This is a genomic window from Kineococcus haloalkalitolerans, assembly GCF_050871905.1.
Lineage (GTDB): Bacteria > Actinomycetota > Actinomycetes > Actinomycetales > Kineococcaceae > Kineococcus.
Genome location: NZ_JBJLSH010000010.1, coordinates 1 through 57671, shown reverse-complemented (window position 1 = coordinate 57671; position 57671 = coordinate 1). Strand labels below are relative to the sequence as shown.

The 57671-nt window shown below is 77.2% G+C and carries 48 protein-coding genes (1 of these 48 running past the window's edge); 29 read left to right on the top strand and 19 right to left on the bottom strand.

The genetic code is table 11. The features are described from left to right. From ACRYMY_RS06200 to ACRYMY_RS06190, 3 genes are all read left to right on the top strand, one after another. Positions 1 to 316 carry the 3' portion of a GtrA family protein gene (locus tag ACRYMY_RS06200; protein ID WP_432546391.1) on the top strand. 116 nt of this gene lie to the left of the window's left edge, so 316 of the gene's 432 nt are visible here — the last part of the coding sequence; its start codon lies off the left edge, out of view; its stop codon occupies positions 314 to 316. Then, positions 313 to 1479, top strand: coding sequence for a glycosyltransferase family 87 protein (locus ACRYMY_RS06195; protein ID WP_432546390.1), 1167 nt, complete (start codon positions 313 to 315; stop codon positions 1477 to 1479). The genes ACRYMY_RS06200 and ACRYMY_RS06195 overlap by 4 nt, the downstream gene beginning before the upstream one ends. A 124-nt stretch (positions 1480 to 1603) precedes the next feature. Then, positions 1604 to 2134 (top strand): DUF421 domain-containing protein, encoded by a 531-nt coding sequence (locus ACRYMY_RS06190; RefSeq protein WP_432546389.1) that lies wholly within the window; start codon positions 1604 to 1606, stop codon positions 2132 to 2134. Here ACRYMY_RS06190 and ACRYMY_RS06185 read toward each other — a convergent pair. Further along, positions 2115 to 3515: an aminotransferase class V-fold PLP-dependent enzyme gene (locus ACRYMY_RS06185; RefSeq protein ID WP_432546388.1), complete on the bottom strand. Its 1401-nt coding sequence runs from the start codon at positions 3513 to 3515 to the stop codon at positions 2115 to 2117. The two genes, ACRYMY_RS06190 and ACRYMY_RS06185, sit on opposite strands and share 20 nt — an antisense overlap. A 114-nt stretch (positions 3516 to 3629) precedes the next feature. Between ACRYMY_RS06185 and ACRYMY_RS06180 the strand changes: the two genes are divergently transcribed. The 4 genes from ACRYMY_RS06180 (at position 3630) to ACRYMY_RS06165 (ending at position 12823) form a co-directional block, all read left to right on the top strand. After that, positions 3630 to 5705, top strand: coding sequence for a putative bifunctional diguanylate cyclase/phosphodiesterase (locus tag ACRYMY_RS06180; RefSeq protein WP_432546387.1), 2076 nt, complete (start codon positions 3630 to 3632; stop codon positions 5703 to 5705). Between the two features lie 90 nt (positions 5706 to 5795). Further along, positions 5796 to 7658, top strand: coding sequence for a SpoIID/LytB domain-containing protein (locus ACRYMY_RS06175; RefSeq protein ID WP_432546386.1), 1863 nt, complete (start codon positions 5796 to 5798; stop codon positions 7656 to 7658). A 63-nt stretch (positions 7659 to 7721) separates the two neighbouring features. Next, entirely contained in the window at positions 7722 to 9773 is a 2052-nt protein-coding gene (locus ACRYMY_RS06170; RefSeq protein WP_432546385.1) for an arabinofuranosyltransferase, read from the top strand. Further along, positions 9770 to 12823 carry an arabinosyltransferase domain-containing protein gene (locus tag ACRYMY_RS06165; RefSeq protein ID WP_432546384.1) on the top strand — a complete coding sequence of 1018 codons (3054 nt, stop codon included), beginning with the start codon at positions 9770 to 9772 and terminating at the stop codon, positions 12821 to 12823. Before ACRYMY_RS06170 ends, ACRYMY_RS06165 begins: the two co-directional genes overlap by 4 nt. A gap of 348 nt (positions 12824 to 13171) precedes the next feature. On the opposite strand, the gene ACRYMY_RS06160 is transcribed toward ACRYMY_RS06165, so the two are convergent. The 5 genes from ACRYMY_RS06160 to ACRYMY_RS06140 all read right to left on the bottom strand — a co-directional run bounded on the left by ACRYMY_RS06160 (position 13172) and on the right by ACRYMY_RS06140 (position 20739). After that, positions 13172 to 15013, bottom strand: coding sequence for a hypothetical protein (locus ACRYMY_RS06160; RefSeq protein ID WP_432546383.1), 1842 nt, complete (start codon positions 15011 to 15013; stop codon positions 13172 to 13174). A 152-nt stretch (positions 15014 to 15165) separates the two neighbouring features. Next, on the bottom strand, positions 15166 to 16221 hold the full coding sequence (locus tag ACRYMY_RS06155; protein ID WP_432546382.1) for an LGFP repeat-containing protein: 1056 nt from the start codon (positions 16219 to 16221) through the stop codon (positions 15166 to 15168). Further along, positions 16221 to 18107 (bottom strand): N-acetylmuramoyl-L-alanine amidase, encoded by a 1887-nt coding sequence (locus tag ACRYMY_RS06150; protein ID WP_432546381.1) that lies wholly within the window; start codon positions 18105 to 18107, stop codon positions 16221 to 16223. Before ACRYMY_RS06150 ends, ACRYMY_RS06155 begins: the two co-directional genes overlap by 1 nt. A gap of 248 nt (positions 18108 to 18355) precedes the next feature. Continuing rightward, the gene (locus ACRYMY_RS06145; protein WP_432546380.1) at positions 18356 to 20068 is read right to left on the bottom strand and encodes a hypothetical protein; all 1713 of its coding nucleotides are present in this window, start codon (positions 20066 to 20068) and stop codon (positions 18356 to 18358) included. Further along, complete coding sequence (locus ACRYMY_RS06140) at positions 19987 to 20739, bottom strand: decaprenylphospho-beta-D-erythro-pentofuranosid-2-ulose 2-reductase (RefSeq protein ID WP_432546379.1); 753 nt, start codon at positions 20737 to 20739, stop codon at positions 19987 to 19989. The genes ACRYMY_RS06145 and ACRYMY_RS06140 overlap by 82 nt, the downstream gene beginning before the upstream one ends. A 138-nt stretch (positions 20740 to 20877) precedes the next feature. Between ACRYMY_RS06140 and ACRYMY_RS06135 the strand changes: the two genes are divergently transcribed. Further along, on the top strand, positions 20878 to 21795 hold the full coding sequence (locus ACRYMY_RS06135) for an AEC family transporter (RefSeq protein WP_432546378.1): 918 nt from the start codon (positions 20878 to 20880) through the stop codon (positions 21793 to 21795). A gap of 9 nt (positions 21796 to 21804) precedes the next feature. Here the strand turns inward: ACRYMY_RS06135 and galE are convergent, their stop codons facing one another. Continuing rightward, positions 21805 to 22779, bottom strand: coding sequence for a UDP-glucose 4-epimerase GalE (gene galE, locus ACRYMY_RS06130; RefSeq protein WP_432546377.1), 975 nt, complete (start codon positions 22777 to 22779; stop codon positions 21805 to 21807). A 61-nt stretch (positions 22780 to 22840) separates the two neighbouring features. Between galE and manA the strand changes: the two genes are divergently transcribed. Beyond that, positions 22841 to 24022: a mannose-6-phosphate isomerase, class I gene (manA, locus tag ACRYMY_RS06125; protein WP_432546376.1), complete on the top strand. Its 1182-nt coding sequence runs from the start codon at positions 22841 to 22843 to the stop codon at positions 24020 to 24022. 122 nt (positions 24023 to 24144) lie between these two features. Next, entirely contained in the window at positions 24145 to 24516 is a 372-nt protein-coding gene (locus ACRYMY_RS06120; RefSeq protein ID WP_432546375.1) for a hypothetical protein, read from the top strand. Between the two features lie 27 nt (positions 24517 to 24543). On the opposite strand, the gene ACRYMY_RS06115 is transcribed toward ACRYMY_RS06120, so the two are convergent. Together ACRYMY_RS06115 and ACRYMY_RS06110 are read right to left on the bottom strand one after the other, a co-directional pair. Next, complete coding sequence (locus ACRYMY_RS06115) at positions 24544 to 25632, bottom strand: AbrB family transcriptional regulator (protein ID WP_432546374.1); 1089 nt, start codon at positions 25630 to 25632, stop codon at positions 24544 to 24546. Next, on the bottom strand, positions 25629 to 26324 hold the full coding sequence (locus ACRYMY_RS06110) for a TIGR03089 family protein (protein ID WP_432546373.1): 696 nt from the start codon (positions 26322 to 26324) through the stop codon (positions 25629 to 25631). Before ACRYMY_RS06110 ends, ACRYMY_RS06115 begins: the two co-directional genes overlap by 4 nt. Before the next feature lie 93 nt (positions 26325 to 26417). Here ACRYMY_RS06110 and ACRYMY_RS06105 point away from each other — a divergent pair, with 93 nt between their 5' ends. Then, positions 26418 to 28526 (top strand): hypothetical protein, encoded by a 2109-nt coding sequence (locus ACRYMY_RS06105; protein ID WP_432546372.1) that lies wholly within the window; start codon positions 26418 to 26420, stop codon positions 28524 to 28526. 12 nt (positions 28527 to 28538) lie between these two features. On the opposite strand, the gene ACRYMY_RS06100 is transcribed toward ACRYMY_RS06105, so the two are convergent. Both ACRYMY_RS06100 and ACRYMY_RS06095 read right to left on the bottom strand, forming a co-directional pair. After that, positions 28539 to 28709: a hypothetical protein gene (locus ACRYMY_RS06100; protein WP_432546371.1), complete on the bottom strand. Its 171-nt coding sequence runs from the start codon at positions 28707 to 28709 to the stop codon at positions 28539 to 28541. Between the two features lie 14 nt (positions 28710 to 28723). Beyond that, positions 28724 to 29416 (bottom strand): class I SAM-dependent methyltransferase, encoded by a 693-nt coding sequence (locus ACRYMY_RS06095; protein WP_432546419.1) that lies wholly within the window; start codon positions 29414 to 29416, stop codon positions 28724 to 28726. A gap of 215 nt (positions 29417 to 29631) precedes the next feature. Here ACRYMY_RS06095 and ACRYMY_RS06090 point away from each other — a divergent pair, with 215 nt between their 5' ends. From ACRYMY_RS06090 to ACRYMY_RS06055, 8 genes are all read left to right on the top strand, one after another. After that, on the top strand, positions 29632 to 30582 hold the full coding sequence (locus ACRYMY_RS06090) for a glycosyltransferase family 2 protein (protein WP_432546370.1): 951 nt from the start codon (positions 29632 to 29634) through the stop codon (positions 30580 to 30582). Then, the gene (locus ACRYMY_RS06085) at positions 30579 to 32561 is read left to right on the top strand and encodes a glycosyltransferase (protein WP_432546369.1); all 1983 of its coding nucleotides are present in this window, start codon (positions 30579 to 30581) and stop codon (positions 32559 to 32561) included. Before ACRYMY_RS06090 ends, ACRYMY_RS06085 begins: the two co-directional genes overlap by 4 nt. Next, positions 32558 to 33550 (top strand): lysylphosphatidylglycerol synthase domain-containing protein, encoded by a 993-nt coding sequence (locus tag ACRYMY_RS06080; protein WP_432546368.1) that lies wholly within the window; start codon positions 32558 to 32560, stop codon positions 33548 to 33550. Before ACRYMY_RS06085 ends, ACRYMY_RS06080 begins: the two co-directional genes overlap by 4 nt. Positions 33551 to 33683: 133 nt before the next feature. Continuing rightward, complete coding sequence (locus tag ACRYMY_RS06075; RefSeq protein ID WP_432546367.1) at positions 33684 to 35228, top strand: ABC transporter substrate-binding protein; 1545 nt, start codon at positions 33684 to 33686, stop codon at positions 35226 to 35228. Continuing rightward, positions 35225 to 36166, top strand: coding sequence for an ABC transporter permease (locus ACRYMY_RS06070; protein WP_432546366.1), 942 nt, complete (start codon positions 35225 to 35227; stop codon positions 36164 to 36166). The genes ACRYMY_RS06075 and ACRYMY_RS06070 overlap by 4 nt, the downstream gene beginning before the upstream one ends. A gap of 80 nt (positions 36167 to 36246) precedes the next feature. Continuing rightward, complete coding sequence (locus tag ACRYMY_RS06065; RefSeq protein WP_432546418.1) at positions 36247 to 37128, top strand: ABC transporter permease; 882 nt, start codon at positions 36247 to 36249, stop codon at positions 37126 to 37128. Beyond that, positions 37125 to 38207, top strand: a complete 1083-nt coding sequence (locus ACRYMY_RS06060) for an ABC transporter ATP-binding protein (protein ID WP_432546365.1) — start codon at positions 37125 to 37127, stop codon at positions 38205 to 38207. Before ACRYMY_RS06065 ends, ACRYMY_RS06060 begins: the two co-directional genes overlap by 4 nt. Next, positions 38204 to 39244: an ABC transporter ATP-binding protein gene (locus ACRYMY_RS06055; RefSeq protein WP_432546364.1), complete on the top strand. Its 1041-nt coding sequence runs from the start codon at positions 38204 to 38206 to the stop codon at positions 39242 to 39244. The genes ACRYMY_RS06060 and ACRYMY_RS06055 overlap by 4 nt, the downstream gene beginning before the upstream one ends. A gap of 62 nt (positions 39245 to 39306) precedes the next feature. Here ACRYMY_RS06055 and ACRYMY_RS06050 read toward each other — a convergent pair whose 3' ends face one another. From ACRYMY_RS06050 to ACRYMY_RS06035, 4 genes are all read right to left on the bottom strand, one after another. After that, positions 39307 to 39972: a Rid family hydrolase gene (locus tag ACRYMY_RS06050; RefSeq protein ID WP_432546363.1), complete on the bottom strand. Its 666-nt coding sequence runs from the start codon at positions 39970 to 39972 to the stop codon at positions 39307 to 39309. A gap of 35 nt (positions 39973 to 40007) precedes the next feature. Then, positions 40008 to 41597 (bottom strand): flavin monoamine oxidase family protein, encoded by a 1590-nt coding sequence (locus ACRYMY_RS06045; RefSeq protein WP_432546362.1) that lies wholly within the window; start codon positions 41595 to 41597, stop codon positions 40008 to 40010. A 169-nt stretch (positions 41598 to 41766) separates the two neighbouring features. Continuing rightward, positions 41767 to 42786: a LacI family DNA-binding transcriptional regulator gene (locus ACRYMY_RS06040; RefSeq protein ID WP_432546361.1), complete on the bottom strand. Its 1020-nt coding sequence runs from the start codon at positions 42784 to 42786 to the stop codon at positions 41767 to 41769. Between the two features lie 57 nt (positions 42787 to 42843). Continuing rightward, positions 42844 to 44061 (bottom strand): endo-1,4-beta-xylanase, encoded by a 1218-nt coding sequence (locus ACRYMY_RS06035; protein ID WP_432546360.1) that lies wholly within the window; start codon positions 44059 to 44061, stop codon positions 42844 to 42846. A 184-nt stretch (positions 44062 to 44245) separates the two neighbouring features. Between ACRYMY_RS06035 and ACRYMY_RS06030 the strand changes: the two genes are divergently transcribed. Both ACRYMY_RS06030 and ACRYMY_RS06025 read left to right on the top strand, forming a co-directional pair. Next, positions 44246 to 45208, top strand: a complete 963-nt coding sequence (locus ACRYMY_RS06030) for a DNA-3-methyladenine glycosylase family protein (RefSeq protein ID WP_432546359.1) — start codon at positions 44246 to 44248, stop codon at positions 45206 to 45208. Continuing rightward, the gene (locus ACRYMY_RS06025; RefSeq protein ID WP_432546358.1) at positions 45205 to 46119 is read left to right on the top strand and encodes a polysaccharide pyruvyl transferase family protein; all 915 of its coding nucleotides are present in this window, start codon (positions 45205 to 45207) and stop codon (positions 46117 to 46119) included. Before ACRYMY_RS06030 ends, ACRYMY_RS06025 begins: the two co-directional genes overlap by 4 nt. Before the next feature lie 105 nt (positions 46120 to 46224). Here ACRYMY_RS06025 and cofE read toward each other — a convergent pair whose 3' ends face one another. After that, positions 46225 to 47298: a coenzyme F420-0:L-glutamate ligase gene (cofE, locus tag ACRYMY_RS06020; protein ID WP_432546357.1), complete on the bottom strand. Its 1074-nt coding sequence runs from the start codon at positions 47296 to 47298 to the stop codon at positions 46225 to 46227. Continuing rightward, entirely contained in the window at positions 47295 to 48329 is a 1035-nt protein-coding gene (gene cofD / locus ACRYMY_RS06015; RefSeq protein ID WP_432546417.1) for a 2-phospho-L-lactate transferase, read from the bottom strand. The genes cofE and cofD overlap by 4 nt, the downstream gene beginning before the upstream one ends. Before the next feature lie 358 nt (positions 48330 to 48687). Here cofD and ACRYMY_RS06010 point away from each other — a divergent pair, with 358 nt between their 5' ends. Further along, positions 48688 to 48954, top strand: coding sequence for a WhiB family transcriptional regulator (locus tag ACRYMY_RS06010; RefSeq protein ID WP_432546416.1), 267 nt, complete (start codon positions 48688 to 48690; stop codon positions 48952 to 48954). Between the two features lie 31 nt (positions 48955 to 48985). Here the strand turns inward: ACRYMY_RS06010 and ACRYMY_RS06005 are convergent, their stop codons facing one another. Continuing rightward, the gene (locus tag ACRYMY_RS06005; RefSeq protein WP_432546356.1) at positions 48986 to 49462 is read right to left on the bottom strand and encodes a metallopeptidase family protein; all 477 of its coding nucleotides are present in this window, start codon (positions 49460 to 49462) and stop codon (positions 48986 to 48988) included. Positions 49463 to 49593: 131 nt separating this feature from the next. Here ACRYMY_RS06005 and ACRYMY_RS06000 point away from each other — a divergent pair, with 131 nt between their 5' ends. From ACRYMY_RS06000 to ahcY, 6 genes are all read left to right on the top strand, one after another. After that, positions 49594 to 49983, top strand: coding sequence for a DUF3499 domain-containing protein (locus tag ACRYMY_RS06000; protein WP_369052037.1), 390 nt, complete (start codon positions 49594 to 49596; stop codon positions 49981 to 49983). Between the two features lie 110 nt (positions 49984 to 50093). Further along, positions 50094 to 50369, top strand: a complete 276-nt coding sequence (locus ACRYMY_RS05995; RefSeq protein ID WP_432546355.1) for a hypothetical protein — start codon at positions 50094 to 50096, stop codon at positions 50367 to 50369. 175 nt (positions 50370 to 50544) lie between these two features. After that, positions 50545 to 51975: a phosphomannomutase/phosphoglucomutase gene (locus ACRYMY_RS05990; protein WP_432546415.1), complete on the top strand. Its 1431-nt coding sequence runs from the start codon at positions 50545 to 50547 to the stop codon at positions 51973 to 51975. After that, complete coding sequence (locus ACRYMY_RS05985) at positions 51972 to 52220, top strand: Trm112 family protein (protein ID WP_432546354.1); 249 nt, start codon at positions 51972 to 51974, stop codon at positions 52218 to 52220. Before ACRYMY_RS05990 ends, ACRYMY_RS05985 begins: the two co-directional genes overlap by 4 nt. Further along, complete coding sequence (locus ACRYMY_RS05980; protein ID WP_432546353.1) at positions 52217 to 53374, top strand: SIS domain-containing protein; 1158 nt, start codon at positions 52217 to 52219, stop codon at positions 53372 to 53374. The genes ACRYMY_RS05985 and ACRYMY_RS05980 overlap by 4 nt, the downstream gene beginning before the upstream one ends. A 126-nt stretch (positions 53375 to 53500) precedes the next feature. Beyond that, entirely contained in the window at positions 53501 to 54973 is a 1473-nt protein-coding gene (gene ahcY / locus ACRYMY_RS05975) for an adenosylhomocysteinase (protein WP_432546352.1), read from the top strand. A 53-nt stretch (positions 54974 to 55026) separates the two neighbouring features. Here ahcY and ACRYMY_RS05970 read toward each other — a convergent pair whose 3' ends face one another. Then, on the bottom strand, positions 55027 to 55950 hold the full coding sequence (locus ACRYMY_RS05970) for an RDD family protein (protein WP_432546351.1): 924 nt from the start codon (positions 55948 to 55950) through the stop codon (positions 55027 to 55029). A 60-nt stretch (positions 55951 to 56010) separates the two neighbouring features. Here ACRYMY_RS05970 and ACRYMY_RS05965 point away from each other — a divergent pair, with 60 nt between their 5' ends. After that, the gene (locus ACRYMY_RS05965; RefSeq protein ID WP_432546350.1) at positions 56011 to 57009 is read left to right on the top strand and encodes a stage II sporulation protein M; all 999 of its coding nucleotides are present in this window, start codon (positions 56011 to 56013) and stop codon (positions 57007 to 57009) included. Positions 57010 to 57671: the final 662 nt, after the last annotated feature.

Sequence of the window (57671 nt, the reverse complement as noted above, 5' to 3'; positions counted from 1 at the left end):
GGTGTTCGACGTGCCGTCGGTGTGGTCGAAGGTCGTCTCCAGCGCCGTCGCGATCCTCGTGGCGTTCCTGGGCTCGCGGTACTACACGTGGCGGGACCGGCGCAGCGCCAACCCCGTCCGCGAGTACGCGATGTTCCTCTTCCTCAGCGTCGTGGCCGCTCTCCTCCAGGTCGGCTGCCTGTGGGTCTCGCACCACCTCATGGGCTTCACCTCGCCGCTGGCGGACAACATCTCCTCCAACGTCGTCGGCATGGCCCTGGCGACGGTCTTCCGCTTCTTCACCTTCCGCTCGCTCGTCTTCCCCGACCGGTCGTGAGCCCGGCGCGGGCGCCGCGGCCGTCGCTGCTCCGGTGGCTGCCGCTGGTGCTCGCGCTGGCCTGGTCCGGCGTCGTCCTGGCCACCGGGGTGACCACCGAGGCCTGGCAGCCCGGCTACGACCTGGCCGTCTACCGCGACGGCGCGCGCGACCTGCTGGCCGGGGCCGACCTGTACGAGCGGCGCACCGGGCGCGGGCACGCCTTCGTCTACCCGCCGCTGGCAGCGCTGCTGATGCTGCCGCTGCTCCTGCTGCCGCCGACCGCGGCGCTGGTCGTCTGGGACGTCGTCCTCGTCCTCGCCCTCCTCGCGGCCGGCGGGTGGCTGCTGCGGGTCGCGGGGCTCTGCGCGCGGTGGCGGCCGGCGGCGCTCGCGCTCGTCGTCGTCTCCGACCCGTTCCGCGAGTCCCTCGTCCTGGGGCAGATCAGCCCGCTGGTCGTCCTCGCCCTCGTCGCCGGCGTCGTCCTCGCCGGGCGGGGCCGCCCGCGCACGGGGGCGCTGCTGGCCGGGCTGGCCGGTGCGGTGAAGGTCACCCCCGCGCTGGTGGTCCTGCTGGGGGCGGCGCGCGGCTGGCGGCGCTTCGCCGGCTGGACCGTCGCGGCGGGGGTGCTGCTGACCGCCGCGGGGGTGGCCGCCTCGCCGTCGGCGCTGCGCTCCTACCTGCTGGGGGCGCTGTGGGACTCCTCGCGCGTCGCGGCGCCGGACACGATCAGCAACAACTCCCTGGCGGGGGCGTTCAGCCGCGCGGGCCTGGGCGACGGCACCGCCACCGCGCTGGGCGCCGGGCTGTCCGCCGTCCTGGTCGCGGTCCTCGTCGTGCTCGTCGTCCGCGCGGGGCACCGGACGGGCAGGCCCGGGGCGGGGGAGCGGGCGCTGCACCTGGGGCTGGCGGTGAGCCTGCTGACGTGCCTGGCCAGCCCGGTGACGTGGACGCACCACGCGCTGGCCGCGCCGCTGGCCGCGCTGGCGCTCGCCCGGCACCGGCCGGTCGTGGCGGGGCTGGCGGGGGTGCCGTGGCTGCTGCCGGTGCTGCAGCAGGCCGACGCCCTCGGCGGCGTCGCCGGCGCGCTGCTGGCGCAGACCCGCCCGCTGTCGCTGCTCGTCCTGCTGGCCCTGACCCTGCGCGCCACCGCCCTCCGCCCCTCGGTGACCACGGACGGGTGAGCCGCCGCCCGTCCGCGATCACCGCGGGCGCGGGGCGGCGCGGGTGTGGACGCGGCGCGGGACTGGCAGGGTGGCCGGCGCCCTGACGCCTGACCGCGCCCTCGGGCGCGCCGAGGAGGACCTCGTGGGAACCGTGAGCCTGTGGTGGGACGGCTGGGACACCCTCGCCCGGGTCGTGGTGGTCGGCACGCTCGGCTACGCCTGGATCGTCGGCGTCCTGCGCGTGACCGGCCCGCGCAACATGGCGAAGATGACGCCGTTCGACTTCGTGCTCACGGTGACGCTCGGGTCGGCGTTCGGGCGCGTGCTCACCGCGCAGGACGTGTCGATCACCACCGCGCTGGTGGCGTTCTCGCTGCTGGTGGCCCTGCAGTGGGCGATGGCCGCGGCCCGGCGGCGCTGGTCCGCCTTCGGGCGGCTGGTCAGCACCGGGCCGGTGCTGCTCTTCCACGACGGCGAGGTCGTCGAGGCCAGCATGCGCCGGCACCGCTTCACCGGGTCCGACCTGCACTCCGCGGCCCGGGAGAACGGCTACGGGTCGCTGCAGGACGTGGCGGCCGTCGTGCTGCAGGCCGACGGCACGTTCGCCGTCATCGGCCGCGACGCGCGCGGCGACGGCAGCTCGCTGGCGCCCGTCACCGTCCCGCGGGGCTGAGCACCTCCGCGGGCTCGCCCCGGTGCTGCCAGTGCCCGTCCGGGCCGACGGCGTACTCGGCGGCACGGCCGGGCGTCGCGGCGATCTCGCGCAGCGCGGCGCCGAGGGCCCGCACGTCCTCCAGCGAGGTGCCGCGGCCCGCGCTGGCCCGCACCGCCCCGGGCAGGCGGTGGCGGTCCCCGCGCCGGACGTCGTCGTGGAAGCGCGTGACGTCCGTCTCGGCCAGGCCGAGCAGCCGCGCCACGTACGGGTGGGCGCAGAAGCAGCCGCTGCGCACCCCGACGGCGTGCTCGGCGGCGAGCCGGGCCGCCAGCAGCTCGTGCGGGAGGCCGTCGAGGGTGAAGGCCGCCACCGGCAGCCGGTCGCTGCCCGGACCCGGCCCGTACCGGCGCAGCCCCGGCACCGTCGCGAGCTCCTCGTCCAGCGCGGCCGTCAGGGCGGCGTCGTGGGCGGCGACGGCCTCCCACCCCTCGGCGAGCAGCTCGTCGGCGGCGGCCGCCAGCGCGACCGCGCCCACCACGTTGGGGGAGCCGGCCTCCTCGCGGTCCGGGCCGTCGGCCCACACCACGTCCTCGTGCGAGACGGCGCCGACCGCCCCGCCGCCGACCTGGAAGGGCTCGCCGTCGCGCAGCAGGTCGCGGCGCACGACCAGGGCGCCCGCCCCGAAGGGCGCGTGCAGCTTGTGCCCGGACAGCGCCACCGCGTCCAGCCCGCGCCGGGCCACGTCCACCGGGCGGTGCGGGGCGAGCTGGGCGGCGTCCACGACGAGCAGCACGCCGCGCTCGCGGGCCGCGGCGGCCAGCGCGTCCAGCGGCGGGACCCAGCCGGTGACGTTGGAGGCGCCCGTGACCGCCAGCACCCGCGGCGCGGGCGCGGCGTCGAGCGCGGCCACGACGTCGTCCACGGCGAAGGTGCCGTCGGCGGCGACGTCGACGACGCGCAGCCGGGCGTGCCGCCGCCACGGCAGCAGGTTGGCGTGGTGCTCGACGGCGGTGGTCACCACCACGTCCCCGGCGCCGCCGGGCCCCGCGGGGCGCAGCCCGAGCCGGAACGCCAGCAGGTTCAGCGCCTCCGTCGTGCCGCGCGTCCAGACGGCGACGTGGGTGGCGGGGTCGGCGCCCACCAGCCGCAGGACGCTGTCGCGCGCGGCCTCGTAGCGGGCGCTGGCGACCTGCGACTTCGCGCCGGCGCCCCGGTGGACGCTGGAGTACCAGGGCAGGAACTCCTCGACGGCGCGCGCCACCGCCAGCGACGCGGGGCCGGAGGCCGCCGTGTCGAGGTCGACGTAGCGGCGCGGGCCGCCGTCGGCGACGGGGACGGCGACGTCGGCACCGACCAGACGGGTGAGCGGTGCGCGGCTGCGGGAGGGGGGGAGCGCCACGGGGAGTTCCTCGGCCGCGGCGGGGCCCGGCTTGAGCGCGGTGCGGGCGGGCGTCCGGGTGGCCGGGGCGCGCCGGGGGTCAAGACCGGACGCCGGGACGCCGAGACCGGGGGGGTGAGCGCTTACCGCACCGCCCCCGCGCGCCGCCGCGGTGTGCGGCTCACCCGCCGCGTCTTCTGGGACCTGGCCCTGTGCATGGTCGGTCTCGGCCTCGCCGTCGGGCTGGTCTTCCCGCCGTTCGCCGTGCTGCTCGGGGTGCCCGGCGACGTCGCGGGCCGGGCGCTGTTCCGGGGGGCGTGCCTGGCCGCGGGGTTCCTCGTCGGGGCGCTCAGCTACGCGCTGTGCCGCTGGTTGGTGGGCGGGCGGCTGGCCCAGCTGAGCGTGCACCTGCGCGCGGTCGCCGACGCGGTCGCCGCCGCGGGGCGCAGCGGGGAGTGGTCCCGGGCGACGACCTCGCGCATCGCCGTGGACTCCGACGACGAGCTGGGTGCCACGGCGGCGGCCTTCAACAGCCTGCTGGACGGCCTGGAGGGGGCGGAGCACTTCCGCTCGCTGGTGCGGGGCTCCTCCGACGTCATCGCGGTGGTGGACCGCACCGGGCGGCTGTCCTACGTGACCCCGTCGGTGGAGCAGGTGCTCGGCCACCCGCCGGCCTCGCTGCTGGGGACGCGCCCGGTGGCGCTGCTGCACCCGGAGGACCGGGGGGTGTTCGCGGTGGCGCGGGACCCGCGCCAGCCCGTGCTCGCCCGGGCGCGGCACCGGGACGGGTCGTGGCGCTGGCTGGAGACGGTGACGGGGGACCTGACGGACGACCCGGCCGTGGTCGGGACGGTGCTGACCACGCGCGACGTCAGCGAGCGCCTGGAGCTGGAGGAGCGGCTGCGGCAGCAGGCGTTCCACGACCCCCTCACGGGGCTGCCCAACCGCGCGCTGTTCATGGAGCGGCTGCGCGCGGCGGAGGCGGTGCCCGCGTCGCGGGGCGGGGGCTGCGCGGTGCTGTTCCTGGACCTGGACAACCTCAAGACGGTCAACGACGGCCTCGGTCACGAGGCCGGGGACGCCCTGCTGCGGGAGGTCAGCGACCGGGTGCGCGAGGCGGCCGGCGCGCGGGGGCTGGCGGCGCGGCTGGCCGGTGACGAGTTCGCCGTGCTGCTGACCGGCCCCGGCGCCGCGGAGGAGGCGCGCCGGACGGCCGACCGGGTGCTGGCGGCCCTGCGGGAGCCGGTGCGGCTGGCCGACCGCTGGGTGCCGACGGGGGTGAGCATCGGGCTTGCGACCGCGCAGGAGGCGGCCTCCTGCGGGCTGGGGCTGCTGCGGGCGGCGGACGTGGCGATGTACGCGGCCAAGAGCGCCGGGAAGGGGCGGTGCGAGGTGTTCCGCCCGCGCCACCACCGGGACCACCTGGAGCGGGAGCGGCTGACCGCGGACCTGCACCTGGCCGTCGCGGAGGGGCAGCTGCTGCTGGAGTACCAGCCGGTGGTGGAGCTGCTCACCGGGCGGGTGCGGGGCTTCGAGGCGCTGGTGCGCTGGCGGCACCCGCGCCGCGGTCTGGTGCCGCCGGCGGACTTCGTGCCGCTGGCGGAGGAGTCGGGCCTGATCGTGCCGGTGGGGCGCTGGGTGCTGCGGGAGGCGTGCCGGCAGGCGGGGGCCTGGGAGCGCGAGCACGGCGTGCCGGTGGGCGTGAGCGTCAACGTCTCGGCGCGCCAGTTCCAGCACCCGTCGCTGGTGCGCGACGTGGAGGAGGCGCTGGCGGCGGCGGACGTGCCGGCGGACCGGCTGACGCTGGAGATCACCGAGTCGGTGCTCGTGGCGGACGCGGAGCGGACGTCGGCGACGATGCGCCGGCTGCGGGCGACGGGTGTGCGGGTGGCGCTCGACGACTTCGGGACGGGGTACTCCTCGCTGAGCTACCTGCGGCGCTTCCCGATCGACGTGCTGAAGATCGACAAGTCGTTCATCGACGACGTGGTGGACGACGCGGAGGACCGGGCGGTGACGGCGGCGATCGTCCAGCTGGGCCGGACGCTGGACCTGCTGGTGGTCGCGGAGGGTGTGGAGACGGCGGAGCAGGTGGCGGTGCTGGCGGGGCTGGGCTGCCCGGTGGGGCAGGGCTTCCGCTTCGCGCGCCCGCTGCCGCCGGGGTCGGCGGTGGCCCACCTGCTGGCCGCGGGCGCGGCCGTGCCGGCGTGAGGCGTCCGGGCGCGGTGCGATCTGTCACGGCTGGGTCTCGAGTGACGCAACTGTCTTGACGGTGCGTGAGTGGGCGATGACGCTGTGTTGGTGAGACTCCCGCGACTGCTCCCCGCCGCCGTCGGTGCCGGCGCCCTGTCCCTGCTCGGGACGCTGCTGACCGTCCCCGCCGCGCAGGCCGCCGAGACCCTGCCCGCCCCCGTGTCCGGCTCCTGGACGGTCGAGGGCCGCGGCTACGGCCACGGGTACGGCATGTCGCAGTGGGGGGCGCAGTCGCGCGCCGTCGCCGGGCAGGACCACCGGCGCATCCTCGCCGACTACTACCCCGGCACCACCGTCGGCAGCCGGGCGAACCGCGACGTGCGCGTGCAGCTGTCCCGCTTCGCCGGCCCCGAGGTGTTCCTGGAGACCCGCACGGCCTCCCCGCTGCGCGTGGGCGCCCGCGAGGTGCCGCAGGGGCAGCGGCTGCGCGTGACGTGGGACGCCGGCGCCCTGCGGCTGACGGCCTTCGCCGAGGGCTGGCGCGAGGTGTGGACCGAGCGCTGGACGAGCGTGCCCGTCGTCACCGGCGCGAGCGGCGTGTGGGTCGAGCGGGTCGACGGCTCCGGCAACCGCTACAGCGGCAGCGTCTCCTTCCCGCTGACCAGCACCATCACGCCGATCAACACCCTGCCGCTGGAGGACTACCTGCTGGGCGTCGTGCCCCGCGAGTCGCCCGGCTGGTTCGCCCCCGAGGCCCTGAAGGCGCAGGCCGTCGCGGCCCGCAGCTACGCCCTGTCCACGCTGCGCCCGGCGGGCTCGCCCTTCGACATCTGCGACACCGAGGCCTGCCAGGTCTACCTGGGCGTGCAGTCGCGCACGGCCGCCGGCGCCGTCACCGAGCTGCAGCCGGCCACCACCACGGCCGCCGTGCGCGCCACCGCCGGGGAGATCAGGGAGTTCCAGGGCGCCCCGGCGTTCACCCAGTTCTCCTCCAGCAACGGCGGCTGGTCGGCCACCGGCAGCCGCCCCTACCTGCGCGCCGGGGAGGACCCCTGGAGCTCGCCGGCCGGGAAGGTCCCGCAGGACACGGTCGCCGGCTGGACCGCGCAGCTGCCCGTGGCCACCGTCGCCCGCCAGTGCCCCGCCGGCGGGCAGGTGCGCAGCCTGAGCGTCACCCGCCGCGACGGCCAGGGCCCGTGGGGCGGGCGGATCACCGAGCTGCTGCTGCGCTGCACCAGCGGCGACCGCACCCTGTCCGGCGCCTCCGTCGCCCGCTTCTCCGGCGCGCTGCGCTCCAGCCTGTGGACGTTCGTGCCCGGCGGGCGCGAGCAGGTCGACGCCCGCTGGCGCGGCCTCGGCGGCGACGCCGGCGTCCTGGGCCGCCCGACCTCGCCCGTGTGGGGACTGCCGCAGGTCGAGGGCTCCTACCAGCTGTTCGAGCGCGGGGCGGTCTACTGGTCCCCGCGCACCGGCGCCCACCCCGTGCGCGGGGAGATCCGCAACGCGTGGGGCCGGCTGGGCTGGGAGGACGGCCCCCTCGGCTTCCCGACCAGCGCCGAGGCCCCCCTGCGCGGCGGCGCCGGGCAGACCTTCGCCGGCGGGTCCCTCCTGTGGTCCCCGGCCACCGGCGCCCACGAGGTGCGCGGGGCGATCAGGGACCGCTGGAGCGCCCTCGGCGCCCAGGACGGCTGGCTCGGCTACCCCGTCTCCGACGAGTGGCGGCTGCCCGGCGGGGCGTGGGAGGAGTTCCGGGGCGGCGCCGTGTACTGGTCGCCGGCCACCGGTGCGCACGCCGTGCGCGGGGCGATCCGCGGCGAGTGGGGCCGGCTGGGCTGGGAGAACGGCGGCCTCGGCTACCCGACGTCCAGCGAGTACGACGTCGCCGGCAGCCCGGGCGCCAAGCGCACCGACTTCCAGGGCGGGTCGATCACCTGGACCCCGGCCGGGGGAGCCGTCGTCAGCTACCGCTGAGGTCCCGCGGGGCCGCGCGTCGGGTGACGGCGGGTGCGCGGAGCTGCCATACGCTGGCGCCCCGTGAGCCAGCTCGACCGTCCCGCCGACCGCGTCGAGCCCGGCGGGCCCCCCGACAGCGGTCCCGGCACCCGGCGCGGCGGTGCCCGCCCGGTCCCGGCGCCGGGCCGCGACGCCGTGGTCCGCGGCGGGTTCGCGCGGCTCACGGCGGCCCTGGCCCTGGCCGGGGTGGTCTCGCTGGCCGTCAGCCTCGCCGTGCACGCCGCGGTCCGGCGCACCGGCCTGGCGCAGCTGACGTCCTTCGACGCCGACCCCACCTACGCCGGGACCGCGCTGCTCACCGCGGCCGTGGTCCTCGTCGTGGGCGCCGCCCTGCTCGTGGGGGTGCGCAGCCGCTGGTGGGCCGGGACGGAGGCCGTCGCCGTCGTCGCCGTCTCGGCGCTGTCCACCGCGCTGCTGGCGGTGCCGCTGGCCGGCACCCGCTACTACCTGGGCGGCAACAGCGTCGACCAGCTCTTCCGCACCCAGTTCCTCGGCCGCCTCGCCGACGACTGGCGACTGGCGGACATGAACTACGCCGACCTGCCCTCCTTCTACCCCTCGGGGTGGTTCTGGCTGGCCGGCCGCTACGCCGCGCTGACCGGCACCCCCGCCTGGGAGGCGTTCCAGACCGCCGGGATCGCCACGGCCGCCGTCGTGCCCTGCCTGGCGCTCGTGGCGTGGTCGCGGCTGACCGGCCCGCGCCGCGGCGTCCTCGCCGGGCTGGCCACCGCCGCCGCCGGCGTCTACCCGGCGCAGGCCGGCCCGTTCGTCGACGAGCCGTACTCCTGGTGCCTGGCCGCGTTCGTGCCCGTGGCCGCCGTCGTCGCCTGGCGCGGCTTCGGCGACGTCACCCCCCGCCAGCGGCTGGCCGCCGCGGTCGCCGTCGGCGTCGTCCTCGGCCTGGGCGCCATGACGTACACCCTGTACGCCGGGTTCGCGGCGCTGCTGGTCGCGCTGGCGTGCGCCGTGCGCTCCGCGGCCGCCTGGCGGGTGGGGCAGGGGCCCGCGGCGCTGCGCGGGCGCGTCGCCGCCCTCGTCGTGGCGGCCCTCGTGTCCGCGGTGCTCGCCCTGCTGGTGTGGGCGCCGTACGTCGTGGCCGTCGTCACCGGCGGCGGGGGCCGCGCCGCCGCGCAGCACTTCCTGCCGCTGATCTCCGCGCAGCTGCCCACGCCGATGTTCAACCCGACCCCGTGGGGCGCGCTGCTGCTGCTGGGGTGCCTGTGGCTCGTGTGGTCGGTGCGCCGGCCCGGTCCCGACGCCGACACCGCCCGCCCGCTGCTGGGCGTCGTCGTCCTCGCCTACGCCTGGTACCTGCTGTCCACGGCCGCGCTGGCCGCCCGCACCACCCTGCTGGGCTTCCGGATGGAGGCCGTCCTCGTCGCCACCACCGCCGTCGCCGGGGTGATGGGCGGGGCCGCGCTGTGGCGCTGGCTGCGCGCCGGCGCCCTGCCCGCCCTGGTCGCGCGCCGGCGCGAGGCGCAGGCCCTGCTCGTGCTCGGCGGTGCCGCCGTCCTCGTCGTGCCGCTGCAGAGCACGCCGCAGTCGCTGTCCTCGCCGATCACCACCGCCTACCGCGACTACACGCCGGAGGGCTCCAACGCGCTCGGCGAGAGCGACCCCGAGCTCGAGGACGCCTGGAACGACGAGGTCCTCGCGGCCGTCGACGCGCTCGGCGCCGACGTGGTCGGGGTGAGCCCCGACCAGCTCGTCGTCCTGTCCGCCAAGTACGAGCTGTTCTCCTTCCGGCCCTGGCGCGGGTTCCAGCAGGTCACCCCGCACTACGCCAACCCGCTGGCCGACTACGACGGCCGCCGCGAGCAGGTGCTGGCGTGGGCGGCCTCGACCAGCCCCGCCGAGCTGCTGCAGCGCCTGGACGCCAGCCCGTTCGAGGCGCCCGACGTGTTCGTGCTGCGCACCGGCGAGGACGGCTGGTCGGTCGACCTGGCCCGCGACACCTTCCCCGCCGAGCCCAACGTCGCCTGGGAGCGGGCGGTGTTCGACCCCGCGCTGTTCGACGACCCCGCCTTCGAGGTGCGCGGGGCCGGGCCGTTCGCCGTCGTCGCGCGCCGGTGAGCCCCGCTCGCGCGTCCGGCCGCCCGCACCGGCCGGGCGCCCTCCTCGCGCTGCTCCTGGGCGCGCTGACGTGCCTGCTCTCGCTCGCGGTGCCGCTGGCGCCCGTCGTGGCCAGCACCCCCACCGTCACCTGGCCGCAGGCCGGGCAGCAGGGCACCGCCGAGGCCTCCACGGTCGCGCTGTTCATGCCGTACCGGCCGGTCGACGTCCGCGCGCAGGTGCCGTGTGCGGCGCTGGCCGCGCTGGACGCGCGCACCGCCGCCGGCGAGCGCGCCACGGCCCTGGGCACCGCCCCCGACGGCTCCGCGCGCGGCGAGGAGCGCTCGCTCGCGGTCACCGTGGGCGACGGGGAGCTGCGGGTGCGCTCCTCCGGCGCGCCGCTGGTCACCGTCCCGCTGGCGCAGCTGCCCGCCGGCTGCTCCCTGGAGGTCGTCGCCGACCAGGACGGCACCCGCGTCAGCGCGGGCGGCCCGCTGGCCGACGAGCCGGGCCTGCCCGTGCCCGAGGTGACCGCCTTCACCACCGACGTCGCCGCCGGCGACCTGGCCGGCGGCGCGGGCCCGGCCGTCACCGCCTCGCCCGACGCGCGGTTCGAGACGCGGCCCACCGCGCTGAAGACCGCCGTCGTGCTCGCGCACGTGCTGCTGGCCGCGGCCTCGCTGGTCGTGCTGGCGCTGTTGGCAGGGCCCGCGCCCCGCCGCCGGCGGGCCCCGCCGGCGCACGACGGCGACGACCGGCCTCGCACCACCCCGAGCACCCGGACCCCGGTGCGCGCGCGGCCGCTGCGCGCGGTGTGCGACGCCGCCGTCGGCCTCGTCCTGCTCGTGTGGGCCGGCGCCGGGCCCCTGCACACCGACGACTTCTACTACGTGCTCGAGGGGCGGGCGGCCCCGGCGACCGGCTACGTCGGCAACGTCGTGCGCTACTTCAACGTCCCGGAGATCCCCTTCACGCTGCAGCAGGAGCTGCTCGGCCTCGTCGCGCAGGTCACCGTCCAGCCGTGGGCGGTGCGGCTGCCCGCCGCCCTGTGCGGGATCGGCACCTGGCTGCTGCTGACCCGCGTCGTCCTGCCGCGCGTGGTGCAGGACCCGCCGGGCTGGACGTGGCCGCTGACCGCGCTCGTCCTGCTGGCCTGGTGGCTGCCCTTCGACGTCAGCGCCCGCCCCGAGAGCCTCGTCGTCCTGCTGTCCACCGCCGTCCTGGCCCTCGTGCTGGAGGCCGTCGAGCGCCGGCGCGCCTGGCTGCTGGGCGTGGCGGCCGTCCTGTGCGGGACGGCGGTGGCCGTCACCGCCTCCGGGCTGCTGGCCACCGCCACCGCGCTCGTCCTGGCACCCCGCTGGTGGCCCGTCGTGCGGGAGTCGCGCCTGGGCGCGGCCGCCACGTCCGCGCTGCTGCTGGCCGCCGCCAGCGTCGCCTCGCCCGTCGTCTTCGCCGACGCCACCCTGGCCGCCGCGCTGACCGCGCTGCGCGTGCACGACGAGGTCGGCCCCAACCAGTCGTGGTGGGAGGAGGCCGAGCGGTACTGGTACCTGACCATCGGCCCGGACCCCAACCAGCGGCTGTACTCGCGCCAGGTCGTCGTCCTGCTCACCCTCGTGCTGCTCGTCGGGGTGACCACGGCGCTGCTGCGCGCGCGCCGCGCCCCCGGCCCGCGCACCGCGTGGGTGGTGCCCGTGGCCGTCACCGTCGCCGGGTTCGCCGTCCTGACGATCGCGCCGACGAAGTGGTCGCACCACTTCGGGGCGCTGGCCGGCGCGGCGACCCTGCTGACGGTGACCGCGGCCGTCGTCCTCGTGCGCCGGCGGCCCGCCCGCTGGCCGCTGCTGGCGCTGTGGGCGTTCGTGTGCGCGGCGGCCGGGGTCGCCTTCCACGGGCCCGACGCGCAGGTGGAGTACTCGGCGTACGGCACCGACCCGGCGCTGCCGGAGCGGCTGTCCTCGCCGCTGCTGTGGGCGGGGCTGTCCGCCGCCGCGGGCCTGGCCGTGTGGTGGTGGCGCCGGCGGCGCACCCGCGCGGGGGAGCGCGACGCCTGGTCGGAGGTCGTCGTCGCGGCCGTGGCCGCCGTGCTCGCCGGGTCGCTGGCGCTGCAGGTGTTCAGCGTGGCCGCGGCCACGTACCGCCTGCGCGGCTCGTGGTCGGTGGCCGCGGACGCCGTGGACTCCCTGCGCGGGTCGTCCTGCGGGTTCGCCGACGCCGCCGTCGCGCTGACGGGGCAGGTGGCGCTCGCGCCGGCGGACGTGCCCGGTGCCGCACCCGGGACGACCGCCGCGCCGGCGGACCCGGGCGAGGGCGGGCTGGACCCGCTGCCGGACACCGTGCCCGACGGCGCCGACGCCTGGGCCGCCGGGGAGCCGGGGACCGCGGTCGTCACGCCGTGGCGGGCGCTCGGCGAGCGCGCGGCCGACGAGGCGCTGGCCCTCGCCGTGCACGGCGACCCGCAGGTCACCGTCGAGTTCACCGACGAGGCCGGCCGGTCGCTGCCGGTGCCCGCGGTCGTGCCCGGTGGGGAGGGGTGGCGTCGCGTCGCGTTCGGGCCGGTCGCCGACGCCCCGGCCGGTGCCGTCGCGGTGCGGGTGGTCCTGACGGCCCTGGACGAGGAGGGGGAGCCCGCGGCCGTCACGGACGTCCACCGGCGCACCGCGCAGGTGCTCGCCGACGTGCTGCCGACGGACGAGGGCGTCCTCGTGGACTGGCCGATCGGGCTGCACCTGCCGTGCCAGCAGCCGCCGCGCGTGGCGGGCGGTCTGGTCGAGCCCGTCGGGTGGCTCGTGCGCAGCGCGACGTTCGAGGGCACGCCGATGCTGGCGGTCATCGACGGCGGCGGCTCCTACGCGACGCTGCCGGAGGTGGCGACGCTGACGCCGTACCGCGGGTTCCTGCCCGGCGCCCCGTACCGGGAGTGGGGCGAGCTGGTCGAGGTGACCTACGACCTGCCCACCGGCGGGTACGACGTGGCGCCGGGGGAGCGGACGGTGCCCGGTTGGCGCTGGTGGGAGGGCGCCGGCCCGGGCCCGAGCCCCCAGGAGTTCATCGACCAGCCGGAGCGCTGACCACGAGGCACCACTCCGCCGTGATCACGGATGGGTGGACCCTCGTCCTTCCATGATCACGGCCAGGTGGGGCGGCTGTCGTGAGCGCCTCGCGTGCGCGACCCCCCTCCGTGATCTTGCTGGGATTCCCTGCAAGATCACGGGAAGGGGGGGCAGGGGCAGCGCGGGGTGAGGGTCGGTGCTGCGAGCCGCCGTACCGCCGCTGTGATCGTGGACGGGTGAGCCTCCACCCTTCCGCGATCACAGAGGGGAGGGCTGGGGTCGTCGGCCCGGGGACGACGAACCCCGCCGTGATCTCGCTGGGACTCCCTGCAAGACCACGGCGGGGTCGGGGTGGTGCGGGGTGGGTCAGCGGTAGGTGACCTTCGCGCCGGCGCCGGGGGTCCAGGTGATGGAGCCGCCCTGGAAGGTGGTGCGCTTGGCCCCGCCGGACAGCGTCACCTCGTCGGAGGTCGGGTAGCCCAGCCGCCCGGCCTCCCAGCCCTGCGCCGCCCACGCGCCGCGGATAGCACCGCGGACGGTGTGCGTGCCGGTGGCGGGGGAGAAGTACACCGACCCGCCCTGGAAGTGGGTGAACGCGCCCCCGGGCAGGACGACCTCGTCGGTGACGGGGTAGCCCAGCCAGCCGTTCTCCCAGCCGGTGGAGGCCCACTTGTCGCGGATGAGCCCGCGCACCACGTGCGCGTCCGTGGCCGGCGACCAGTAGATCGACCCGCCCTGGAAGTGGTTGAACGCCCCGCCGCGGATCGCGGTCTCGTCGTTCACGGGGAACCCGAGGGCGGAGTTCTCCCAGCCCCACGCGGCCCAGCGGTCGCGGATGCGGCCGGTGACGACGTGCGCGCCGGTGACGGCCGAGGTGTACACCGAGCCGCCCTGGAAGTGCTGGTAGAAACCGGGCTTGGTCGGCGTGGGCAGGACGGCCGACGTGGGGGCGCCCAGCGACCCGCGGGCCCCGCCCAGCGCGCTCCACTTCAGCGTGATGTCCGAGGACGTGGTCGCGGCGGCGCCCTCCACGCGCAGGCGCTTGTCGGGGTCCTGCACGAGCTTGACGATCGACATGCGCCGCGGGTGCGGGACCGGCCCGCCGACGTTCTCGCCGAGGCGGAACGTGGCGTAGGCCATGCGCAGCTCGCCCTGCTTGTCGACGAAGCCGGAGGAGCCGCCGGGGCCCTGCGCGCTGCCGGCCGAGGCGACGAGCGGGGTGCGCTGCACGCGGTGGCAGGGGGCGACCGGGCCGGCCGGGCACACGGCGTACCCGGAGGCGTAGTTGCTGTGGCCCTGGTCGTCGAGCGGGTCGGACAGGTTGCCGGAGTAGAACAGGTAGGTGGTGCCGCGGAACGTCACCATCGACGGGTTCTCGATGGTGTCGCCCTCCCACAGCGACCCGCGCTCGGTCTCCAGCAGCGTGACGACGGGCGCGCCGGGCTTCGGGAACCCGTTGTCGGCCAGTTCCGTCGCCTTGATCGAGGACGGGTGGGAGGCGACCTTGCCGGAGGACTTCCACAGCAGGTAGTTCTTGCCGGTGGCCGGGTCGCGGTACGGCTGCGGGTCGATGGAACCGCCCGGGTCGCGGTTCGGGTCCTCGCACTGGATCGGCCGGTCACCGCTGATGTCGCGGAACGGCCCCGACGGGGACGGCCCGGAGGCGACGGTCAGGCAGAACCGGGTGGGGGACACCCGCACGGGCGAGTACGCGAACCACGTGGCGCCGATGTTGAAGACGCCGGGCGCCCAGTAGTCGCGGTCGATCCACGGGCCCTGCTGGTGGTGCAGGCCCCAGGAGGCGCGGCGCACGAGGGCGTCGTTGGTGTCGTACCTGCCCCAGTCGCCCAGCGCCGTGTTGGCGCGGATCTCGGCGGGGATCTTCTGGTCGTTCGCCACCGAGTACCCGCCGCGCCCGGGCGGGCCGTCGTTCGAGTAGCGGTCGCGGACGGTCCAGGTCTTCAGGTCCCCGCTCGTCAGGACGGGCAGGACGCGCCCGCCGACGGGCGAGGCGTAGGCGTGGTAGGTGTCCCCGACGAGGACGACGGTCGGGTCGCCGAAGTCGCCGGTCCAGGTGGCGCCGGGCTGGAACCAGGTGGGTTCGGCCGCCTCGGCGGCGGGGGCGGGCGCGACCGTGCAGGCGGTCAGCGCGGCGGCGACGGCGGCGACGGCACCGGTCGCGAGGCGGCGCAGGCGGGACGGGCGCAACGGGTCCTCCGGTGTGTCCGGTGAGGTGGCGAGGGGCTCGCCACGGACATCGGCAGGGACCGGTCCGGGCTTGAGCGCATCCTGCCCCAGCGGTCCCGGTGATCGGCACCCGTCACGGGAGTCCCGGGTGTGAGGTGCCGCTCAGCGCGGTGTCAGCGCCAGGCGACGACGACCTTCCCGGTGGCGCGCTCCCACGTGACGCTGCCGCCGGTGAAGTCGTTGCGCCGGCCGCCGGGCACCTCGTGCTCGTCGGACGTGGGGTAGCCCAGGCGGCCGGTCTCCCAGCCCTGCGCGGCCCACGCGCCGCGGATCGCACCCTTGACCAGGTGCGCGCCGGTGCGCTCGCTCCAGTACACCGAGCCGTTCTCGAAGTGGCTGAAGCGCCCGGTCCAGCCGGGGGCGACCTGCTCGTCGGTGACGGGCAGCCCGAGGACCTTCGCCCGGTCGCCGGAGAAGTACGCCTGCGCGATGGCGCCCTGCACCGCCCGGGCCTGGGTGCGGGCCGACCACAGGATCGAGCCGTGCTGGTAGTCCTTGCGCCGCGCCGAGCGCCAGTCGGTGATCGGGGAGACGGGCGCGCCGAGGACGGAGCGCTCGCGGCCCAGGGCGGCGTACTTGCCCTCGACGGGGTTCGTCTCGCCCGTCCACCACGACGTCTCGGCGGCCGCGCCGCGGTGGCTGAGGGAGATGTGGACGTGGTCGGTGTGCGGGTTCGGGCCGGTGTACGGCTTCCAGCCCTCCTCGGCGCGGTAGGAGCCCCAGATCCGACCGTCCCAGATGACGTACATGACGCCGAGGCGGCGGGCGTTGACGGCCGAGCCGCCGTTCGCGCCCTCGCCGAGCAGCCAGGTGAGGAACTCGTCGGCGAGGGCCTTCTGCGCCGGGTCGCGCGCGTCGAGCATCCAGTCCAGGGCCCGGCCCTCGTGGTGCTCGGAGTTCACGCGCCCGTCGGCGGGGCAGGCGCGGGCGTCGCCGACGGCCTGCTCGCCGTAGGTGTCGAGGATGAGCTTCTTCAGGGCCCGGGTGCCCGGCTGCACGGGACCGCAGGTCGTGGCGGCCTCGTAGCGGGCGAGGCTGTCGACGCCGCTGGGCAGGTGCCGCGGCAGCGCGGGCGGCGCGGCGGAGGCCGCGGCGGGGGCGGCGAGCGCGAGGGCGGCCAGCGCCGCTGCGACCGCGGTCCCGAGGGTGGCCCGGCGGTGCAGCGGCATCAGCTCTCCCTCACGGTCACGGCGCCGGTGCGGCGGTTCCAGGTGATCGAGCCGCGCTCGAACGTGGTGCGCAGCCCGCCGTCGACGGCGAACTCGTCGCTGGTGGGGTAGCCGAGCCGGCCGGCCTCCCAGCCGCGCGCGCCCCACGCGTCGCGGATGGCGCCCTTGACGACGTGGGCGCCGGTGCGGGGGCTCCAGTACACCGAGCCGCCCTCGAAGGCGGTGAACGCGCCGCCGGGCAGCGGCACCTCGTCGGTGACGGGGTAGCCGAGGAACCCGGTCTCCCAGCCGAGGGAGGCCCACTTGTCGCGGATCAGGCCGCGGACGCACCGCGCGCCGGTGCGCGGCGACCAGTAGATCGACCCGCCCTCGAAGTGGTTGAAGGCGCCGCCGGGCAGCGGGGTCTCGTCGGTGAGCGGGAACCCGAGGAACCCGCCCTCCCAGCCGAGGGCCTTCCACTTCTCGCGGATGTCGCCCTTGACGACGTGGGCGTCGGTGGCGGTGCTGTGGTAGATCGAGCCGACCTGGTAGTGCCGGTAGGTGCCGCCCGAGCGGGCCGGTCCCTCGGCGCTGGTGGGGGCGCCGATGGCGGCGGCGCCGCCGATGGCGGCGTACTTGGCGGAGATGGCCGTGGCGGCCGTGGTGGCCCCGCCCATGAGCTGGGCGACGCGGGAGCGGATCTGGTCCATCTTCGTGAAGCCGACGTTGCCCGGGCAGGCGGTGAAGCCGACGTCGCGGTGCGCGTTGACGATGCGCAGGGTGACGTCGGTCCCGGCCTTGTAGCGGGCGGTGCCGCCGCCGGCCGAGCGCAGCCGCGTCGAGCCGAGGGCCGGCAGGCCGTGCAGGGACAGCTTCCACGCGATGACGCGGGCGACGGACTCGAGCATCGCCGCGGGCGGGGCGACGGAGGTGAAGTCGCCCATCATCGACACGCCGAACGTCTCGGCGTTGAAGCCGCCGGCGTGGGCGCCGACGACGGGCCGGGTGATCCCACCGGCGCGGCCCTCCCAGATGCCGCCGAAGCGGTCGACGACGAAGTTGTAGCCGAGGTCGCTCCAGCCGAGGCTGACGGTGTGGTACCGGTACATGCCGCGGATCACGGCGGGGACCTGGGACTGGCTGTAGGAGCCGCCGTCGGCGGTGTGGTGCACGACGCAGGCCTTGATCGTGGGCGAGTAGCCGGGGCTGCCCCTGCGCAGCGACTCGTCGGCGCCCCACTCGGCGCGCGAGCGGATCGTCGGTGCGGCCGCGGCCAGCGTCGTGGTGCTCGTGGTGGCGGTGCCGAGGGGGACGACCGTGCCGGTGCCGGTGCCCAGGGGGGCCGGCCCGGCGGGGGCTGCGAGCAGCGTGGTGGTGCGCGCGGCGCCGGGGTCGACGACCTCGAGGCGGGCGCGGCCGACCTCGCCGGCGGGCAGCTGGACCTCGACGGTGGCGCCGACGCCGAGCTCACCGACCCACAGGGGGTCGGAGCCGGTGGTGTGCTCGTGGGCGTCGGCGGTGCCGGGGTCGGGCTCGGAGTCGTTCAGCGGCAGGTCGCTCCAGGCGGAGAACTCCCCGCCGGCGCGGCGCACGCGCACGGCGACGGAGGTGGCGCTGGTGCCGCCGGGGAAGACGACGCCGACCATGCTGCCGCCGTCGACGCTGACGCCGACGACCTCGAGGCCGCCGCCGGAGGACAGCAGGCGGGCCGCGCCGCGCGGGGCGCCGAGGGTGACGGAGCGGGTGGAGCCGCCGACGGCCAGCGGCCCGGCGGACAGGGCCGAGGGGGCGTGAGCCGGGGTCGCGGCACCGGCGGGGGCTGCGGTCGCGAGGCCGAGCGCGGCGACCGCGCCGGCGCCACCGGTGAGGGTGGCGCGCCTCGAGACGCGGGTGTCCTGCAGGGGCATGCGAGCTCGCTCCGTCTCGGTCCGGTGCCACCCACACGGGTGAACTGTCGTAGGTGGCCATCGGTCGCCCTGGAGTCGAGCTTGAGCGGACGACCGGCCCGTGACGCAAAGTAGGTGACGATACGTGTGATGTAAAGGCTGCGTGGAGGGACTGCGGTGACGACACGCCGTGAGATGTACATCACCCTGCGTGTTGGCTGAGAGCGCGCTCAACGTCTGAGTCCCTGCTGTCCCCCCGCTGGGGGCCGTCAGGGGGAGGGGGTCGTCGTCACCGGCTCCGGTGCCCCGGCGGGCTCCATCAGGCGGACGCTGAAGGCGCGGCGGTCGGCCTCCTGGACCACCTCCCAGCCCTGCAGCGCCACGATCGTCGCCGCGTCCGCGGGCGTGGCCGCCAGCAGCTCGCCGGGCCCGCCGACCACCCACACGCGGTCCACCCGCGCCAGCGCCGCCGCCACCTGCGCCGGCTCGCGCGGCACCCCCACGAGCGTGCCCGAGGCCGCGGCCGGCTCGGCCAGCGCCAGGTCCTCCAGACCGGCGAACGCCTCCGGGTACAGCTGGGTCACCACCCGGTAGCGGTACTCCCCGTCCGGCACGAACAGCAGCCCGTCACCCGGCCGCGCCCCCTCGGCGATCAGCTCGGCCGTGCCGCGCAGGTCTTCCCCGTGCCCGATGGCCGAGTCGCGGAAGACGACCTGCATGTGCCAGCCCGCCGCCGCCGTCCCGGCCACCAGCGCCGCGGCCAGCCCCACCGCCGGGACCCCCGGGCGCGCCGGCAGCGCCCGCGCGCGCCGGGCCGACCGGGTCGCCCCCCAGCCCGCCGTCACCACCGTCGCCAGCAGCAGGCACGTGCCCGGCGCCACCGGCACCAGGTAGCGCGTGGTCCACAGCGGGTGCACCTGCGAGAGCAGCCACAGCAGCGGCACCCACGCCACGCCCCACAGGACCCCCAGCAGGACCGCCCGCCGCGCCCGCGCCAGCACGCACGCGACCACGGCCGCCGCGGCCGCCAGCAGCGCCCCCGCCGTCCCGCCCAGCGCGAACGTCGCGTGCCCCAGCAGGTCCGCCGGGGCCGGCGGCTGCAGGAACGCCACCTGCCCGCGCTGGCGCGACTGCGCCAGCAGCAGCGGCGCCGACAGCGCCAGCCCCGCCGCCGCGGCCAGCGCCGCGCGCCGGCGCGTGCCCGGCGAGGCCAGCGTCCAGCCCGCGTGCGCGAGCAGCACCAGCAGCGCCGTGCTGTTGACCGCCGTGATCAGCAGCAGCGTCAGCGCGTACGCGGCCCACCAGCGCCGCAGCAGGCAGTACGTGGAGACCGTCACCAGCAGCGCGGCCAGCGCGTACGGGCGCGCCTCCTGCGCGTAGCGGGAGGCGAAGGGCGTGGCCACCCACACCAGCGCCGCGGTCAGCCCCGCCAGCCGGGCCAGGCCCGGGCCGACCCCGCCGTCCGGTCCGCCGCCGGGGGAGGCCAGCACCGCGCGGCGGGCCGTCCCGTACAGGGCCGCCGCGGTCAGCGCCGCCGCGACCACCGAGATCCACCGCACGTCCACCACGTCGGCGTCGCGGCCGAGCAGGGCGTGGGCCAGGAAGTAGTGGGGCGCGTGGACGAGGTCCACCTCGCGCACGAGGTCGGCGATCTGCGCCGCGCTGCGGCGCACCACCGCGACCGTCACGGCCTCGTCGCGCCACGGGCTGGGCGCGGCCAGGCGGTGGCTGAACACCAGCAGACCGGCCAGCGCGGTCAGCAGCGCCGCCAGCGCGTCCAGCCCGCGGCGCGGCCCGCGCCCGGCGGTCCCGGCCGCGGTGGCGAGCCGGGTGGCGCCGCCGGCCAGCGCGGCGCGGGCGGCGGGGGACCGCAGGGACGACGAGGCGGACAGGGCGGGACTCAGAGGGGCAGGCGCCGGAACACCGGGGCCGGGACGTGCCGCAGGGCCGACATCACCCAGCGCATCGGGCCGGGCGCCCACACGGTCTCCTTGCCAGCTCGCACGGCCTCCACGGCCACCTCCGCCACCTGCTCCGCCGACACCGACAGGGGAGCCGCCTGCAGCCCCTCCGTCATCTTCGTGGTGACGAAGCCCGGCCGCACGACGACCACGCGCACGCCGTCCGGGCGCAGGGCCTCGCGCAGGCCCGTGAAGAAGGCGTCGAACCCGGCCTTGGTGGAGCCGTAGACGAAGTTGGAGCGGCGCGCGCGCTCGCCGGCCACGCTGGACAGCGCCACGACGGTGCCGTGCCCCTGCGCGCGCAGCCGCGCGGCCAGGCGCACGCCCAGCCCGACGGCGGCCGTGTAGTTGACGGTGGCGACCTCCACGGCCGCCGGCGCGTCCTGCCACAGCTGCTCGTTGTCGCCCAGCACGCCGAAGGCCAGCACCGCCACGTCGACGTCCCCGGCCGCGAAGGACTCCTCCACGACGCGGTCGTGGCCGGCCAGGTCGGTGGCCTCGAAGTCGACCTCGCGCACCTCGTGCCCGCGCCGGTGCAGCCGGTCGGCGGCCGCCTGCCGGCGGGGGCCGGGCCGGGCGGCCAGCGTGACGCGCAGCGGGCGCTCGCCGAGGCGCTCCACGACGGCCAGGCCGATGTCGGAGGTGCCGCCGAGCAGCAGGACGGAGCGGGGGGTGCCGAGCGCGTCGATCACGGGGGGCGTCTCCGGGCGGTCGCGGGGCGGTCAGAGGACCCGCAGACCCTAGCAACGGCGGCGGGCCGGCCCGGAGCGCGGCCGGGCGGCGGTCGGGGCCCCGCGGACCGCTCGGTAGCCTCGCGCGGTGATCGGCGGGTGACGGGCGTCCTGACGGGCTTCGTCGTCGTCGCCTCGCTCGTCGCGGTCGGCTACGTCCTCGGCCGCACCGGGGCGCTGGGTCCCACCGGGCAGGTCGTCGTCGCCCGGCTGGTCTTCTTCGTCGGCTCGCCCGCCCTGCTCGTGCAGACCCTCGCCACGGCCGACGTCGCCGTCCTCTTCTCCTCGCAGCTGCTCGTCACCGGCTCCGGGGTCCTCGTCTGCCTGCTGGTGTGGCTGCTGGTGGCCCGGCTCCGCTGGCGCGCCGACCGCGGCGCGCTCGTCATCGGCGCCCTGGCCGCCTCGTTCGTCAACGCCGCCAACATCGGCCTGCCCGTGGCCGCCTACGTGCTGGGCGACCTGACGGCCGTGCTGCCGGCGCTGCTGCTGCAGATGGTGGTGCTCACGCCTATCGCGCTGGGGATCCTCGACGTGTCCGGCGCCCCCGGCGGGGCCTCGCTCAAGCGCGCGCTCACCCCGCTGGTCAACCCGATGCTGCTGGGCGCCGCGGTCGGGGTGCTGCTGGCGGTGACCGGCTGGCGGCTGCCCGCGGCGGTCGCCGAGCCCGTCGGCCTGCTGGCCGGGCTCGCCGTCCCCGGCGCCCTCATCTCCTTCGGGATCTCCCTGCACGGCGGCTCGCTCGCCGGGTGGCGGCGCCCCGACGTCCTGCTGGCCACCGGGCTGAAGGCGATCGTGCAGCCGCTGGTGACGTGGGCCGTGGCCGCCCACGTCCTCGGCCTGGCCCCGGCCACCGTCTTCGCCGCCACCGTGGTCGCGGCGCTGCCGACCGCGCAGAACGTCTTCACCTTCGCGGTGCGCTACGGCGTCGCGCGCGACCTCGCGCGCGACACCGTGCTGGCCACCACCGTGCTGGCCGGGCCCGTCCTCGTCGCGGTCACGCTGCTGCTGCCGCGCTGAGCGGGCGCCTCAGCGCGAGCGCCCCGCCTGCCAGGCCTCCCACGCGGAGGACACGATGTCCGTCAGGCCCCGCGAGGCCGTCCAGCCCAGGTCCTCGCGGATGCGCGAGACGTCCGCCACCAGCGACGGCGGGTCGCCCGCGCGGCGCTCGCGCACGTCCGGGTCCACCGGCAGGCCCGTCACCTCGCGCACGGCGTCCAGCACCTGCAGCACCGAGGAGCCGGTGCCGGTGCCCACGTTGAAGACGTCGTGCGGGCGCTCGTCCGCGTCCAGGCCGTCCAGGGCGGCCAGGTGCGCGGAGGCCAGGTCGGCCACGTGCACGTAGTCGCGCACGGCGCTGCCGTCGGGGGTGGGGTAGTCGCCGCCGAGGACGACGGGGCGCCGGCCCTCGTCCAGCGCCCGGAAGACGATCGGCACGAGGTTGAGCACGGCCGTGTCGCCCAGGTCGGGCCAGCCGGCGCCGGCGACGTTGAAGTAGCGCAGGTTCGCCGCGCGCAGCCCCCACGCCACGCCCGCGGCGCGGGTCATCCACTCCCCGACGAGCTTCGTCTGCCCGTACGGGTTGATGGGCTCGCACGGGCCGTCCTCGCGCACCACGGGACTGTCCGGGGCGCCGTAGGTGGCCGCGGAGGAGGAGAAGACGAGCCGGCCCACCCCGGCGTCCTCCATGGCCTGCAGCAGGTTCGCGGTGCCGCCCACGTTCTGCGACCAGTAGCGGGCCGGCTGCTGCACCGACTCGCCGACCTGCTTGCGGGCGGCGAAGTGGATCACCGCGTCGACGTCGTGCTCGGCGAACGCCGCGCGCAGCGCGTCGCGCGCGCCGTCGGTGGCGAGGTCGACCTGCACCACGGGGGCGTCCCCGACGCGGGCGACGCGGCCGTTGGACAGGTCGTCGGCCACCACCACGCGGTCACCGCGCTCGGTGAGCAGGCGCACGACGTGGGACCCGATGTAGCCGGCACCGCCGGTCACGAGGACGCTCATGGTCGCCCAGCGTAGTGAGACGCCCCTCGCCGTGAGCGGGGTTCCCACTAGGGTCGCGCGTGTGCACCGGCTCGAGAACCGCGTCCAGCCGTACGCGTGGGGCTCGCCCACCGCGATCCCGCACCTGCTGGGCCGCCCGGCCGACGGCACCCCGCAGGCCGAGCTGTGGATCGGCGCCCACCCCGCCGCCCCCTCGGCCGTCGTGGCCGGCGACGGCGGCCGCGCCGGGCTGGACGAGGTCCTCGACGCCGCGGGGGTGCCGCGCCCGCCGCTGCTGAAGGTCCTCGCGGCGGCCGCGCCGCTGTCCCTGCAGGTGCACCCGGACCGGGCCACGGCTCGCCGGCGCTTCGCCGAGGAGGAGGCCGCGGGCGTGCCCCGCGACGCCGCCCACCGCCTGTACAAGGACGACGAGCACAAGCCGGAGCTGCTGTACGCGCTGGAGCCGTTCGCGGCGGTGGCCGGCTTCCGCGCCCCCGCCGCCGCCCGCGAGCTGCTGGCCGGCCTGCCGCTGGTCGGGTTGCCCGCCGCCACGGACGCCCTGCTGGCCGCGCTGCTGGACGACCTCGCGGCCGACGACGAGGGGGAGGCGCTGCGCGCGGCGACCTCGCGGCTGCTGACCGCCGAGGCGGACGTCGTCGGGCCGCTCGTGCAGGCCGTGGCCGTCGCGTGCGCCGGCTCCGACGACCCGTCCGCGCTGTGCGCCAACCACCTGGCCGGGCACCACCCCGGCGACCCGGGCGTGCTGGTCTCGCTGCTGCTCAACCAGGTGCGCCTGGCGCCCGGGGAGGCGCTGTACCTGCCCGCGGGCAACGTGCACGCCTACCTGTGGGGCACCGGCGTGGAGCTCATGGCCAGCTCCGACAACGTCCTGCGCGGCGGGCTGACGCCCAAGCACGTCGACGTGCCGGAGCTGCTGCGGGTGGTGGACTTCCGGGTGCTGCCGCCGCCGCTGCTGGCGCCGCGGCGGGTCTCCGCGGACGAGCTGGTGCTCGACCCGGGGGTGGGGGACTTCGCGCTCGCCGTCCTCACCGCCCGCCCGGGCACGGTCACCACGTGGGAGCGGGCGGTCCCGCGGACCCTGCTGTGCCTGGAGGGGGAGGTGGCGGTCACCGCCCCGGACGGCGGGGAGCTGGTGCTGGCGCGCGGGCAGTCCGCCTTCGTCCTGCCCGCCGAGCACCCCGTCACCGCGCGCGGGGAGGGCCTGCTCGTCGCGGCGACCCCCGGGGAGCCCGCCCCGGGCTGAGCGGTCCCCGCGACGAGGTTTCCCCGCGGTGAGGCCCGGGTACCTGCAGGTCGGGTACGACAGCGCGCCCAGGCCGCCGCCGGGACCACCGGACCCGGTGGCCCGTCGTCCCGGGAGGACCTGTGACCCCGCTGCCCGCCGCGCCCGACCACGTGCGCCTGGCCGTCACGGCCGGCGAGGACGCCACGGCCCAGGTGCGGCGCTTCGTGCGGCTGTTCGCCCAGCAGTCGGGCGTCGACGGCGAGGTGGCCGACGACCTCGTGCAGGCCGCGGCGGAGCTCCTGGCCGTCGGGGACACCGTCGAGCAGGTGCGCGCGGTGGAGGTGCGCGAGACCGGGGCCGGCATCGTCGTGGTGGTGGACCTCGCCGGCCGTGACACCCCGCACCTGGCCGCGGAGGCCGACGCCCTGCTGTCCGGGCTGACCCGCGAGTGGGGCTGGCGGCGCACCCCGGACGCGCTGCGGGTCTGGTGCGAGGTCGCCGCACCGGCCTGACCCGCGCCGCCCGCCCGCCCCGCGCCCTCAGGCGCCGGGCGGCGGGGCGGACCGCCCGGCCAGCAGGCGCGCCAGGGCCGGGGCGGCCAGCAGCATCACCAGCAGCCGCAGCACCTGCACGCTGAGCACGAACGTGGCGTCCGCGCCCACCCCGACGGCCGCGGCCAGCACCGCGTACAGCCCGCCCGGCGTCGTGGCGAGGTAGGTGTCCAGCAGCGGCAGGCCCGTGGCCGCCGACAGCGCCACCGCCAGGCCGGCGCAACCCGCGACGCCCACGACGATGAGCGCGAGCGCCGCCGGCAGCACCCGCGCGACCGCGGCCAGGCCGGCGCGCGTGAACCCCGTCCCCACCTGCAGCCCGATCACCGCGTAGGCCAGCTGCTCCAGGAGCGCCGGCACGGTCAGGCCGTCGGTCAGCCCGGACAGCGACAGCACCGCCGTCACCAGCAGCGGCCCCAGCAGCGAGGGGGCGGGCAGCCGCGCCAGGCGGCCCAGCCGGAGCCCGGCGAGGGAGCACCCGGCCAGCAGCAGCGCGCCAGCCCACCACGGCCCGCCGCCGGCCCCCGCCGCGCCGGAGCCGCCGCTCACCCCGAAGCCCAGCTGCAGCACCACCGGCAGGGACAGCACCACGACGAGCACCCGCAGGTACTGCACGACCGCCACGACCCGCTGGTCCGCGCCCAGCTCGCGGGCCATCACCACCAGCCCGCTGGCCCCGCCGGCGACCAGCGCGAACGCGCCCGTGACGGCGTCGACGTCGCGGTGCCGGCCCAGCAGCCAGCCGGTGCCCAGGCTCAGGGCCAGGGTGGCGAGCACGACGAGGACGACGGGCAGCCAGTGCTCGCCCAGCGCCCGCAGGGTCGACAGCTGCACGAGGGTGCCGGTGGTCACCCCGACGGCGGCCTGCGCGGCCGTGCCGGCCCGCTCCGGCACGGCCAGCGGCGCGCGCACGGCCAGCGCGTCCACCAGGCCGACGAGCAGCCCGGCGAACAGCGCGGGGGAGGGCACGGCCAGCCGGTCCAGCGCGAGGGTGGCGGCGACGACGGCCGCGGCCACGAGCAGCGCGTGCGCGGCGCCGGTGAGCGCCGCCCGGCGCGGGCGCCGTGGCCCGCTCACCGGGCGGGGAGCACCTGCGTGACGCGCTCCTGCTCGGCGACGCCGTCGGCCAGGCCGGCCAGGTCGGGCACGAGGACGACGGACCCGGTGCGCGTGAACGCGGCCAGCACGGACCCGGTGGTGCGCTCGGGCCCGGCGTCGGTGAGCAGCCGCACCCCGGCCGGCCAGTCCCGCGCCGCCGCGGCCGCCTCGGCCAGCAGCGGCCCGTGGGCCAGGTCCGGCGCGGGCACGTGCAGGTCGCCGTAGCCGGTGACGACGCGCGCGTAGTCCAGGGCGCCGTCGGGCAGCTCGCCGGAGAAGGAGGTCGCCAGGGGCGCCAGGTCGACGGCGACGGCCTCGCCGCCGCGCGCGAGGGCCGCCGCCAGCGGGCCGGCGTCGGCGGCGACGAGCACGTCGGCCCCGGCGGCGTCCTCGCCCAGCACCACCTCGGCGCCCGTGGCCCACACCGCCAGCTGCCACACGACGGTGCGCCAGTGCGTGGGCAGCGCCAGCCCGACGCTCGTGCCCGGCCCGGCGGTGAACTCCTCCTCCAGCAGGTTCGCGGTCTTGGCGACCCACGTGGACAGCACGCGCGCCGACAGCTCCACGCGCTCGCCCGTGCGGGCGGAGTCCGCGCCGTACCAGGTCAGCCGGGGCGTGCCGGGGTCGTCGGTGCTCAGCTGCTGCAGGAGGGCGGGGACGGTGCGGGCCACCGCGCCACGGTAGCCGCCGGTCCCCCGACCGCCCGCGGCCGCGGGTCAGCGGGGCGTCGGGGCCGCGTCGGCGGCACCCGCTAGCGTCCCGGCGTGCTCCCCAGCTGGCCGGCGGTGCTGCTCACCCGCGTCCCCGTCGTGCTCGCCGCGGCCGTCGCCGCCGTCACCGCCGTCGCCGTCCCGCTGGTCCTGGTGGACCTGTGGCGGCCCCTGGTCGCCGTCCCGGTGGCGCTCGTGGCGGCCGTCCTGGCCGGGCGGCTGGCCGCGGGCGTGCCCGTCGTGCCGGTGCCCGCGTGGGCGGGCGCGACGACGGCCGCGCTCGCGGTGGCGGCGGGGCTCTGGGCGGCGCTGACCCGCTCCGAGCACGTCGTCCTGCGCCGCGACGCGGGCTCCCTGGCCCTGTACGCGCACCACCTGGCCGAGCACCACGGCCTGCCGGTGGACCCGTCGCTGGCCGCCCTCGGCGGGGCGGCCGCGCTGGCCGACCCGTCGTTCACGCTGGCCAGCCCCGCGTACTACGAGGTCGGCGAGGTCGTCGTCCCGCAGTTCCTGCTGGGCGCGCCGGCCCTGTTCAGCCTCGGCGACTGGGCCGCCGGCTGGGACGGGTTGCTGCTGGTGCCCGCGCTGCTGGGCGCTGCCGCCGTCCTGGGCGTGGCCGGGCTGGCCGCGCGGCTGGTCGGGCCGGCGTGGGCGCCGGCCGCGGCGGCCGCGCTGCTGCTGGCGCAGCCGTTCCTGCTGGCCGCCCGCTCCACCTACTCCGAGCCGCCCGCCCTGCTGGTCCTCACCGGCGCCGCCTCGCTGGCCGTGGCGGCCGTGCGCGCCGACGGGCCGGCGGCCGCCCGCCTGGGCGGCGGCGCGGGCCTGCTGCTGGGCGCCGTCGGGTTCGTGCGCATCGACTACCTGCGCGAGGTCGCGCTGCTGCTGCCGGTGGTGGCGGTGCTGCTGGTGCTGCGCCACCCGGCCGCCCGGGCGCTGCTGGCCGGCACCGCCCTGACGACCGTCCTGGCCGCGGCGGCCGCCGCGCTCACCTCGCGGCCGTACCTGGGCACGATCAGCGGGTCGCTGCTGCCGCTGCTGGCGGCGCTGGTGGGCCTGGCGGTGCTGTCGGCCGCCGGGGCGCGCGCCGCCCGGCGCGGGTGGCTGGCGCGGGTGCGGCCCCTGACGTCCCCGCGGCTGGGTCCCGTCCTGGCGGGCGTCCTCGCGCTGGTGCTGGTGGGCCTGGCCAGCCGGCCGCTGTGGCTGGTGGTGCGCCAGGACCCCGCCGACCCGGGCAGCCGGCTGGTGGCCGGGCTGCAGCTGGCGCAGGGCCTGCCCGTGGACGGCGGGCGCACCTACGCCGAGCACAGCGTCGACTGGCTGTCCTGGTACCTGGGCTGGCCCGTCCTGGTGCTGGCCGGTGCCGCGGCCGTGGCGCTGCTGCCGCGGCTGGTGGCGGCCGTGCAGGGCCGGGCGCCGCTGCCGGGGTGGACGGTGCCGTACGTGCTGGCCGTGGGGTCGCTGCTGCTGACGCTGTACCGGCCGGGCATCACCCCCGACCACCCGTGGGCCGACCGGCGGTTCGTGCCGGTCGTGCTGCCCGCCGTCGTGCTGCTGGCCGTGGCCGCGCTGGCGTGGGCGGTGCGGGAGGTGCCCCGCCGCAGCCGGGCCCTGCCGGTCACCGTCCCGGCGCCGGCCGTGGCGGGTGTGGGCGCGGTCCTGCTGCTGGTGCCCGCGGCCCTGGCCACGGTGCCCGTGGCCGGCCAGCGCACCGAGGCCGGTCAGGTCGCCGCGGTCGCCGAGGCGTGCGCCGCCCTGCGCGAGACGTACGGCGAGGACGTGGTCGCGCTCGCCGTCGACGCCCGCTCGCGCAACGAGTGGCCGCAGGTGCTGCGCGGCACGTGCGGGGTGCCGTCCGCGGCGCTGGTCGTGCCGACCGCCGTGGGCCGGCCGGGGGAGCCGGCGCACGAGGAGGCGCTGACGGCGGCCGTCGAGCGCGCCGCCGGGCGGGTGCGCGCGGCGGGCGGGGTGCCCGTGCTCGTCGCCGCCGGCGGGGAGCGGGCCCCGCGCGAGGCGCTGGCCGCGCTGGGCGCGGAGGACGCGCAGCCGCTGACGTACCTGCGCACCACCGAGCCGGAGCGGCTGCTGACCCGCCGCCCCGAGGGGGCCCAGCGGATCACCGTCGAGCTGTGGGCCGCTCCAGCACCGGAGGAGGCACCGGTCTGACGGTCCGCCGCGTCAGCGGCGGTCCCCCCACGGGTCGCGCGGCTCCTGGTCGACGTCCTCCCGGGCGTCCGCGAGCCACCGGTCCCCGTCCACCGGGGGCAGGTGGCGCAGGAGCCCGGGCAGCTCGTCGGCGGGCACCGCCCTGCGCGCCGGCGGGCGGGGCGCGGAAGGGGTCCCGGTCACCGCTGGATCGTCGCTCAGCGCAGCCGGGTGCGCGAGCAGCGCGTGATGTACGGGACGACGAGGCTCCCGGCGTCGGCCAGCCGGGCCTCGGCCAGCGCGCGCACGTCGTCCAGGACGGCCCGCCGCTCGTCCGGCGGCAGGGTGATCACCCAGCTGCGCGAGGACGTGTAGTCCAGCAGCTCGGCCACCGTCACCTCCTGCGACCACGGCACGTCGAAGCGCTCCACGGGGCCGAAGGGGCCGCCGACGACGGGCGCGAGGCTGCGCAGCTGCTCCTCCCCGGCGCGCGGCAGGGTGCGGTCCAGCTCGGCGACCCAGTCGACGCTGGCGTCGCGCACGTTCCACAGCAGCCCCAGCGTCCCGCCCGGGCGCAGCACGCGGCCCACCTCGGGAGCGGCGACGGCCGGGTCCACCCAGTGCCACGCCTGCGCGACCAGCACGGCGTCGACGCTGGCGTCCGGCAGCGGCACGTCCTCCGCGGTGCCGTCCAGCACCTGCACGTCCGGCAGGACGCGGCTGAACTCCCGGCGCATGCCCTCGGTCGGCTCGACCGCCACGACGTCCAGGCCGCGCGCGGCCAGCAGCCGCGTCAGCTTCCCCGTGCCGGCGCCCAGGTCCAGGACGCGGCGCGCGCCGGCCGGCAGCAGCCAGTCCAGCGCCGCGGCGGGGTAGCTGGGGCGGGCGCGCTCGTAGACGTCGGCGGCCATCCCGAACGAGCGGGCCTGCGCGGTGCTGCCGGAGGAGCGGGCCTGCGACGCGCGCTCGGAGGAGCGGGCCTGCGCGGTGCTGCCGGCGCCGGGCGCCGGGGGAGTGCGGTCTGACACACCGACAGAGTGCCCGGACCGGGGCCGCTGACACGCACCGGGTCGCCGTCGCCGCGGCGACGGCCGGGGGCCCCGAGCCGGGCTAAGCTCCCTGCGCCATGCCTCCCGAGCCTCCCGTGCCCTCCCCGCACCGCGCCGCCGAGGTCGACCCGGCCGGCCTCGCGCCCGTCGCCACGATCGTGCTGCCCTGCTACAACGAGGAGGCGCACGTCCTCGACGAGCTGAAGCGCATCACCGCGGCGATGGACGCCGACGGGATGAGCTACGAGCTGCTCGCCGTCGACGACGCCTCCACCGACGACACCCTCGCGGTGCTGCGCCAGGCCGAGCAGGTCTTCGAGCACCTGAAGGTCGTCGCCTTCCGCCGCAACGGCGGCTCGGGCACGGTGCGCCGCATCGGCACGCAGATGGCCCGCGGCGAGATCGTCGTGTGGACCGACGCCGACATGTCCTACGAGAACGAGCGCATCCCCGAGCTCGTGCGGGTGCTGCTGGAGGACGACTCCTACGACCAGGTCGTGGGCGCGCGCACCACCGAGGAGGGCAGCCACAAGGCGCTGCGGGTGCCGGCGAAGTTCGTCATCCGCAAGGTCGCCGAGGTCCTGGCCCGCCAGCGCATCCCGGACCTGAACTCGGGGCTGCGGGCGTTCCGCAAGTCGGTGTCCCTGCCGTACCTGCGGCTGCTGCCGCCCGGGTTCAGCTGCGTCACGACGATCACGCTGGCGTTCCTGTGCAACCAGCACGACATCAAGTACGTGCCGACGGCGTACGCGAAGCGGGCCGGGACGTCGAAGTTCCACTTCGTCAAGGACGCCTACCGCTACATCCTGCAGGTGCTGCGGATGGTCATGTACTTCGAGCCGCTGCGCGTGCTCATGCCGCTGGCGCTGTTCCTCTTCGGCCTGGGCTTCGTCAAGGCCGTCACCGACATGTTCCGCCACACCTTCTACTTCCCGGCGAACACGGTGCTGCTGCTGGTCTCCGGGCTGCTCATCGGCTCGGTGGCGCTGCTGGCCGACCTGGTCGTGCGCTCGCGGGACGACGGGTGAGCGCCCGCAAGGTGGTCGTGGTGGGCCCGGCCCACCCGGCCAAGGGCGGCACGGCCGTGCACACCACCCAGCTGGCGCACCACCTGCGCGGCGCGGGCGAGCGGGTGCGGCTGGTGTCGTGGTCGCGGCAGTACCCGGCGGCGCTGTACCCGGGCGAGCCGCTGGTCCCCGGCGGGGAGCCGGAGGTGCCCGAGTTCGTCCCGACGGTGCGGGCGCTGGCGTGGGACGCGCCGGCGGGCTGGGTGCGCGCCGGCCGCCGCTGCGCCGACGCCGACCTCGTCGTCCTGACCCACGTGGTGCCGCTGCAGGTGCCCGCGCTGCTGGGCGTGCTGGCCGGGCTGCGCTCGGCCCGCTCGTCGGCGCGCACCGTCGTCGTCGCGCACAACGTCCTGCCGCACGAGCCGCGGCCGGGGGACGCGCTGCTGGTGCGCCGGCTGCTGGCGTCCGTGGACGGCGTCCTCGTGCACTCGGAGGAGCAGGCCCGGCTGGCCCGCGACCACGGCGCCCGGCACGTCGTGGTGGCGGACCTGCCCCCGCACCTGCCGGGCGGGGAGCCGCTGGCCGGGCCGGCCGGCTCGCGCGTGCCGCGCGACGGCGGGGTGCGGCTGCTGAGCCTGGGCGTGGTGCGCGGGTACAAGGGCGTCGACGTCCTGCTGGAGGCGCTGCGCCGCGTGCACCTGGAGGGCTTCGACGCCCGCCTCACCGTGGCCGGGGAGCTGTGGGGCCGCGCCGGGCAGCGCGTGCGCGAGCTGGCCGCGGCCCCGGGCCTGCGCGGGCGCGTGACGCTGCGCGAGGGGTACGTGCCGGCCGCGGAGCTGCCGCGGCTGCTGGCCGAGCACGACGCGCTGGTGCTGCCGTACCGCTCGGGCACCGCCTCGCAGAACGCCCTGCTGGCCTTCGCCCACGGCCTGCCCGTCGTGGCGACCCGCACCGGCTCGTTCCCCGCCCAGGTGCGCGACGGCGTCGACGGCCTGCTCGTCGAGCCGGGCGACGCCGACGCGCTGGCCGCGGCGCTGCTGCGGCTGCGCGACGGCGGCCTGCAGGCGCTGCGCGAGGGCGTGCGCGCGCCGGACCTCGAGACCCCGTGGGACGCCTACCTGGCCGCGCTGGACGCGGCCGCCGAGCCCGGCGCGGCCGCCGCGCCGCCCGGGGGCCGGCTGCTGGAGGTCGCCAAGCGCGGCGCCGAGCTGGCCCTGTGGGCGCGCGTGGGCGTGCAGCGCCGCGCCGGCGAGCGCCTGGCCGCGCGCCGGCTGGGGCTGCCGCCGGCGCACCGGCCGGTGCCCAGCGGGGTGCCCCGCACGGGCGTCCTGCAGGACCGCGCGGAGGTCGCCGACGCGGTGGCGCAGGCCCGCCGGCTGCGGCTGCCCGCGCACCCGGACGCCCCGAAGAACTGGGACGCCCTGGGCGCGGTGGCCGCCGTCCTGACCCTGGCCGACGACGGCTCGCGCTCCGCGCGCGTCCTGGACGCCGGCAGCGCCCGCTACTCGCCGGTCCTGCCGTGGCTGCGCCTGTACGGCTTCGGCGGGGAGCGGGGCGCGCTGGCCGGCATCAACCTGGAGTTCGGCGCCACCGTGCACCGCGACGGGGTGGAGTTCCGGCACGGCGACGTCACCGACACCGGCCTGCCCGCCGGGTCCCTGGACGCCGTCACGTGCATGTCGGTCGTCGAGCACGGGGTGCCCGTGCCCGCGTTCCTGGCCGAGGCGGCGCGCGTGCTGCGCCCCGGCGGCGTGCTCGTGCTGTCCACGGACTACGACGCCGACCCGCCGGACACCACGGGCGTGACGGCCTACGGCGCGCCCGTGCGGATCTTCTCCCCGGACGACGTGCGCGGCTTCGTGCGCGCGGCGGAGGCGGTGGGCCTGGAGCTGGTGGGGGAGCTGACCGACGAGGTGCTGGCGCACCCGGAGCGGCCCGTGCACTGGGCCCGCACCGGCCTGGACTACACGTTCGTCCTGCTGACGTTCCGCCGGCGGTGAGCTCGGCGGGTCCGGGGGGCCGTGCGGGACCGGCCGCCCGGCTGGGCCGTGCGGCCCGCTCGCCGTGGGTGCGCGGCGCCTTCCTCCTCGTGGCCGTCGCGCTGGCCGTGGTCTACGTGTGGCGCGAGCGGGAGGGCATCGCCGCGGCGTGGTCCCGGCTGGACGCCGCGACGGTCCTGCTGGCGCTGGTGTGCTCGCTGGCCAACGTCGCGCTGGCCGGCGCCTCGTGGCGGGCGGTGCTGGCGGACCTGGGGTCGCGGCTGCCGCGGCCGGCGGCGGCGCGGGTGTTCTTCGTCGGCCAGCTGGGTCGCTACGTGCCGGGCACGGTGTTCCAGTTCGTCGCCCAGGCCGAGCTGGCCCGCGACCTGGGCGTGCCGCGCCGGCGCACGGCCTCCGCCCTCGTCGTCGCGCTCGGCGTGTCGATGACGACGGCCGCCCTGCTCGTCGTGGCGCTGCTGCCGGCGGCGCTGGCCGCCGTGGGGCCGGGCGCGCAGGGCGGCTGGACGGCGTGGCTGGCGCGGCTGCCGTGGCTGACGCCGGTGCTGCTGGTCCTGCTGTCCCCGCCCGTGCTCAACCCGCTCCTGCGGCTGCTGCTGCGCGTGGCGCGCCAGCCGCCGCTGGAGCACCCGCTGACGTGGCGGGGGCTGGGCGCCGCCGCGGCGTGGGCGCTGGCCTCGTGGGTCGCGGTCGGCGCGCAGGTGCTGGTGCTGACCCGCGCCGTCGGCGGGGCGGACCTGCCGCTGCCGGTGCTGGCGGCGCTGTGCCTGGGCGGGTACACGCTGGCCTGGGCCACGGGGTTCCTCGTCGTCCTGGCCCCGGCGGGCGCGGGCGCGCGCGAGGTCGTCCTGGCCGCGGTGCTGGCCACCGCCACGGGCGGTGCGGCGGCGGCCGTCGTGGTGCTCGGCTCGCGGGTGCTGCTGACGCTGGCGGACCTGCTCCTGGCCGGAGCCGCCCTGCTGCTGGGCCGCCGGGGCGAGCCCGCGCGCTGACGCGGGCGCGTTGCGATCCGGTCACGAAGCACCGCCGCGCCCGGTCCTGGTTGGAACCTCGGCGCACATCTCGGCAGGGTGTGCCGACGGTCCTCGATCACGCAGCCCGCACCCGAGCCGTCTGGAGCCCACCATGCGCCGCCGCACCGTCCTCACCGGCCTGGCCGCCGCCTCGAGCGTCCCCCTCGTCGCCGCCTGCTCCGGCGGCGGTGAGTCCGTGGACACCGGGGACGGGCAGGGCGGCGGCACCGGCGGGGGCGCCGGCGCGCTCGTCGTCGCCATCAGCGCCCAGCCCGACCAGCTGGACCCGCACCGCACGACGGCCTACGCCAGCTTCCAGGTGCTGGAGAACGTCTACGACACCCTGGTGGTGCCGGCCGCCGACGACCTGACGATGGAGCCGTCGCTGGCGGAGAGCTGGGAGACCAGCGAGGACCAGCTGACGTGGACGTTCACGCTGCGCGAGGGCGTGACGTTCCACAGCGGCAAGGAGCTGACCGCCGAGGACGTCGTCTTCTCCTACCGCCGGATCATCGACCAGGAGCTGGCGAACTCCTACCGCTTCGCCACCGTCGCCGACGTGGCCGCGCCCGACCCGCGCACCGTCGTCGTCACCCTGTCCAGCCCCACCCCGAACCTGCTCAGCCAGGTCGGCGGGTTCAAGGGCATGGCGGTCCTGCCCTCCGGCGTGGACGAGTCGACCCTGACGACGCAGGCCGACGGCACCGGCCCGTTCCGCCTCGACGCCTTCTCCGCCAGCGAGGTGACGCTGAGCGCCTTCGACGGCTACTGGGGCGAGGCGCCGACCGTCACCGGGGTGACGTACCAGTTCATCACCGAGCCGGCCGCGGCCCTCACCGCGCTGCAGAGCGACCAGGTGCAGTGGACGGACAACGTGCCGCCGCAGCAGGTGGCGAGCCTGGCCGACGACGACACCGTCGAGCTGGGCAACGTGCCCAGCGTCGACTACTGGTACCTGGCGATGAACTGCCGCACCGCGCCGTTCGACGACCCGGCCGTGCGCCGCGCGGTGGCCACCGCGATCGACCGGGCCGCCATCACGCAGGCGGCGAAGTTCGACGCGGCCGCGCCCAACCAGACGGCCATCCCCGAGGACAGCTTCTGGTACCTGGACTACGCCCCCTACGAGGCGGACGTCGACGCCGCCCGCGCCCTGCTGGAGGGCGCCGGGGTGAGCGGGCCGGTGACGATGGGCCTCATGGTGACCTCGGAGTACCCCGAGACGGTCACGGCGGCGCAGGTCATCGCCGACCAGCTGGAGCCGCTGGGCATCACCGTGGAGATCCAGACGGAGGACTTCGCGACCTGGCTGGACCGGCAGAGCCAGGGCGACTTCGACGCGTTCATGCTCGGCTGGCTCGGCAACATCGACCCGTTCGACTTCTACGACTCCCAGCACCGCACCGGCGCCTCGAACAACTACCACGGCTACTCCAACCCGGTCACCGACGACCTGCTGGAGCGCGCCGCCACCGAGAGCGACCAGGACGCCCGCAAGGACCTGTACGACCAGGCCGCGCGGCAGATCGTCGACGACGCCTCCTACGTCTACCTGTACAACCCGAACACGGTGCAGGCGTGGAAGCCCGGCATCACCGGGTACGAGGCGCGCGCCGACAAGGCGGTGAACTTCGAGACCGTCCAGCTGCCCTCGTGACCGGCATCGCGCTGCGGCGCGTGCTGCAGGCCGTGGTCGTCCTGCTCGGGGTGAGCGTGGTGGTGTTCGCCCTCGTGCACCTCGTGCCGGGCGACCCGGTCCGGCTGGCGCTGGGCACGCGCTTCGACCAGGCGACCTACGAGGCGCTGCGCGAGCGCGCGGGCCTGGACCAGCCGCTGCTCGTGCAGTACGCGCAGTGGATCTCCTCGGCGGTGACGGGTGACCTGGGGGTCAGCTTCCGCTCGGGGGAGCCGGTGACGCTGCTCATCCTGGAGCGGCTGCCGGCGACGCTGTCGCTGGCGTTCGCCTCGATCCTCGTGGCGCTGCTCATCGCGGTGCCGCTGGGCACGGCCTCGGCGCTGCGGCCGCGCTCGCTGGTGGACGGGGTGTCCACGGTGTTCAGCCAGATCGGCATCTCGGTGCCGGAGTTCTGGATGGGCATCATGCTGATCCTCGTCTTCGCCGGTGCGCTGGGCTGGTTCCCGCCCGCCGGGTACGTGCCGTTCTCCGACGACCCGCTGGGCTGGGCGCGCTCGCTGGTGCTGCCGGCGGTCACCACGGGGCTGGTCTCGGGCAGCGTGCTGACGCGGTTCACGCGCTCGTCGGTGCTGGAGGCGCTGGGCGCCGAGCACGTGCGCACCGCGCGTGCCAAGGGCCTGCCGGCGCGGGCGGTGTTCCGCTGGCACGTGCTGCGCAACGCGCTGCTGCCGCTGGTCACCGTCACGGGCGTGCAGATGGCCTACCTGCTGTCGGGGGTGGTCGTCGTGGAGATCGTCTTCGCCTGGCCGGGGCTGGGGCAGCTGGCGCTGCAGTCGGTCCAGGCGCGCGACTACCCGGTGCTGCAGGGCGCCGTGCTGCTGTTCGCCCTCGTCTTCCTCGTCGTGAACCTGGTGGTCGACCTGCTGTACACGAAGCTCGACCCGAGGATCTCCGCGTGAGCGCCCCGACGGGTCCCGCGGCGGACCGCGCGACGGGTGCGGCGGCGCCGGTGGCGGTGCGCCCGGCGCGCAGCGGCGCGCTGGTGGCGCTCAAGCTGCTGCTGACCTCGCCGCAGTCGCTGTTCGCGCTCGTGGTGCTGGTCGGTGTCGTCGTCGTGGCGGTCTTCGACGAGCAGATCGCGCCCACCGGGTTCAACGAGGTGGACGTGGAGCAGCGGCTGCAGCCGCCCGGGCCGGGGCACTGGTTCGGCACCGACGACCTGGGTCGCGACGTGCTCTCGCGGGTCGTGCTGGGCGCGAAGGTGTCCCTGCAGGTGGGCGCCGTGGCCGTCGGGTTCTCGCTGGTGTGCGGGACGGTGGTGGGCCTGCTGGCCGGGTTCTACGGCCGCTGGGTCGACACGGTGCTCATGCGCTGCATGGACGTGCTGTTCGCCTTCCCGGCGTTCCTGCTGGCCATCGCCGTCATCGCCGTGCTGGGACCGGGCATCACCAACGCGATGATCGCCATCGGCGTCACGTACACGCCGGTGTTCGCGCGGGTGACGCGCTCGGCGGTGCTGGGGGTGCGCGAGCAGGTGTACGTGCGCGCCTCGCGCTCGGTGGGGGTGAGCGACCTGCGGCTGCTGGCCCGGCACGTGCTGCCCAACGCCGCCCCGCCGATCATCGTGCAGACCACCGTGAGCCTGGCGTTCGCGGTGCTGGCCGAGGCCGCCCTGTCGTTCGTGGGGCTGGGCACCCAGCCGCCGGACCCGTCGTGGGGCCGGATGCTCGCCGAGGGCCGCGGCTACATCGAGCTGGCGTGGTGGATCGCGGTGTTCCCGGGCCTGGCGATCGTGCTGCTGGTGCTGGCGTTCAACCTCGTCGGTGACGGCCTGCGCGACGTGCTGGACCCGCAGCAGCGCAGCGCCCTGGAGGCCGCGCGGGCCCGGCCGGGCCGCCGGCGGCGGGAGGCCGGCTCGTGAGCGGGGACGCGCTGGCGGACGTCGTGCTGGACGTGCGGGACCTGCGGGTGCGCATCGACACCCCGCGCGGCACCGCGCACGTCGTCAACGGCCTGGACTACGCGGTCCGCGCGGGCGAGACCGTCGCGGTCGTGGGCGAGTCCGGCAGCGGCAAGAGCGTGTCCGTCATGGCGCTGCTGGGGCTGCTGCCGCGGACCGCGACCGTCACCGGGACGGCCGCGTTCGAGGGCCGCGACCTGCTGGCGATGAGCGAGGCGCAGCTGCGCGGGGTGCGCGGGAACGGCGTCGGGATGGTCTTCCAGGACCCGATGACGTCGCTGAACCCCGTCCTGACCGTCGGGCGACAGCTCACCGAGGGGCTGCTCGCCCACCGGAAGGCGGGCTCGAAGAGGGCGGCGCGCGAGCGGGCCGCGGAGCTGCTGGCCGACGTCGGCCTGCCCGACCCGCGCGGCGCGCTGGACCGCTACCCGCACGAGCTGTCCGGCGGGATGCGCCAGCGCGTCGTCATCGCCATCGCGCTGTCCGGCGACCCGCGGCTGCTCATCGCGGACGAGGCCACCACCGCGCTCGACGTCACCGTGCAGGCGCAGATCCTCGACCTGGTGCGGCGGCTGCAGGACGAGCACGGCACCGGTGTCGTGTGGATCACCCACGACCTCGGGGTGGTGGCCGGCACCGCCGACCGCGTGCTCGTCATGTACGGCGGGCGGTGCGTGGAGGACGGCGGCGTCGACGACGTGTTCGCCCGGCCCGCCCACCCGTACACGCAGGGTCTGCTGGGGGCCCTGCCCGCGCTGGACGGCAGCACGCCCGGGGAGGACCTCGTCGCGATCCCCGGCACGCCACCGCCGCCGACCGACCTGCCGCCCGGGTGCGTGTTCCACCCGCGCTGCCCCGTGCGCGGCGACGAGCGCTGCGCCACCGAGCAGCCGCCGCTGCTGCAGGTGGCCTCCGGTCCGCCGGGCGCGGTGCCGCACCGGGCGGCGACGTTCTGCCGCGCCGACGTCCGCGACGCGTTCGCGGGCGGCGGCGCCGAGGACCCCGCGGGGCGACCCGCGGCAGGGGAGGGGGCTGCGTGACCGGGACGAGCGAGACGCTGCGAGGGGACGTCCTGGTCCGCGCCCGCGACCTGCAGGTGCACTTCCCCGTCCGGGCGGGGGGCCTGCGCCGGAAGCGGGTCGGCGCCGTGCGCGCCGTCGACGGCGTCGACCTGGAGGTCCGGCGCGGGGAGACCCTCGGCCTGGTCGGGGAGTCCGGGTGCGGCAAGTCCACGCTCGGCAACGCGCTGCTGCGGCTGGTCGAGCCGACCGGGGGGACCGTCGAGTTCGACGGCACCGACGTGACGGCGCTGGGGAAGCGGGACCTGCGGGCGCTGCGGCGCCGGGCGGTCATGGTGTTCCAGGACCCGTACGCCTCCCTGGACCCGCGCACCACCGTCGGGCAGACCGTCGCCGAGCCCCTGGAGGTCCACGGCCTGCACCCCGGCCGCCAGGCGCGCGCCGCGCGCGTGGCCGAGCTGCTGGAACTGGTGGGGATGGACCCGTCGGTGGCCTCGCGCTACCCGCACGAGTTCTCCGGCGGGCAGCGCCAGCGCGTCGGCATCGCCCGCGCGCTGGCCGGTGAACCGGACTTCGTCGTGTGCGACGAGGCCATCGCCAGCCTCGACGTCAGCGTGCAGGCGCAGGTCCTCAACCTGCTGCGCCGGCTGCAGCGCCAGCTCGGCCTGACGTACCTGTTCGTCTCGCACGACCTGTCCGCCGTGCGGCACGTCAGCGACCGCATCGCCGTCATGTACCTGGGGCGCGTCGTGGAGGTCGGCACGGCCGAGCAGGTCTCCGGCGACCCGCAGCACCCGTACACGCGGGCGCTGCTGTCGGCCGTGCCGGTCCCCGACCCGGTGCGCGAGCGCCGCCGCGAGCGGATCGTCCTGGCCGGGGACGTCCCCTCGGCCTCGAAGGTGCCGTCCGGCTGCCGGTTCCGCACCCGCTGCCCGCACGCGTTCGAGCCGTGCCCGGACGTCGACCCGGCCCTGCAGGAGGTCCGCGGCGGGCAGGCCGCGGCCTGCCACCTGCACGGCGTGGTGGGGGTCGGGGACCGCGCCGACGCCGTGCGCTGACCGGCCGCGGCCGCACCGCGGGGGAGGACCCCCGCGGTGCGGCCGGACGTCGGCCGGTGGGATCAGTGCGCCTGGTGCTGCTCGGGGTAGACGGCGTCGACCTCGATCTCCACGAGCCAGCCGGGCACGGGCAGGGTCGCGACCTCCAGCGCGGAGCGGGAGGGCACGGCCGCGTTCTCGCGCAGCGGCGGGGCGGGCTCGCCGGTGCCGAGGACGACGTCGACGGCCTCGCGGGTCTCCAGGTCCACGTTGGCGAACCACTGCCGGTACGCGCGGTTCCAGCCGGCGAAGTCCGCGACCTCCGCGCCGGGCTCGTTGTCGAGGAAGACGCGCATGGTGATGACGTCGTCGACGTCCAGGCCCACCGACTCCAGGTTCTGCTGGATGGCGGCCAGGGCGTTCAGGCCCTGCGCCTCGGTGAGCGTGACGCCCTCGGGCAGTTCGCCGCCGAAGGCGTCCAGGTCGACGTACGCCTCGGGGGTGCCGGGCTCGGCGTCGGGGTTCGCCGCCGACGGCCCGGTGCCGGAGGACTTGTAGAGCGCCACGTCGGCGCCGATCCCGACACCGCGGGCGATGTTCGGGTTCGTCGCGCCGACGGGCAGGTTCACCGCGACGGTGCCGGGGGCGGGGGTGCTCCAGCGCTCGGCGGCGACGCCGGCGCCGGCGCCCGCGCCGAGCAGCAGGGCGGTGCCGGCGGCGACGGCCAGGGGACGGGAGGGCTTCTTCACGGGGGCGGTCCTCTCGGGGTTCTCGGGGTCCTGGGTCAGCTGCTCATGACGCGCTGGTGCAGCGCGGTGACGGTGGCGCGGGCGGACGTCATCGCCCCGTGCATCCAGGCGATGGCGTGCGAGAGGTGGTCGCCGGCGAAGTAGACGTTGCCCTGCGGGGCCAGCAGCGTGCGGTACGCCTGGCCCTCCTGGTCGGCCCAGCCGACCCAGCCGGCCTCGGAGAACCTCGTGGCGCCCCAGGAGACGGAGAACGAGGACGCGATGTCCTTCCCGTACACGTCGCCGTGGATCTTCGCGCCGTTCACGACGGCCCGCTGGCGGCGCTGCGCGTGCGGCAGCGCGGCGTACGAGCGGGCCGCGTCGCCGTAGTTGTAGTAGCCGACGACGACGCCGCGCTCGCCGTGGTAGCCGGAGGACGGGTACCAGATGCCGGCCAGGTCCAGGTCGGTGTTCGTGATGCCGCCGTAGATGCGGGCGTCCTCCTCCCACCAGCGGCGCGAGTACTCCAGGCCGATCTTGCCGGTGGCCGCGGGCACGGGGGTCTCCAGCGCCGCCTGCACGCCGGGGCCCAGGTTGTGCGGGACGCGCGCGGCGAGGTGCGGGGGCAGGGTGTTGACGACGAAGTCGGCGGTGGCGGTGCGCGGGATCCCGGCGGCGTCGGTGTAGTCGACCTCGCCACCGGTGGGGGTGGTGCGCACGCCGGTGACCTCGCAGCCGTAGCGGACCTTCGAGGGCCCGACGGCCTTCTCCAGCGCGTAGGGGATGCGGTCCATGCCGCCGACCGGCTGGAACATCATCATCGCCTGCGACCAGCCGAGCTCGAAGGAGAAGTTCCGGCCGATGCCGCTGCGCACCACGTCCTCGATGCCCGGGGCGGGGGAGACGGTGCCGGACTGCAGGCCCGCGCCGGGGGCGACGTCGTAGCCGCGCCGGCCCGTGCCGCCGGTGTAGCGGTCGCCCTCGGACAGGTCGCCGAAGTTCCGCAGGAACACCAGGAGCGCCTCCTGGTCCTCCGCGGTCAGCTCCGCGTCCAGCGCGCCGGCGTTCGTGGCCTTGGCCAGCAGTTCGGACACGTACCCGAAGGTGTCGGCCTTGGCGGCGCGGTGGGTGATCGAGCGGTTCGACAGGGCGGTGTCGCCGGTGTAGTGGACCAGGGCGTTGGCGTTCTGGTTGACGAAGGGTTCCAGCGGGACGCCGAGCTCGCGGCAGTAGTCCATCGTCACGTGGTGCTGGGGGATCCGCGCGGGACCGGCGTTCATGTACTGGCCCTCGGCGAACCGCACGCGCTGCGTCTCGCCGTTCAGGTCGGTCTCGGTGTCGCCCCCGCGCACCGTCCAGTTGCGCCCGCCGGGGCGGCGGCGCCCCTCCAGCAGCGTGACGCGGTACCCGGCCTTGCCGAGCTCGTAGGCCGTCGTCAGGCCGGCGATGCCGGCGCCGAGGACGAGGACGGTGCGGGTCGAGCGGCCGGTGAGGGTGAAGTCGGACGGCTTGGGCGGGGTGAACGCGGCGGTGGGGGCGGCCACGGCGGCGGGGGCCAGGCCCAGCGCGCCCATCGCGCCGAACATGGCCCCGGCGCCACCGGTGGCGCCGACACCGCGGAGGAACGACCTGCGGGAAACGGACACGGATCTCCTCGTCGTCGCGCGCGGCAGCGCGCGGTCGTGGGGGGTGGGGCACCGTGGGTGACGGTGCGTGCCTGACCCTGTCGTCCGTGTGTTTCCTGAAGATCAACCGGGTGTCACGTCTGCGTGACGTGTGGGGCCGCTGTGCCGCGTGCGACGCGCGGCACAGCGGTCAGCGCCGCGGCGGTGCGGTCGAGTGACGGACCACCAGCGACGTCGCCAGTTCCACGCGGGTGCCGCTGACCTCCTGCCCGTCGGCCAGCGACAGGACCGTGCGGGCGGCCGCCGCGCCCATCTCCGCGAGCGGCTGGCGCACCGTCGTCAGCGGCGGGGAGGCCCACTCGGCCAGCTGCAGGTCGTCGAACCCGACGACCGAGACGTCCTCCGGCACGCGCAACCCGCGCCGGCGCACCGCCTCGTACACGCCCAGCGCCATCTGGTCGCTGGCCGCAAAGATGGCGGTCGGCGGGTCGTCCAGCTCCAGCAGCGCCCGGGCCTCCCGGTAGCCGGACTCCTGGTGGAAGTCGCCCTGGCGCACCAGCGCCGGGTCCATCGCCAGGCCCGCGGACTCCAGCGCCGCCCGGTGCCCGTCCAGGCGCGCCCTGCTGCACAGCAGGTCCGGCGGGCCGCCGACCAGCGCGGTCCGGCGGTGCCCGAGCCCCACCAGGTGGGTGGTCGCGGCCAGGCCGCCGGCCCAGTTCGTGGCCCCCACCGACGGCACGCCGGCCGGGGGCACGCCCGCCGGGTCCACGACGACCAGCGGCACGGAGCGCTCCTGCAGCCACGGCTCGAGGTCGCGCTGCACGTGCGAGGTGACGAGCAGCACGCCGTCGCTGCCGCGAGAGCCCAGGTCGTGCAGCCACTGGCGCGCGGCGGTGGCGCTGCCGTGGACGGCGGAGACGACGACCCCGGCGCCCGCGGCCCGCGCGACCTCCTCGACCCCGCGCAGGATCTCGACCGCCCAGGGGGAGTCGAGGTCGTCGAAGACGAGGTCGAGGAGGCCGGTGCGGGCGCGCGCGGCCGCGGCGCGCTGCGGCCGGTAGCCGCGCGCCCGCAGCAGGGCCTCCACGCGCTCCCGCGTCGCCGCGGCGACGTCACCGCGGCCGTTGACGACGCGGGAGACGGTGGGGACGGACACGCCGGCCTCGCGCGCGATCTCGGTGATCGTCACGGGTCGGCCGGGTGTGCTCACGGCGCCCACGCTAGCCGGGTGCCGGGCCGTGCGGGACGGACCCGCGCGGGGAGGGGCTCAGCGGCCCCAGCCGGCGCGGGTGGCCGCGCGCAGGGTGTCCTGCAGCGCGTTGTACGCCGGCTTGCGCTCGTAGGTCTCCGTCATGACGGTCGCCGAGCCCTCGGAGGGGAAGAACACCGGCACCCACGAGTACTTGTCGGTGAAGCCCCAGATGGTGAAGGACTTGCACTCGCGCACGTCCAGGCAGGCCTGCAGGGCCCGCTGGTAGTAGTCGGCCTGCTGGGCCAGCTGCGCGGCCGTGGGGCCGTCCTCGCCGACCTCCATGCGCACGTCGATCTCGGTGATGGCGGTCTCCAGGCCGAGGTCGACGAAGCGCTGCAGGTTCGCGCGCAGGTCGTTCGGGAAGCCGTACTGCGTGCTGAGGTGGCTCTGCGGGGCGAAGCCGTGGACGGGCACGCCGTCGGCCAGCAGCTCCTGGATGAGCTCGTAGTAGGCGTCGCTCTTGGCGTTGAACGACTCCACGCCGTAGTCGTTGAAGTACAGCTTCGCCTTCGGGTCGGCCTCGTGCGCCCAGCGGAACGCGTCCGCGACGATCTCCGGCCCGAGGCGGTCGATCCAGATGTTCTCCTCGCGGTACTCGCCGGCCTCGGTGAAGATCTCGTTGGCGACGTCCCACTGCTGGATGCGCCCGGCGTAGCGGCTGACGACCGTCGAGATGTGGTCGCGCAGGATCTCGCGCAGCTCCTCGTCGGTGAAGTCGCCCTCCTCCAGCCACTCCGGGTTCTGGCTGTGCCACAGCAGGGTGTGCCCGCGCACGACCTGGCCGTGCTCCTGGGCGAAGCGCACGATGGCGTCGGCCGGGTAGAAGTTGTAGAAGCCCTGCTGCGGGTGGATGTACTCCCACTTCATCTGGTTCTCCGCCGACAGCGAGGAGAACTCGCGCGCCAGGCGGTCGCGGTACTCCACGTCGTAGGCGAACGGGTCGGCGTACGGCTGCTCCTCGTGGTGGCCGCCGCCGGCCACCGCCGAGCCGAGGTAGAACCCCTTCGGGGCCGCCGCGCGCAGCGTGTCCTGCGGGTTCTGGTGGTCCTTCAGCTTCGCCACGCGCTCGTGGGCGCGGTCGGCCGCGCGGTCGGCCACGGCCGTGGACGGCGCGGCGGTCGCGACGAGCACCGCGGGCGCCGCGACGGCCGCGGCGGCCAGCGCGAGCAGCCGGCGGCTGCGGGGGCGGGCGGGGGTGGGGTGGGTCGTGCGGGGACTGCGGGAGGGGCGCATGTCTCTCCTCGGCTCCATCGCCTGGTTCGCTTCCGGAACTGTTCCGGAAGGTGGTCCGGACCCTAGGCAGGCTCACAGGCGGCGTCAAGGGTTCACCAGCGCGTGAGGAGGGTGCGCCGTCCGGGTGCCGATCGTGTCCGCGGGCTCGTGCTCCCGCGCTCGGGCGGCTCGTACGCTGTGCCGCGTGCTCCCGCCCCGGACGTCGGCGTGGCGGCCTGGCCGGCCGGTGCCGCTGCAGGTGCAGCTCGCGACGCTGCGCCGCGGCGCCGGCGACCCCACGTACCGCCGCGACGTCGACGGCGCCGTGTGGCGGGCCACCCGCACCCCGCTCGGGCCGGTGACGCTGCGGCTGGCGCTCGTGCCCGCCGAGGCGCTCGTGGAGGCCACCGCCTGGGGGCCCGGCGCCGAGTGGGCGCTGGCCGGGGTGCCCGACCTGCTGGGCGCCGCCGACACCACCGCGGACGACTTCCGCCCCCTCCCGGAGCACCCCGCCCTCGTCGAGGCCCACCGCGTCCACGGCGGCTGGCGCGTGCCGCGCACCCGCTCGGTCTTCGAGGCCCTCAGCGCCTCCGCGCTGGAGCAGGTCGTCACCTGCGTGGAGGCCTTCGCCGCCTGGCGCCGCCTCGTGCAGCGCTTCGGCGAGCCCGCCCCCGGGCCCGCCGGCGCCGCCGGGCTGCTGCTGCCGCCCGCGCCGCGCGACTGGCTGCGCGTGCCGTCCTGGGAGTGGCTGCAGGCCGGCGTCGAGCTGCGCCGGCGGCGCGTCACCCTGCTCGCCGCGCCGCGCGCCGCCGCCCTCGAGCGCACCGTCGACCTCGCCCCGGAGGACGCCGACCGGGCGCTGCGCTCCCTGCCCGGCGTGGGCGTGTGGACGTCCGCCGAGGTGCGCCAGCGCGCCCACGGGCACGCCGACGCGTTCTCCTTCGGCGACCTGCACGTCGCGAAGGACGTCTCGCACGCCCTCGTCGGGGAGGTCCTCGACGACGCCGGGTGCGCGGAGGTCATCGAGCGCTACCGCGGGCACCGCTTCCGCGTGCAGCGCCTGCTCGCCCTTGCCGGGCACCGCCGCCCCCGCCACGGGCACCGCGCCGCGCTGCCCACCCACACCCCCAACCGCGCCGTGCGCGCCCACCGCGGGGTGCGCGGGTGAGGGTCCTCGTGCTCGGCTGGTCCAGCGTCCTGCACGGGGAGGCCACCGCCGGCGACGTGCTGGCCACCGAGGCCGTCGCCGCGCGGCTGCGCGCCGACGGCGTCGCCCACGACGTGGCGTGGAGCCCGGCCATGCACCTGGCGTACGGCCCGCGCGGCGGGGTCCTGCTCGACGAGGCGGACCCGGGCGCCTACACGCACGTGGTGTGGGTGTGCGGGCCGCTGGCGGGCGAGCCCGTGCGCGAGGTCCACGAGCGCTTCGCCGCCGCCCGGCGCGTCGCCGTCGGCGTCTCCGTCCTCGACCCCGCCGACCCCGCGGTCACCGGCTTCCACGCCGTCGTGCCCCGTGACGCCCCCGGGGGCCCGGCCGAGCGCGACCTGGCCGCCCGGCCGGTGCCGGCGGCGGTCCCCGTCGTCGGGGTGTTCCTCACCCACGGGCAGGGCGAGTACGGCGCGCGCCGCCGCCACGACGAGGTCTCGCGGGTCCTGGGCGACTGGCTCGGCGGGCTGGACGTGGCCGCGCTGGAGCTGGACACCCGCCTGGACCCGCGCGACTGGCGCCACCCCTCCACCGCCGAGCAGGTCGCCTCCGTCATCGGGCGGCTGGACGTGGTCGTCACCACCCGCCTGCACGGCCTCGTCCTGGCCCTGGCGGCCGGGGTGCCCGCGCTGGCCGTCGACCCCGTCGCCGGCGGCGGCAAGGTCAGCGCCCAGGCCGGCGCGTGGGCGTGGCCGGGGCTGCTGGGCTGCGAGGAGGTGCTGGCCGCCGACGGCGCGCTGGCGCTGGACGAGCAGTTCGCGTGGTGCCGCTCGGGCGACGGCCGCGCCGCCGCCCTGGCCGCGCGCGACGCCCGCGCCGCCACGGGCACCGGTCAGCTCGACGCCCTGGCCGCCGCGCTGCGCACCCCCTGACCCCACCCCCTCTCCTCACCCCCGTTCCACCCCCTCCGTGATCTTGCAGGGTTTCCCAGCAAGATCACGGAAGGGTGGAGCGGGGCGGGCCGGAGGTGCGGGAGGTCAGGCGGGGTCGGGGACGCGCACGACGACCTCGTCGGCCGCGACGCGCTCGACGCTGCCGGTCAGGCCCTCCGCCCACAGCGCCGCCAGGACGCGCTGGGTCAGCGCCCCCAGTGCGAAGGGGTCCGCCGAGCGCAGCCGCAGCCCCGGCGACATCCCGAACCTCGCTCCGAGCACGTCGGCCGCGACGGCCTCCGCCCCGCCGGCGCTGCCGGGCCCGCCCGCCGTCGCGACCTGCGCGCACCGCGCCAGCCGCTCGGGCAGCGGGCCGGGCACCACGGGCGCCGGCTCCACGTCCGCCGCGCCGATCGCCGCGCGCACGGCCTCCACGTGCCCCAGCCGGAACCAGTCGCCCGCCGCGCCGCGCACCAGCTCGCGCGCGCCCGCGCCGTCGCCCGCGGTGACCAGGTGCGACAGCCCGCGCAGCAGGGCCGCCGGCACCCCGTCGGTCTTGCCCTTGACCAGGTCGGCGGCCGCGGCCACCTCGTCCGCGAGGGCGCGCGCGGTGACCGTCAGCGTGCGCCCGGCGCTGTCCGGCGCGCCGCGCAGGTCGTCCAGGACCACCAGGCCCGCCGCGCCGAGCGCGAAGTCGGTCTGCCCCTCGCGCCAGGGCCGGCCCGCGGTGTCGGTGACGACGACGCCCACGACGGCGCCGGTCAGCTCGTGCAGGTCCGCGCGCAGGCGCGCGGCCACCGCGTCGCAGTCGTCGGGCAGCAGCAGCACCGTGCCGTCGGCGACGTTCGAGGCGTCCACCCCGGCCGCCGCCATCACCGGCCCCGCGGCGGCCTCCACGACGCGGGCCACCCCGGCCGGGGTGCGCCGCTCGGCGACGACCCGGCGCGTCTGGGCGGCCACGACCCGCTCGCGGTCCTCCGCGGGGGCGCTGAGCCCGGCCGCCTTGGAGACGACCTTGCTGGAGACGGCGATGACGTCGCCGTCGGCCAGCGAGGCGCGCTGGGCGTGCAGGGCGTCGACGACCAGGCGCGCCAGGTCCTGCCCCTGCGTCACCTCGCCCAGCCCCGTCAGGCCCACGACCTGCACGGACGCGGTCCGCCGCACGGCCGGCGCGCTCACGCGGCGCGCTCCCGCCCGGCCAGCTCGGCGGCCAGGTCGAGGGCGGCGCCGGCCAGCTCGGCGGTCGCCCGCGGGCCGCTCATCAACAGCGGGCGCCCGCGGACGACGAGGCCGGGGGCGCTCGCGGCGGTGGTGGCGCGCGCCTGCTCGGCGTCGTCCTCGGCGACCAGCCAGCCGTCGAGGAAGTCCGCGTACAGGCCGGCGACGGCGCCGGCGGTGGTGGGCACGCCGATCGCGGCCAGGCACGCGTCGGCCATGCCGCGCACGGGGGCGCCGCCGATGACGGGGGAGACCCCGACGACCGGGGCGGCGCTCGTGCGCAGGGCCTCGCGCACGCCCGGCACCGCCAGGACCGTCCCGATGGACACGACGGGGTTGCTGGGCGGCAGGACGACGACGTCGGCGCCGGCGACGGCCTCCAGCACGCCGGGCGCGGGCCGCGCGTCCGCCGCGCCGACCGGCTCCAGCGCGAGCGCCGGGACGGCGGCGTGCAGGCGCACCCACCACTCCTGGAAGTGCACGCGCCGGCCGCCCGCCTCCCCGTCGTGCGCGGCGCGCTCGGCCTCCGGGACGGGGGCCAGGTCGACGTGGGTCTCCACGACGTCGTCGGTCATCGGCAGCAGCCGCACCCCGGGCCGCCAGCGCCGGCACAGCTCGGCCGTCGCCTCGGACAGCGTGCGCCCCTGCGCGAGCATCCGCGTGCGCACGAGGTGGGTGGCGATGTCCTTGTCGCCCAGCGTGAACCAGGTGGGCTCCTGCCCGTAGGCGGCCAGCTCGTCCGCGACGCCGGAGGTCTCCTCCGAGCGCCCCCAGCCGCGCTGCTCGTCGATGCCGCCGCCGAGGGTGTACATGACCGAGTCCAGGTCCGGGCACACGCGCAGACCGTGCAGGGTGACGTCGTCGGCGGTGTTGCTGACGACGGTGACGACGGCGTCGCGGCGGGCGGGGTCGGGCGAGGCGCGCAGGGCGGCCAGCAGGCCGCGCAGGAAGCGGGCACCGCCCACGCCGCCGGCCAGCGCGGTCACGCGCAGCCCACCGGCGGGATCGGTCGGGGGATCGGTCGGGGCGTCGTGCCGGGGTGCTGACGTCACCGCGCCATCCTCCCCGACGGCCGCCGCGCGGGGTGCCGGGGGAGGTCGGGGGCAGGCCCGGAGCAGGGGGCCGCGGCGGATACCACGCCGGGCTTGACTCCTGCGGACGACACGCGTGTAATTCCACCAGTGGGGTCGCTTCGTGACCGCCACGTCACCAGGAGTGATCAAACAGGCCCGGAGGGACACCGTGGAGACCAGGACCGACCTGAACCCGCCCGCCGTGGACCGTGGACGCCCCGAGCTGACCCTCGTCGCCGTCGACGGCCGACCCGTGGCCGACCCCCTCGCCGGCGACCTGTCCGGCGGGTACGCGGGCGGCCTGGGCCGGCCGCTGACCCCGGAGGACCCGGGCTGGCAGGAGCTGGCCCTGTGCGCGCAGACCGACCCCGAGGCGTTCTTCCCCGAGAAGGGCGGCTCCACCCGCGAGGCCAAGCGCGTCTGCTCCGGCTGCGAGGTCCGCCAGGAGTGCCTGGAGTACGCGCTGTCCAACGACGAGCGCTTCGGGATCTGGGGCGGGCTGTCCGAGCGCGAGCGCCGCCGCCTCAAGCGCGCCACCGGCTGACGCGCCGGCCCGCGCCGCCCGCGGCGGCCGGTCAGCCCCCCTCGTAGCGGGGGTCGACGTCCTCCGGCGCCATGTCCAGCAGGTGCGCCACCTGCTCCACGACCACGTCGGTGACGAGGTCGTCCAGCTCGTCCTCCTCCGCGCGCGTCTCCACCGGCCGCCGGTAGACCACCACCCGCGCCGGGGAGCGCCCGTCCGCCGGGAACAGCCGCCCGAGCGGGACGACGTCGTCCTCCCACGGCGCCGGGTCGGAGGGCGGCACGTCCTCCACGGCGAACTCGACGCCCGACAGCTCGTCGGCCCAGCGCCGCTCCAGCAGCTCCACCGCGTCCAGCACCAGGTCGTCGAAGCGCTCCGCGCGGCTGCGCGCGGCCGGCAGCGCCGCCGGGATCAGCGGCCCGCGCAGGCCCCGGCCGTGGCGGTCGCGGCGGCGGGGCCGGCGCACGCGCGCGCGGCCGTCGCCGTCCCGGGGGGCCCCGGGGCGGGGGACGGGTCGGGGGGCGGGCACCGGGGAACGGTAGCGCCCGGTCCCCGCGGCGGTCGCCGCCCCGCCCGGCGCCCGCCCGTGCCGGCCCGGGGCCCCGACCCGCCGGGCGCGCCGCCCCGCACCGCCCGCGCCGGGCGGGTACCGTGCGCCGGGTGAGCACCTCGCGACCGAGCACCCGCCCCGGGCGGCAGGCTCCCGAGCGGAGGTGCTCGCGCACGGCGTGCGGGCGTCCCGCCGTGGCGACCCTCACCTACGTGTACTCCGACTCCACCGCCGTGCTCGGGCCGCTGGCCACCTACGCCGAGCCGCACTGCTACGACCTGTGCGGCGAGCACGCCGAGCGGCTGACCGCCCCCCGCGGGTGGGAGGTCGTGCGCCTGGCCCCCGACGTCGTCGAGGCCGCCCGCGGTCACGACGACCTGCTCGCGGTCGCCGACGCCGTGCGCGACCGCCCGGCCCTGCCGCGCGAGGCGCCGCCCGAGCGCGGACCGGCGGGGCGCGCCCACCTGCGCGTGCTGCGCGAGGGCCCCCGCAGCTCCTGAGGGCGTCCGGGACCGTCCGCGCCGTTCGCCCGGCCGGGCGCTCAAGGCGCGACGGCGGCGTGCCGATGCAGGGGCGTCGCCCCGCGTCCCGACCGCCCGGAGGTCAGCCCGTGCCCGTCGTCAGCTCCAGCCCCGCCCGCAAGCCGCGCCGCGCCCGCGCCGCCCAGCCCGCCCCGCCGCTGGGGTCGCTGACCCAGGTCCAGCACCGCGAGAGCGCCGCGTGCGGCGCCTGCGGCAGCGAGCGCGTCACCCAGGTCGCCATGTCGCTGACCGACGGCACCCCCGTGCAGTTCGTCTCCTGCCACGTGTGCGAGGAGCGCAGCTGGCGCTCGGCCGCCGGGCCGCTGACCGTCGACGCCGTCCTGGACCGCACCCGCAAGAGGTGACGCCCCGGGCGGTGACGTACCGCCCGGACGGGTGGACCCGCGCCCGCGCCCCGCGCGAGCCCGCCCCGGGCGGACCCGGCGCTTGTAGGGTCGCGGCGTGACCGACCCCGCCGCGGCCCCCGCCGCGACCACCGAGTCCTCGCAGCCCCCGCAGCCCCCGCAGCCCCGCTCGCCGCTGGACCTGGCGTCCGTCGTCAAGGCCTACGACGTGCGCGGGCTCGTGCCCGACCAGCTGGACGCCGGGGTCGTGCGCGCCCTCGGCGCCGCGTTCGCCGAGGTCGTCGTGCTGCCCGAGGCGGCGGCCGGCGCGCGCCCCAGCGCCGTCGTCGGCCACGACATGCGCCCCTCCTCCCCGGAGCTGTCGCGGGCCTTCGCGGACGGCCTGGCCTCGCGCGGCGTGGACGTCGTGCTCATCGGGCTGTGCTCCACCGACGGCCTCTACTACGCCAGCGGCGCCCTGGGCGTGCCCGGCGCCATGTTCACCGCCTCGCACAACCCCGCCCAGTACAACGGGATCAAGCTGTGCCGGGCGGGCGCGCGCCCCGTCGGGCAGGACACCGGCCTGGCCGCCGTGCGCGAGCTCGCGCAGCGCTGGCTGGACGCCGGCGAGGTCCCCGGCACCGGCGCCGAGCCCGGCGCGGTGAGCACCCGCGACGTCCTGGCCGACTACGCCGCCCACCTGCGCTCGCTGGTCGACCTGTCCGGCGCGCGGCCGCTGCGCGTGGTCGTCGACGCCGGCAACGGCATGGCCGGTCACACCGTGCCCGCCGTCCTGGGCGACGCCGCCGGGCTGCCCGCCCTGCCGCTGGCGGTGGAGGAGCTGTACTTCGAGCTCGACGGCACCTTCCCCAACCACGAGGCCAACCCGCTGGACCCGGAGAACCTGCGCGACCTGCAGGCCGCCGTCCCGCGCGCGGGCGCCGACCTCGGGCTGGCCTTCGACGGCGACGCCGACCGCTGCTTCGTCGTCGACGAGAACGGCGACCCCGTCTCCCCGAGCGCGGTGACCGCGATGGTGGCCCGCCGCGAGATCGCCAAGGAGCGCGCCGCGGGCCGCGGCGCCGTCGTGATCCACAACCTCATCACCTCCCGCGCCGTGCCGGAGATCGTCGCCGAGGACGGCGGGACGCCCGTGCGCACCCGCGTCGGGCACTCCTTCATCAAGCAGCGCATGGCCGAGGAGGACGCCGTCTTCGGCGGCGAGCACTCCGCGCACTACTACTTCCGCGACTTCTGGTCCGCCGACACCGGGATGCTGGCCGCGATGCACGTGCTGGCCGCGCTCGCCGAGAGCGACCGGCCGCTGTCGGAGCTGGCCCGCGAGTACGAGCGCTACGTCTCCAGCGGCGAGGTGAACTCCACCGTGGAGGACGCCGCGGCCGTCACCGACCTCGTCGAGCAGCGCTTCACCGCCACCGGCGACGTGGACGTGGACCGCCTCGACGGGCTGACGATCACCTCGCGCAGCGAGCCGATGTGGTGGTTCAACCTGCGCGCCAGCAACACCGAGCCGCTGCTGCGGCTGAACGCCGAGGGCGCCGACGAGGCGACCATGGTGCGGGTGCGCGACGAGGTCCTGGCGATCGTGCGCGGGCAGGAGGCGTGAGCGCGTCCCAGCCCGGCGCGGCGTCGTCCGGCGCGCCGCTGCGCGTCGACGAGCGCACCCTGGCGCTGCTGCGCTGCCCCGTCACCGGCGAGCCGCTGAGCGGACCCGTCGAGGTGGACGGCGAGAGCGTCCTCGTGACGCCGTCCGGGGTGCGCTACCCCGTCGTGGACGGCATCCCGGTGCTGCTGGCCGACGAGGCCCGCGGCCTGCCCGCGCACCTCGCGGGCGGGGGGGAGGACGCGTGACCGGGATCGACGAGACGCTGCTGGCCGACGGCGACGCCCTGACCGCCGCCGACCCGTCCGGGGTGCTGCGCGCCCTGGCCGGCGCCGGCGCGCAGGTGCGCGAGGCCGTGGACCTGACCACCGCCGCCGGCGTGGACCGGCTCGCCGAGGAGGGCCGGCCCCGCTCGGTCGTCGTCGCCGCCCTCGGCGGGGCCTCCTCGGTCGCCGACGTGCTGCTGTCGCTGGCCGGGCGCGGCTGCCCCGTGCCCGTCGTGGTGCGCCGCGGCGGCCCGCTGCCCAGCTGGGTCGGCCCCCTGGACCTCGTGGTGGCCGTGTCGGTGTCCGGGCGCGCGCCCGGGCCGGTGGGCCTGGCCGTGGAGGCCGCCCGCCGCGGCGCGCGCGTGGTGACCGTCGGCGCCGAGGGCTCCCCGCTGGCCGAGGTCGGCGCCCGCGGCGGCAACCTGCACGTCCCGCCCGCGCGCGGGGTGCGCGCCGACGGCTCCGCCGTGCGCTCCTCCCGCTTCGCGCTGTGGTCGCTGCTGACGCCCGTCCTGCTGGCCGCCGACGCCCTGGACCTCGTGCAGGCCCCCGCCGGGCTGCTCGGGCAGGTCGCCGACCGCCTGGACACCGAGGCCGAGACCTGCCGGCCGTGGTCGGAGCCGTTCGTCAACCCCGCCAAGGCCCTGGCCCTGGAGCTGGCCGGGACGGTGCCCGTCGTCCTGGCCGACGGCGACCTCATGGCCGCCGCGGCCCGCCGCAGCGCCTCCGTGCTGGCCCGCACCGCCCGCGTGCCCGCGGTCAGCGGCGCCCTGCCCGACGACGCCGGCGACGTCGTGTCCACCTTCGGCGGGCCGTTCTCCGCCGGGCCCGACGACGTGTTCGCCGACCCGTTCCTCGACGGGCCCGCCGGCCCGCGCGAGCAGCTGCTCCTGCTGCGCGACGCACCCGCCGTCGTGCCCGACGCCGACCTCGCCCTCGTGGAGGCCGTCGCCACCACCGCCGGCGAGGCGGGGGTGCGGGTCAGCGAGGTCGTCGCCGAGCCCGGCCCGGACCTGGCGCGCCTGGCGCAGGTCGTCGCCCGCACCGACTACGCCGCCACCTACCTGGCGCTGGCCTCCGGCACCGACCCCGGCCAGTCCCCGCACCTGGCGGAGCTGCGCGACCGCACGGGCTGAGGGGACTCCCGCGCGGGGGTGCCGCGCAGCGGCCCCGCGTACCCTGGGAGGGCTCCGGCGTCCGGTGATGCCGCGAGGCCCAGAGGGGCCGCGCCGGGAGACCCCAGACCGCGAGAGAGGACACCCGTGTCGCACGAGCCGTTCGAGTTCCAGGTCCGCGACCTGTCGCTGGCCGCCGCCGGCCGCCACGAGCTGCGCCTGGCCGAGCACGAGATGCCGGGGCTGATGGCCCTGCGCGCCGAGTTCGGCGAGAGCAAGCCGCTGTCCGGCGCCCGCATCGCCGGGTCCCTGCACATGACCGTGCAGACCGCCGTGCTCATCGAGACCCTGGTCGCGCTGGGCGCGCAGGTCCGCTGGGCCAGCTGCAACATCTTCTCCACCCAGGACCAGGCCGCCGCCGCGGTCGTCGTCGGCGACGGCACCCCCGAGGCGCCCGCCGGCGTGCCCGTCTTCGCCTGGAAGGGCGAGACGCTGCAGGAGTACTGGGCGCTGGCCGACCGCATCTTCGACTGGGGCACCGACGCCGAGGGGCACCGCGTCGGCCCCAACATGATCCTCGACGACGGCGGCGACGCCACGATGCTCGTCCTGGAGGGCAAGCGCTTCGAGGCCGCCGGCGCCGTGCCCGAGCCCACCGAGGAGGACTCCGAGGAGTACCGGGTCGTCCTGGGCCTGCTGCGCCGCAGCCTCGCGGAGGACCCGCAGCGCTGGACGCGCGTCGCCGAGGGCATCGGCGGCGTCACCGAGGAGACCACCACGGGCGTGCTGCGCCTGGCCGAGTACCACCGCAACGGCGTGCTGCCCTTCCCGGCGATCAACGTCAACGACTCGGTGACCAAGTCGAAGTTCGACAACAAGTACGGCACCCGCCACTCGCTGATCGACGGCATCAACCGCGCCACCGACACCCTCATCGGCGGCAAGGTCGCGGTCGTGTGCGGCTACGGCGACGTCGGCAAGGGCAGCGCGGAGTCGCTGCGCGGGCAGGGCGCCCGCGTCGTCGTCACCGAGGTCGACCCCATCAACGCCCTGCAGGCGGCGATGGACGGCTACCAGGTCGTGCGCCTGGACGACGTGGTCGAGACGGCGGACATCTTCATCACCGCCACCGGCAACCGCGACGTGGTCATGGCCTCGGACATCGTCCGCATGAAGCACCAGGCGATCGTCGGCAACATCGGCCACTTCGACAACGAGATCGACATGGCCGGCCTGGGCCGCGTGCCCGGCGTGGAGAAGGTCGAGATCAAGCCGCAGGTGCACGAGTGGCGGATCCCCGCCGACGGCGACCGCCCCGCGCACAGCGTCATCGTCCTGTCCGAGGGCCGGCTGCTGAACCTGGGCAACGCCACCGGGCACCCCAGCTTCGTCATGTCGAACTCCTTCACCAACCAGGTCCTCGCGCAGATCGAGCTGTTCACCAAGCGCGAGTCCTACCCGGTGGGCGTGCACGTGCTGCCGAAGCTGCTGGACGAGAAGGTCGCCCGCCTGCACCTGGACGCCCTCGGGGTGCGCCTGACCGAGCTGACCAAGACGCAGGCCGCCTACCTGGGCGTCGACGTCGCCGGCCCGTTCAAGACGGACGCCTACCGGTACTGACGCGCGTGCCCGCGCCCGCCCACCGGCGGGCGCGGGACCCGCTCAGCGGGACCTCAGCGGGACAGCGTGCGGGACAGCTCCTCCAGCCGCCCGCGCTGGGCGCGCATCCGCGCCAGCTCGCGGTCCCGCCGCTCCACCAGCACGGCCGTGACGAACGCCTCCGCCGGCGCCCCCGCCGGCGGGGGCGGCGCCACGTGCGCGGCCAGCGCGCCCGCCAGGTCCGCGCCCAGCCGGCGCCGCGAGTCCGGGTGCAGGCGCTCCGCCCGCGCCAGGAACTGGCGCGCCGCCACGGCCGTCGGCGCGGGCAGCCGGCCGATGTCCGCCTGCCTCGCCCACCCCGCCAGCTCCTGCGGCATCGGCGGCAGCGGCACGTGCCGGGCCGCCGTCCGCTCGCGCACCACGAACGTGCCCGCCAGCAGGTCCCCGAAGCGCTTGCCGCGCGCGGTGACCAGCGCGCACAGGATCGCCGGGCTGCCCAGCGTCGCCCACAGCTCGAAGAACCCCAGCAGCGCCCGCGCCAGCGCGTGCCGGAAGCGCACCGGCCCGCCGTCGTCGCGCACCACCCGCAGGCCCGCGACCAGCTTGCCCAGCGAGCGGCCCCGCGTGACGGTCTCCACCAGCACCGGCACGCCCACCAGGCACAGCACGACCTCGCTCAGCACGACCGCCGCCGTCGCCGCCTCGTCGAGGTCGCCGGCCAGCGCCTGCGAGCCGAACAGCACGAGCAGCAGCAGCAGACCCACCGCGACGGCGTCCACCACCGCCCCCAGCATCCGCGAGGCGAACGAGGCCGCCCGCAGGTCCAGGACCACCGCCTCGCCCGTGACCAGGTCGCCCGACCCGCCGGCCAGGTCGCCCAGCCGGCCGCCGGCCGCGGCCGCCGCCGCGCCGGGCAGCAGGGGCGCCGCCCGGTCCCCGGCCGGGCGCGCCGGGGCGCCGCTCTCGTCGCTGTCGGCGCTGCGCCACGGGTCGGCCACCCGGTCACGGTAGCCACCGCGCCCGGTGCCCCCGTCGGAGCGCCTCCGTAGGGTGGCGGCGTGGACGTCGACGCGTACCGGGCGGTGCACGAGGACGAGTGGCAGCGGCTGCGCCGGCTCGTGCGGACCCGGCACCTGACCGGCGCCGAGGTCGACGAGCTCGTCGTCCTCTACCAGCGCACCGCCACCCACCTGTCCTCGCTGCGCTCGGCGCAGTCCGAGCCGGTGCTGCTCGACGAGCTGTCCACGCTGCTGGCCCGGGCGCGCGCCCGCCTCACCGGCGGCCGGCCCTCCACGTGGTCGGCGGTGACCCGCTTCGCGGTGCGCGGGTTCCCCGCCGCCGTCTGGCGCGCCGGCGGCTGGTCCCTGGCCGCGGCCGCCTTCACCCTCGCCCTCGCGACGCTCGCCGGCGTGTGGATCGCCGGGAACCCCGCCGCCCAGGCCAGCGTGTTCGGCTCCGACGCCGACGTGCGCCGCCTCGTCGAGCAGGACTTCGCGAACTACTACACCGAGTACGCCAGCGCCTCGTTCGCCGGGCGGGTCTGGACGAACAACGCCTGGGTCGCGGCGACCTGCGTGGCCCTGGGCATCACCGGGGTCTTCGTCGTCTTCGCCCTCGCCCAGAACGCCCTCAACGTGGGGCTGCAGGCCGGGCTGCTCATCGACAACGGCCGCGGCGAGGTGTTCTTCGGGCTGATCCTGCCGCACGGCCTGCTGGAGCTGACCGCCGTGTTCGTCGCCGCCGGCGCGGGCATGAAGCTGTTCTGGGCGTGGGTCGCGCCCGGGCCGCGCAGCCGCGCGCAGTCCCTGGCCCGCGAGGGGCGGGCGATGGTCGGCACCGCCCTCGGCCTCGTCGTCGTCCTCTTCGTCTCGGGGCTCATCGAGGGGTTCGTGACGCCGTCGTCGCTGCCCACGTGGGCGCGGGTCGGCATCGGCGCGCTCGCCCTGCTCGCCTTCCTCGCCTACGTGGTGCTGCTGGGCCGGCCCGCGGCGCGCGCGGGGGAGACCGGTGACGTCGAGGCCCGCGCGGCCGGGGACGTCGCCCCCGTGCGGGGCTGAGAGCGGGGCCGCCCCGCGTGAGAGCCGTCTCACGATCACCTCACGGAGGCCTCACCCGCCGTCCATAGCGTCGCCGCCACGACGCGGCACCGGGCATGCGGTCCGCACCGAGGAGACACCGGAGGCGACCGTGCACCAGACGGCTCACCAGGGCCCGCGCCCGCTGGAGGACCCGCTGGGACGCCCGCCGGGCCGCCGGCCCCGGGTCGCCCTCTACGGGCACGACACCTGCGGGCTCGGTCACCTGCGCCGCAACCTCGCCCTCGCGGCCGCCGTCCGCTCGGCCCCCGGCCGCCCCGACGTCCTCGTCCTCACCGGCTCCCCGGAGGCGCAGCGCTTCGCGCGCCCCGAGGGCGTCGAGCTGGTCGTGCTGCCGTCCGTGCGCAAGGACGCCGACGGCCGCTACCGCTCCGGCGCCCTCGACGTGCCCCTGGCCGACGTCGTGGGGGGGGGGGGGGGGGGGGGGGGGGGGGGGGGGGGGGGGGGGGGGGGGGGGGGGGGGGGGGGGGGGGGGGGGGGGGGGGGGGGGGGGCCGGGGGGGGGGGGGGGGGGGGGGGGGGGGGGGGGGGGGGGGGGGGGGGGGGGGGGGGGGGGGGGGGGGGGGGGGGGGGGGGGGGGGGGGGGGGGGGGGGGGGGGGGGGGGCGGGGGGGGGGGGGGGTGG

Coding starts and splice junctions, on each gene's coding strand:
- ACRYMY_RS06035 (WP_432546360.1), bottom strand. CDS start 44,061: ATGCGCCCCTCCCGCAGTCCCCGCACGACCCACCCCACCCCCGCCCGC.
- ACRYMY_RS06155 (WP_432546382.1), bottom strand. CDS start 16,221: ATGCCGCTGCACCGCCGGGCCACCCTCGGGACCGCGGTCGCAGCGGCG.
- ACRYMY_RS06075 (WP_432546367.1), top strand. CDS start 33,684: ATGCGCCGCCGCACCGTCCTCACCGGCCTGGCCGCCGCCTCGAGCGTC.
- ACRYMY_RS06090 (WP_432546370.1), top strand. CDS start 29,632: ATGCCTCCCGAGCCTCCCGTGCCCTCCCCGCACCGCGCCGCCGAGGTC.
- ACRYMY_RS06095 (WP_432546419.1), bottom strand. CDS start 29,416: ATGGCCGCCGACGTCTACGAGCGCGCCCGCCCCAGCTACCCCGCCGCG.
- galE (WP_432546377.1), bottom strand. CDS start 22,779: ATGAGCGTCCTCGTGACCGGCGGTGCCGGCTACATCGGGTCCCACGTC.
- ACRYMY_RS06150 (WP_432546381.1), bottom strand. CDS start 18,107: ATGCCCCTGCAGGACACCCGCGTCTCGAGGCGCGCCACCCTCACCGGT.